The following is a 57403-nucleotide window of genomic DNA, read 5'->3' as shown; positions in this document are numbered from 1 at the left end:
TTGGCGGCGTGCCGCTGCCGGAGCAAAAGATCATCAGCATCCCCGAAGAGCAAAAACGGAAAAAGATGACGGCCTATTTCAGCAGCGTTCTGCTGGATGACATTACGAAGGCCATCGCCCGCAAAGAACAGGTCATTCTTTTTCAGAACCGCCGTGGCTATGCAACAATCTCCATTTGCGCCACCTGCGGTTATACCCCCAAATGCATTCACTGCGATGTCAGCCTGACTTATCACAAGAGCAGCGGCAAACTGCATTGTCATTATTGCGGGTATTACCAGAACCTGCTCAATATCTGTCCGGCCTGTGGCTCGGTGCACATTGAACAGAAAGGTTTTGGTACCGAACGCGTTGAGGAAGAGCTGCAGCTGCTTTTTCCCGATTTACGCATGGCCCGGCTCGATCTGGACAGCACCCGGTCAAGGAACAGCCTGCAGCAGATCATTATGGATTTCCAGGAACGCAAGACCGACATCCTGATCGGTACCCAAATGGTAGCTAAGGGCCTGGATTTCGAAGGGGTAGGGCTGATCGGCGTGATCAACGCAGACACCCTGCTCAACTATCCTGAGTTCAGGGCCCTGGAACGCAGTTACCAGCTGCTTGCCCAGGTGGCAGGCCGCTCGGGAAGACGCGATAAACAAGGGCTGGTTTCTATTCAGACCTACAGCCCGGCACACCGCACCCTGAGGCAGGTCATTGAGAATGATTACGAAGGCATGTATGCCGATGAGCTGGCAGAACGTGACCAGTTTGGTTACCCGCCATTTACCCGCCTGATCCAGATCCATGTCAGGCACAAGGACCCGCACGTGCTGACCCGCGGTGCCAATGAACTGGCGGCACGCCTGCGCAAACTGATGGGACCGAGGGTACTGGGACCGGAGCAGCCGCTGGTTGCACGCATACGCAGTTACTTCATCATGCAGATCATGATCAAGGCCGACAAGCGCACCTCGATTTCAAAGGTAAAAGAGGCACTCAAAGACACCCTCCTGCATTTTCATGCAGATAAAGATTACAAAGGTATTCTGACCCAGATCGACGTAGATCCCTACTAATTTTTAGAGGAAATATGGAAGAAGATGCCGACCGATACCGGGTTAACCAGGTATTCCCATTTTCTGAAACGATTTACCGACTGGGTATTGTTTGCATCCTGGGCAACAATGTCCTGCCGCTCATAAGAATAGTACACGTCAAGATTGCTTTCGGCAAAAATACTAAGCTGGTCAATGACATTGATCTTGACGCCTACCAGCGGCGCGAGTATCAGGCCATCTTTCATCGATTGCACGGTCGAAGGCGGGATGTACAGGCTGGAGGCCATTGCTGCCGGATTGGTATTGCTGAGCATGCCTGAGTATTTGTTTGACCGGAACCCCAGGTCGAACCCGAAATAGGGTTGGATGCGGGAGTAGTTAAAGTTTTTTTCAAAGCCTACTTTAAAGACGTAGTCTTCTACCTTTCCTTCTGAAACCTGGCAGTTGACACAATTATTGTTGAAAGTTTTGTCGCCGCGGTAATAACTTCCGCTCAGCCTGTAGCTGATCTGGTTGTCATTGAATTTGAACATCCCGCCGTGCACATAAAGTTTGGTGAATTTGTCGTTTTCCACCTCATTCAGGATTTTAGGCATCTGCATGATGCTGAAAGCCCTGAGGCCGATCGAGTAGTTGAAGTCACTGCCGGTCTGGGCATAAGAAGTGCCAATACAACAGACCGCAAAAAGCGTTAACAGGTAGTTTTTCATAATTGAGCAATGGGAGGGCTAAAAATAGGCAAAATATCCTGTACTTTCTGGAGAGGCCAATTCATAACACGGCTTTATTTTTTGGCTGTCGCTCCGCATCTTAGCCGGTCGTTGATAACTTAAAGGGCGCGCAGTCGAATGAAAACGGTATTTTTGAACCGGAATGGCTTATAAGTTTATTGATAATTACCGTGAAAAGGGTGCGCGAAAGAAGCTGGTTGAACTGCTGAGAAACCGGGGAATCGGTGACGAGGCGGTATTGAAGGCCATTGGTAAGGTGCCCCGCCATTTTTTCTTTGACGAAACGTTCTGGAACCAGGCCTATAAAGACATTGCTTTTCCGATCGGCGACGGGCAGACGATCTCTCAGCCCTACACGGTAGCCTATCAGAGTGAATTGCTGCATATCAGGAAAGGTGATAAGGTTCTCGAGATCGGTACGGGATCGGGATACCAGACCTGTATCCTGCTCGAGCTGGGAGCAAAGGTCGTTACCATTGAGCGCCAGGAAAACATCTTCAACAGAACGATCCAGGTACTTCCCGGCATGGGCTACAAACCTAAGTTCTTTTGCGGAGACGGTTCAAAGGGCATTGCAGAAGAAGCACCTTATGACAAGATCATTGTTACAGCAGGCGCCCCTTTCGTCCCTGAAATCCTTTTAAAGCAGCTGAAAGTTGGTGGCATCCTCGTTATCCCGGTTGGCGATGCGCAGGCGCAGAAAATGGTCACAGTAATCCGGGTTAGCGAAACCGACTTCGAGAAAATTGTTCTGGACACCTTCCGGTTTGTGCCGCTCGTGGGCGATCAGGCCTGGTAAGCCATTGCAGTCCGGCATGCAGCCGTACCATTGTTCACGCCTGCTTCATAAGCTGCTTACACAATCGCAAACGGCTTTTTACCGTTTCAGGACCCTGTCAAGTTCACGTTTTGTGTCTTTCTCTTTCAGGCTCTCGCGTTTATCAAACTCTTTTTTGCCCTGGCCTGTTGCCAGTTCCAGTTTTGCAAATCCACGTTCATTAATGAAAATGCGCAGGGGAATAATGGTAAAACCTTTCTCTTCAGCCTTGACCCTGATTTTTTTCAGTTCTTTCTTTTGCAGCAGCAGTGCCCGGTCGCGCTTAATGTCGTGGTGATAAAACGAACTGTTGGCATATTCTGAGATATGCAGGTTCCGGATGTACAGCACATTGCCGATAAACATACAGAACGCATCGGTCATGTTTACCTTGCCCTCGCGGATTGCCTTGATCTCCGTTCCCAGCAACGCAATACCCGCTATGTACTTGTCGCCAAGCGCATAATCAAAATAAGCCCGCTTGTTCCTGATGTTGATATCGTTTTTCATGTGCCTGGCAAATATCTGCAATTCTGCCCCGTTCAGGAAACAAAATGTGATTTAATCTGGCTGTAAAACCAATTTGAAATTTAAATGTTCTAAATATATTTTTAGATATATCTAAATTAATATCTTTGGTGATCTAATTTAAAGTCATGAAACATATTAAGTGCTTGTTGCTGTTCTCGTTTATGGGCTGTGCTGTGTTTGCACAACGTATGGTACGCGGTGTGGTGCGCAGCGGCGGCCAGCATCTGGAAGGGGTCTCGGTACGAACGGGTACACAGGGGCCGGCAGTAAAAACCGACAGCCTGGGCCGATTTTTTTTACAAGCCCCCGCTTCATCTCCGGGCTTTCTCCATTTTAGCGCTGTTGGTTACCGGCGGCTGCGGCTGCCCATAACACCGGCAACAGCCGACACCCTCAGCCTGGACGTGCAAATGGAGCCTGAGGCAGGCAACCTGAACGACGTTGTGGTATCCGGAACACTGAAGGCGGTGCGCAGGGAAGACAGCCCGGTCAATGTCGAAGTATACAATGCACTTTTTTTTGCCAAGAACCCGACGCCCACCATATTTGATGCTCTGCAGCATGTGAACGGCATCCGGCCACAGTTGAACTGTAACGTCTGCAACACCGGCGATATTCACATGAATGGACTGGAAGGTCCATACACCATGGTGCTGATCGATGGGATGCCCATCGTCAGCGGCCTGTCGACCGTTTACGGCCTCTCCGGTATTCCGGCATCGCTAATTGAGCGGGTTGAGGTGGTGAAGGGCCCGGCATCTTCACTTTACGGCTCTGAGGCCGTGGGTGGGCTGATTAATGTCATTACCAAGAATGCAGCGAACACGCCATCGTTTACGGCAGATGCCTTTGCAACCGGCTGGGGCGAATACAATACTGACCTCGGCTTGAAATTCAATGCAGGCCGCAGCGCCAGCGTACTGACAGGACTGAATCATTTCAATTTTAATAACCGGATTGACCATAACCACGATGGCTTTACAGACATGACCCTGCAGCAGCGCCTGTCGCTTTTCCAGAAATGGGATTTTAACCGGCCCGACGGCCGGAAATTCAGCCTGGCCGGACGTTATCTTTATGAAGACCGCTGGGGCGGACAAACGAACTGGACGCGTGCTGACCGCGGAAGCGGATCTGTTTACGCCGAAAGCATCTATACGAAGCGGTGGGAGGTCTTCGGAACCTACCAGCTGCCCCTGCCTGAAAAGGTGTTCCTCGCTTTTTCATATAACAACCACGACCAGAATTCCGTATACGGGACCGATCTGTTTGCGGCCAGGCAACAGATCGCCTTCGGACAGCTGACCTGGGACAAAAAGGCGGGTATGAATGACCTGTTATTCGGGGCGGCGCTGCGTTATACCTATTACAACGACAACACGCCCGCTACGCCAGCGGCCGACCATGTGCTGTTACCCGGTCTGTTTCTGCAGAACGAAATCAGCCTTTCAGAAGTCCACAAACTGTTGCTGGGCGTACGATACGATCACCATTCGGTACACGGGAACATTTTTACTCCCAGGCTGGCTTACAAATGGAACCTGAGCGCAAACGATATACTGCGCATGAATGCCGGCTCAGGCTTCAGGGTTGTCAATCTTTTTACTGAAGACCATGCTGCGCTCAGTGGCGCGCGCGAGGTAGTTATCCTGGAGGCGCTCAAACCCGAACGCAGCTATAACGTTAATCTGAACTATCTTAAAAAGCTGGACCTTGGCAGGCAGAATACGTTAAACCTTGATTTTTCCGGCTGGTACACCTACTTCAATAACAGGATCACGGCCGATTACGACACAGCACCTACGCAGATCCGGTACGCCAACCTGGATGGTTATGGCATTACGAAAGGGCTGAGCCTCAATCTGGACCTGACGCTTGGCCCCTTCAATGCCATAGCGGGAGCAAGCCTGCTCGATGTACGCAATGTGGAACGCGATGCAGCCGGCAACCGCAACGCTGTCAGACCCGTAAAAAGTGAGAGTTGGATGGGTACCTGGGCAATCAGCTACCGGTTTGAATCGCTGAACATGCACCTGGATTATACAGGCAGCGTCATCGGGCCAATGCGCCTGGCTTTGCTCGGGCCCCTGGACCAGCGTCCGGCTTATTCGCCGGCCTGGAGCATCCAGAACATCCAGCTCACGAAAAGATTCAGGGGAAACCTGGAAATTTATGGGGGCGTAAAGAACCTGCTGAACTGGACCATATCGCGAAAACAACCCGGCGGATCGCCTATTGCGCGTGCGTTCGATCCCTTTGACCGCTACGTTCAGTTTGACGGCTCCGGCCAGGTGGTGCCGGTAAATAATGTGTCGCCGGCCGATCCGGCTTACAATCCGCAGGCCCTGAAGTTCGACCCCGATGGGTATTCTTATGGTCCCAACCAGGGCATTCGCGGCTTCCTCGGCCTGCGCCTGTTTGTGCGCTGATCAGCGGATGATGAGCACAGGGATACTGACGCGGTGGCGAACGGCATCGACCGTGGTGCCAAAAATCAGATCCTTCACGCCTTTATGGCCATGCGCACCCATAACCAGCAGGTCAAGTTCCTTTTCTTTGGCGATGGTGGCAATAGCACGTGCGGTGCCGCCAAAGCCGATCTGCGCGCTTGCGTCAAAGCCGAGCGCACTCAGGTTATCAATATACTTCTGCAGGTTTTCCTGGTCACTCTGGGTTTCATGGTCCATCACGCGCGCGCCATGGTAACGTGCAGCAGCCGTTTCAACGACATGGATCAGGTAATAATGCGCGTCTTTTCCTCCCTGGATCAGTGCATGACGTATGGTATTCCTGTCGTTGCGGGAAAAATCTACGGCAATGCCCACGTGTTCATAGTTGATCTTGTCAACGCTGCCTATATCAAGCGCATCGCCATGGGGTACAATGGTTTTGTGGCTGGAAAGGCTTGGTACCAGGGGCCGCACAAAAACGTACAGCAGCAGCAGGGCAATGAGCACCGCTAACGGAACCACCAGCACGTATATGGCCCAGCTGTTTGTTCCTTTGCTCCAGATGCCGATCTCCTCTACAACCAGCTTCACGTTCAGGGCCACGATAAGCAGAGCACTTGCCCAGGCAATCACCTTTACCCAGGGGCGAATGGCAAAATTCTTCATCAGTTTTTTGTCTGATGTGAAGTGAATAAGCGGGATAATGGCAAACCCCAGCTGCAGGCTCAGCACCACCTGGCTCAGCACCAGGAGTTCTCCCAGTGCATCATCGCCAAAATGCAGAATGGTAAAGAATGCTGGGGCAATGGCCAATAAACGTGTCAGCATGCGTCTTAGCCAGGGTTGAATGCGCAGATTGATGTGCCCTTCCATCACGATCTGTCCGGCCAGGGTACCTGTAACGGTAGAGCTTTGCCCGGCTGCGATCAGCGCAATGGCGAATAGGGTAGGGGCAATGCTGCCGAAAATGTTGTCGAGCAGCTTATGGGCATCCTGGATTTCGGCCACTTCGTGCAGGCCATTCCGGTAAAAGGCTGCCGCAGCCAGGATCAGAATGGCGGCGTTGACAAAAAATGCGAGGTTGAGGGCAACGGTCGTGTCGATCAGGTTAAATTTCAGCGCCTCACGTATCCCCTTGTTGCTGCGCTCAATCTTGCGTGTCTGCACCAGCGAGGAGTGCAGGTACAGGTTATGCGGCATAACGGTTGCTCCAATAATGCCAATAGCAATGTAGAGTGCATCGCCCGAGAGCATGGAGGGTTCGAGCCCCTTGAGGATCTCGCCGGCTGCTGGTTCTACGATAAACATCTCGGCGAGGAAAGCCAGTCCGACAATAAAGACCATCGAAACAATAAAACCTTCCATGGCGCGCATGCCTTTGTTGAGCAGGAAAAGAAGCAGGATGGTATCCAGCAGGGTGATCGATATACCCCAGATCAGGGGCAGGCCGAACAGCAGCTGCAGGCCGATGGCCATGCCGATTACCTCGGCCAGATCGCAGGCGATGATCGCAGTTTGCGCCAGTAAAAACAAAGGCAGGTTGACCCACTTCGGGTAGGCCTGACGCGAGGCCTGAGCCAGGTCGAGCCCCCGTACAATACCCAACCTCGCACTGAGCGATTGCAGGAGCAGCGCGATGAGATTTGACATGAGCAGCACCCAGATCAGCTGGTAGCCGAACTTGCTTCCGCCTGCTATATCTGTGGCCCAGTTTCCGGGGTCCATGTAACCTACGCTGACCAGGTAGGCCGGTCCCAGAAATGCAAGGATGCGTTTCCATCCTTTTCGCTTGTTCGTGGAAACGCTGTGGTGTACTTCGCTTAATGATTCCGATGACATAATCAGGTGTTGATCAGGATATGTTTGGCAACATCGCGGCTGATGTTGATCTTCTTGTTTTCCAGCAGCAATTCGACCGAGCCGTCAAATTCGCTGATCTCGTTTACCGTAATGCCTGCCCCAAGTGTCAGGCCGAGCTTTTCCAGGTGTTTGAGAAAGGGCGTAGAGTGTTCGCTCACCCCTGTAACCGTTCCTGAGCTGCCTGGCTCCAGTTTGGTCAGCTTTACAAAGCTCCGTTTTTCAAACTTGCCATGTTTGTCAGGAATGGGGTCGCCGTGCGGGTCGGTACGCGGAAAGCCCAAAAACTCGTCCAGGCGTTCGATCAGCAATACTGAACTGATGTGCTCCAGCTCTTCTGCAACATCATGCACTTCGTCCCATTTGAAGTTAAGCGTTTCGACCAGGAAAACTTCCCAGAGGCGGTGTTTGCGCACAATGTCAACGGCCGTCTGGTGCCCCGCAGGGGTTAACCTGGCGCCGGTATACCTGACGTAATCGATCAGGCCCTTGTCTGCAAGTTTTTTCATCATGTCTGTCACAGAAGCGGCTTTGGTCTGCAACCGGTCAGCGATGGCATTTGTTTGAACGTATTGCTCGGGTTGCTCTGCCAAATGATAAATCGCTTTCAAATAATTCTCTTCGGTAAAGCTTTGCATTCTATTTATCTAATAATTTTTTTAGGTAAATCTAAAAAAAATCTGGTGAAATATTTGACAAAATTTCTAATGTTTTATAGAATATAATTTGGTTTAATGCGTAACTTTGGCCCATGGCAGGCGAACTAGACAAGACCGATCTGAAAATTCTCAAAATTCTCCAGGAAAACGGAAGAATCACCAACCTTCTGCTTTCGCAGGAAATCGGACTTTCTCCGGCGCCTACGCTCGAGCGTGTCCGTAAGCTGGAAATGTCAGGCTACATTAAAAGTTACCATGCCCTGGTAGATGAAGAAAAACTCGGTCTTGGCATCAAGACCTTTATCCAGATCCAGCTGGACTTTCATAAAAACAATACCATCCAGATTTTTCTTGACGAGGTAAACCAGATCAAGGAGATTACCGAATGCCACCACGTAACCGGCCAGGCTGATTTTCTGCTCAAGGTCTATGTGAAAGACATCAAGGCTTACGAAAGGCTGATCATGGACAAGATCAGCAAGATATCTGTCGTCAAAACTTTTCAAACCATGATGATCATGTCTACCACCAAAAAGGAGCCCATCATTCCGCTTGAATATTAGTTCAGCATTTTTCCCTGTGGCCAGCATCTTTTGACGGCTGCGGCGATCGAAAGTACATGTGATTTTCCGGGAAGCACCGGGCAGTTAAGCCGGGATCTGCCAGTCTATCGGGTGCAGGTTGTTTTGCCGCAGCAATTCATTCGTTTTGGAAAAATGCTTGCAGCCGAAGAAGCCATTGTGAACAGAAAAAGGTGAGGGGTGCGCGGCACGAAGTACATGGTGTTTTGTTTCATCGATGAGTGCTGCTTTTTCCTGGGCGTATCTGCCCCAGAGCAGGAAAACGACATTTTTCTTTTTTGATGACAGCGCGCGGATCACCTCATCGGTAAACTGTTCCCAGCCCCGTTTCTGGTGCGAGCCAGCCTCAGCCGCGCGAACCGTCAGGGTTGCGTTCAGCAAGAGAATGCCCTGTTCTGCCCAATACGTAAGGTTACCGTGGGCAGGGGGGGTAAAGCCCGGAATGTCTGCTTCCAGTTCTTTATAGATGTTTTTGAGTGAAGGCGGAATGGTAACGCCCTTCTGTACCGAAAACGATAAGCCATGTGCCTGGCCTGCGCCGTGGTAGGGATCTTGCCCAAGAATAACCACCTGGACACGGTCAAACGGCGTTGTATTCAGCGCATTGAAAATATCGCTTCCTTTAGGGTAGATCTGCACACCGCGCCGCTTTTCTTCTTCCAGAAAAGCCCGCAGGCTGACCATGTATTCCTTTTTAAATTCCTGCTCAAGTACGGCAAGCCAGCCGGGTTCAAGGTTAACAGACATGCTAATGTGTTAGTTTTTCTGCACGATAGCGAGCAGATCTTTTTCCAGCGTTTGTTTTGGGTGCTCGATAATGCGCCCGAGTTCGGCCCCGGCTTTATCGGTTACGATGAAGGTCGGTACGCGCTCAATCGCCAGTTTATCAATAAGTCCGTTTTCTGCTTTTTTGTTTCCGTCTACCGCAATAAATGAAACACTTTTTTGTGGGAAGCCTGCTTCGTCGAGTACTTTCAGGAAATGTGGAACCTGCAGTTTGCTGTCGCCGCACCAGGTACCCAGCACGATGGTGATGTGCTGACCGGCAGACAGGGCACGTTTGAGTTCGGGAGTCGTGGCCGAGTCGGGCGCATACGAGGGATATACGGCATCGTACATTTCTTTAAACTCAGGAAAGGCGATGAGTCCTGCCCGGTCGCACTGGTTGATCAGGACATCTTTATCGCGCGTTTTATCGTGCATCGTTTTATTCAGTTTCTGGGCAGAGGCGGTCATGGTAAACAGGCTGAGGATCAGGAATAGGCTTGCTTTCATTTTTTAGCAATTTTGGCTGAAAATATCATTTTAAAATCTATTAATTGGCATTTAAACACGATATTTGCAAAAAAATTATAATTCATACACATATGCCCAACATTATCAGGTTGATCGTCGGATTCGCGCTTTTAGGCGGTGCAGTGGCCCTTTTTGTCTTCGGTTTCTGGGGCTGGGGAATCCTGGCCGTGCTGGTCAGCCTTTTGGTCTTCGTTACTTACTTTTTCAATGAAAATATGCTGCTGGCGCAATGGTTTCTTCGTAAAGACAACATGCCGAAAGCAGAAGTGTTTCTGAAACGCATTACGAATTATGAGCGCCAGCTCATCAAAGTGCAGCACGGTTATTACCACCTGCTGATGGGTTTGATCGAAAGCCGCCGTGCACCGATGCAAAGTGAAAAGTATTTCAAGAAGTCATTGTCGATGGGCATGCAGATGGATCACAATATAGCCCTTGCCAAATTAAGCCTGGCCGGCATTGCCATGGCGAAACGGAACAAACGCGAGGCGCAGATGTACCTCTCGGAAGCAAAAAAAGCTGATAAAAACAAATTGCTGGCCGAGCAGATCAAACAGATGAAAGACCAGATGGGTATGATGGACCGCCAGCAGCAGGTTCGGTACAGGTAGACGTGGCTTGGACGTTTCAGCGCATGCGCCGGTTGTTTCAGCTCCCTGTCAGCCCGAATTCCCGAAAAATCTACTTGTCTTCCAGATAATCAAAACCTTCGCGTTCCTCGCGATAGGCGCGACGGCTCAGCACATCTCCTTCTTCTTCATTCTCGGGCGAACGCCTGAAAAAAAATTCTTCTGCCTGGATGCGTTTAATAAGCTGGTGAACCAGGGAAAGGTCAAATACGTCTTTATTTAATTTGATGCAATATTCACGCTCGGTGATTTCGAGGATGGAGCCTTTCATAACTTTAAGATTTAATGGCCATTGGGCATCAGTAAAAATAAAAAAGCCGCCGAAACATAAGTTTCAGCGGCTTTTAAGCTTTCGTTATTTTTATGTTAAGCAAACCAGGCCATGACCTGGTCTTTAGCAGGCATGGTCAGGTCAAGTTTAAGTTTTTTGCGCATGCCGCCCAGGTCGTTGAATACCTTGTTGGGGTTGGCTGCTTTAAGCTCTTCGATCGTATTGATGTTCATTTTGCGAATCACCTGGACCCACTCAGCCGGCACCCCTGCGTTCACGAAATCCTCGTCGCTGGTAACCCTGGCTTTTTTCTCCGGCCTCATCTGCGGGAAGAAAAGGACTTCCTGGATGGTGCTCTGGTTGGTGAGCAGCATAACCAGGCGGTCAATGCCGATGCCCAAGCCGGCTGTTGGCGGCATGCCATATTCCAGTGACCGTACGAAATCCTCATCCATGGCCATGGCTTCATGATCGCCGCGCGCCGCCAGTTTCAGTTGGTCTTCAAAGCGCTCCTTCTGGTCTATCGGGTCATTCAGTTCTGAATAAGCGTTGCCGATCTCCTTGCCATTTACAAACAGTTCGAAGCGCTCTACCAGCCCTGCTTTGCTGCGGTGTTTTTTAGCAAGCGGCGTCATTTCGATTGGGTAATCGGTAATGTAGGTTGGCTGGATCAGGTTGGCCTCGACTTTTTCGCTGAACAGTTCATCGACCAGTTTACCCCGGCCCATAGAGGAATCTGTTTCAATGCCCAGGTCGTGACAGGTCTGAATAAGCTGTTCTTCGCTCATGGCAGATACGTCGATCCCGGTATATTTAAGGATCGATTCATACATGCTCATTTTCTCGTAAGGACCCTCAAAGTTGATCTCATGCTGACCGACCTGAACCCTGGCAGATCCGGTGGTTGCAATGGCTACATGCTCCAGGCATTCCTCGACCATGGCCATCATCCAGACATAGTCTTTGTAGGCTACATAGATCTCCATAGAGGTATATTCCGGGTTATGCGTCCGGTCCATGCCCTCATTGCGAAACATTTTACCAAATTCGTAAACGCCGTCAAAACCTGCCACGATCAGTCTTTTCAGGTACAGTTCATTGGCTATGCGCAGGTAAAGCGGCATGTCGAGGGTATTATGGTGCGTAGCAAAGGGGCGTGCTGCCGCACCACCGTGCACCGGCTGCAGGATGGGTGTCTCGACCTCCATCCAGCCCTGGCTGTCAAAATATGCGCGCATTGAGTTGATGACCCGCGATCTGCGGATAAAAATTTCTTTGTTTTCCGGATTTACGGTCAGGTCTACATAACGCATGCGGTAACGCAGTTCTGGATCTGTAAATCCATCATATACTGCACCCGACTCGTCACGTTTCACCACAGGCAGGGGACGGAGCGATTTGGCGAGCACTGTCAGGCTGGTTACATGAACCGATATCTCGCCGGTCTGGGTTGTAAAGACGTACCCGGTCACACCAATGTAATCGCCAAGGTCAAGTAGTTTTTTAAATACCGTGTTGTACAGGGTTTTATCGTCGCCGGGGCAAAGGTCGTCGCGCTTCAGGTAGATCTGGACACGCCCGGTCGAATCCTGGAGCTCGGCAAAAGATGCGCTGCCCATGATGCGCCTGGTCATGATCCGGCCGGCAATGCTGATGTTTTTGTAAGCAGTTTTGTCCCGCTCGTAATTGCTGTTTATATCTGCTGCATGGGCGTTTATTTCAAAAGCTTCTGCGGGGTATGGATCAATGCCAAGTTCGCGCAGCTGCTTGAGTGCCTCACGACGTAATATTTCCTGTTCGGATAGTCCTGTGATCATTCCTGGTAATTTTCTGCAAAAATAGTGATTTACGCCCGGTTTTCAATGCCGGCTGCAGCGGTTGCTATTCTTCGACCGGTTCGCTGTACATGTCTTTGATGGCCTGGGCATACTTCTGTTCAACCACCCTTCTTTTCACTTTCAGCGTAGGCGTAACTTCGCCGGCTTCCTGGCTAAACGGCGTGCGTTTGACCTTGAAATTTTTGATGCGCTCAAATTTGGCAAGCTCGTTCGAAAGTTTTCTGATATCGGCTGCGATCCAGTCCTGAATCGCTTTGTCTTCGATAAAAGTCTCCGGCTGCTGAAAAAACGTCTCGGTCAGTCCAAATTGCTCTTCCAGATTTTCCCGGTTGGGGATAACGATTGCCGTGATGTATTCCTTTTTATCGCCGATCAGGAACAGCTGGTCGATTTTGGTGCTCTTGAGGTAAATATTTTCGACGGGCGTTGGGTAGACGTTTTTGCCATAGGCGTTAACGATCATGTTCTTTAACCGGTCGGTGATCTGGAGGTTGCCCTTGAAGAACCGGCCAATATCGCCGGTGTGGAACCAGCCCTCGCGGTCAATGGCCTCGGCGGTTTCTGCAGGTTTATTAAAATAGCCCTTCATGACACAATGCCCGCGTACCACAATCTCGCCCTCGGCGCTTTCAAAGTTTTCGTTGAAGGTTTCGTGTGTCTGTATGGAATGAAATTGTCTGGTTTCGATGTCCTGGATGCCAATCTCGATTCCTGGAATTACCCGGCCAACGGTTCCGTAGACCTGTCTGTGGTATTCGGTTACGCTCATAACCGGCGACGTTTCTGTCAGGCCAAAACCTTCCAGGATCTTAATGCCGAGGTTACCAAAAAACTCGCCCACGTTCCTGGGCAATGCAGCACCGCCCGAGATCATGAATTTGAGGCGGCCCCCGGTCTTTTCTTTGATCTTGCTGAAGACAAGCTTTTCTGCCAGCGCCTTTTTTGCGGCGAGCAGCAAGCCCGGGTTGTGGCCGGCTTCTTTTTTTTGCCGGTAAGCCTGACCGGTTTCAAGCGCCCAGGTAAAGATTCCAGCTTTTACACCGCCGGCACTGGTACCCGATTTGATGGCCTTGTCATGGATACGCTCCAGCAGGCGCGGCACACAGTTCATGACGGTAGGCCGAACTTCGGCCATGTTCTTTGCCAGCAGTTCAAGGCTCTGTGCAAAAGCAATTTTGCAACCCTGCGCGCAGCATACGTGGTAGGTGGCCGTGCGCTCGAACACGTGCGACAGCGGCAGGAAGGAAAGGAAAGTTTCGTTTTTATCGATGACTGGGATCTGCTGAAGACAGACCTTAACGTTCTCCACAAAGTTGCTGTGGGTTAACATGACGCCTTTAGGGATGCCGGTTGTACCTGAGGTATAAATTAATGCTGAAACATCCTGCGGCAGCAGCAGCCGCCTGCTCTGGTCTATTGCCGCTCGTTCAGCTGCGGTTACCTGCTGTTTAAGGCGCAGAATGTCTTCAAAGCTGATTACCTCAGCCTGCAGCGTTTCAGGCAGTGCCACTTTCTCGTGCCCTTCAAAAGCAGGTATGATGTAGCGCAGTTCCCGGCAGTTTCCTGCCACCTTGAGCACCTTGCGAAACAGAAAAGGGTTTCCGACCAGAATGGCTTTCATGCCTGAATCATTGAGGATGTAGGCAACCTCCTGTTCAGAAAGGGTGGGGTACACCGACACATTAATGGCGCCGATCTGCTGAATGCCCTGGTCATAATAGACATATTCAGGCGAGTTCTCAATCATAAGACCCATTCTGTCGCCCTTTACTACGCCCTGTTCAAGGAAATAGGCGGCCACCGCATCTGCTCTTTTAAGCGTGTCCTCAAAAGAGATCTCTACCCATTCTGTTCCCTTTTTGTCCATAAGAAATGGATGGGCAGGGGGGTGGATATGTTCTACAACATGGCGCAGCAGACTGGGGACGGTTGAAAATTCGTTGAATAAAGGCTTGCTCATTGGTGCTTGGTGGCTTGTCTGAAGGCAATGATAAAGTTTTTATCCCAAAATGCAAAAAGGGCGCACAGGCGCCCTTCTTCCAATAATCTTAAAAAAATTAAACAGAAAAACTTTCCCCGCATCCGCAGGTGCGGCTCGCGTTCGGATTAATAAAATTGAATCCTTTGCCGTTAAGCCCGTCTGAGAAGTCCAGTTCGGTACCGGCAAGGTATAAAAACGATTTCATGTCCAGAACCACTTTAACGCCCTGGTCTTCGAACGGCTGGTCGCCGGGTTTGGTTTCGTTGTCGAAGTCAAGGTTGTAAGACAACCCCGAGCAGCCTCCACCTTTGACAGAAACACGCAGGAAATAGCTTTCATCCAGTGCAGCATCCTGCATCAGGTGTTCTATTTTGTCTTTTGCCTTTTCGGTAATGGTGATCATCTCTTTTAATTTTAAGTGAATGAAAGCTTAGTGATGCGATTTTTCGAGCACCAGGGGTTCCATTCCGTTTTTTACACGGTAATCATTGATCGCTGCTTTGATGGCATCTTCGGCCAGTACAGAGCAATGGATCTTTACAGGCGGCAGAGCCAGTTCTTCAACAATGTCCATGTTGTCGATGGCCAGCGCTTCGTCTACGGTTTTGCCTTTCAGCCATTCTGTTGCCAGCGAAGAAGACGCGATTGCCGAGCCACAGCCAAACGTCTTGAATTTAGCATCGGTAATTACATTGTCTGCACCCACTTCAATCTGAAGACGCATCACGTCGCCGCATTCCGGTGCTCCCACCAGACCTGTTCCTACGTTTTTCTCGTCTTTATTCAGCGTACCCACGTTGCGGGGATTGCTGTAGTGATCGATTACTTTATCTGAATATGCCATGATCTTTATCTTTTAGCTTCCGTTAAGTATGACACCTGCCGGAATATTTTGTTTTAACTGTTTAAATTTCAGGCCATCAGCCTGTTTATGCTAGTGTTCTGCCCACTCAATTTTGCTCAGGTCAACGCCTTCCTTGAACATTTCCCACAGCGGAGATAGTTCACGCAGGTGATTTACTGCTTTTTCAGTAATGGCAATGGCTTCGTCGATGTCGGCTTCGGTGGTAAAGCGGCCAAGTCCGTAACGGATCGACGAGTGTGCAAGGTCATCTGAAAGGCCGAGGCTTTTCAATACATAAGAAGGCTCAAGTGAGGCCGAAGTACAGGCCGATCCTGAAGAAACGGCAAGATCTTTCATCGCCATCATCAGGCCTTCACCCTCTACATATTTGAAGGAAATGTTGGCTACATGCGGCAGGCGGTTTTCGCGGTTACCGTTTACGTAACTTTCTTCAAGCTGGGTTAGCCTGCTTTCCAGTTTATCGCGCAATGCAGAAAGCCGTTTGGCTTCTTCGTCCATTTCCAGGCGGCAGAGCTCACAGGCTTTGCCAAGGCCAACAATACCAGGAACGTTAAGGGTGCCTGAACGCATGCCGCGCTCATGACCGCCGCCGTCTATCTGGGCAGTCACTTTTACTCTTGGTCCTTTGCGGCGCACATACAATACACCAACACCTTTTGGCCCGTACATTTTGTGTGCAGAGAAGGCCATCAGGTCAATGCCGTCTTCATTGACATTAACAGGGATCTTGCCAACGGCCTGAGTTGCATCTGTCATGAACAGGGCGCCGTGTTTATGGGCAATTGCCGAAATTTCTTTTACGGGCTGGATCACACCGATCTCGTTGTTGCCATACATGATCGAAACCAGAATGGTCTCAGGTGTCATGGCGGCTTCAAGCTCTGCCAGGTCGATCAGGCCGTCTTCTTTTACCCGGAGGTAAGTAACCTTCGCACCCAGTTTCTCCAGGTGTTTACAGGTATCCAGCACTGCTTTGTGTTCGGTAACCGCAGTAATGATGTGGTTGCCTTTCTCCTGGTACATTTCAAAAACACCTTTAATAGCCAGGTTATCTGCTTCGGTTGCGCCCGAAGTAAAAATGATTTCTTTTTCAGTACATCCGACGAGTTTTGCTACCTGTTCACGGGCGTAATCGACTGCCTCTTCTGCCACCCAGCCAAAAGCGTGGTTGCGGCTTGAAGCATTTCCGAATTTTTCTGTAAAGTAGGGCAGCATGGCTTCCAGCACACGGGGATCGAGTGGCGTGGTTGCGTTGTTATCTAAATATATCGGTTGTTTCATCTCGTTATCTTTAAGTAGACAAAGATACTAATTTTCTTGCTGAACAATTATAATTTATTCCTATGGGCCTATCGATAAAACCTGCATTTTTACATTCCTTTAACCGTCTGGCGAATGAATAAAATTGAACACATCGGCATTGCCGTAAAAAGCCTTGAAGCGGCAGGAAAAACTTACCAGGCTTTGCTGGGTAAAAGCCCTTATAAGACAGAAGCAGTTGTTTCCGAGCAGGTTAATACCCTGTTCTTTGAAACCGGTGATGCAAAGGTCGAACTGTTGGAAGCCACCGGCGAAGAAAGCGCCATTGCGAAATTTATAGCAAAACGCGGCGAGGGGCTGCACCACATTGCCTTCGAGGTAACCGATATTTTAGCCGAAATGGACAGGCTGCGTGCAGAAGGCTTCCGCCTGATGAATGACCAGCCCAAGCGCGGTGCCGATAACAAACTTGTGTGTTTTGTGCACCCGAAAGATGCCTGCGGGGTTTTGATCGAGCTGTGCCAGGAGGCAGGGTAGAACCGGATGGTAATATCTGATCAGGAATGGATGCAAGGGCGCCTGGCCTGAATAAGGATAAAAAATAGAAACCAGGCCCTGTCGCATCAGCGTGCAAACTGCGTGGCTCTTAACACTGTGGCGCCTGCCGCGATTATTTTCCGGAGCTCGCGTGCACCATCTCTTTGAAATTTTAACGCGCCCTTTTCCGCTGCCGCCCGGTTTGGTTGGTGGCCAACAGCAAGGAGCAAGGAACAAAGAGCGGGCGCAGCATCCTGAGCATGCAAACAGGCGTTGTCTGGTGTGCGGGTGAAAGGCACACCGGTTGCGCAGGCGGTATGGATATAAACGCAATCATAAAAAACAAATAAACACTTGGAAATAAAAAAAAGTATCCGCATATTTGCATCCTTAAATTTCAGGCAATAATATAACGATATAACAATGAAAAAAGATCTGCATCCTTCTAGCTACAGGCCGGTTGTTTTCAAGGACATGTCTAACGACTATGCCTTCCTGACAAAGTCTTGTGTGGATACAAAAGAAACGATCCAGTGGGAAGATGGAAACGAATATCCACTTTACAAACTGGAGATTTCTCACACTTCGCATCCGTTCTATACCGGTAAAATGAAACTTGTCGATACAGCAGGACGCATCGATAAATTCAAAAACCGTTACGCGAAGAAGTAATTTTTCGTTCGTTTTAAAAAAATTAAAAGTCCCGGGTGCTGATGCCTCGGGACTTTTTTTATTTTTGCTGCCGCCGGGAAACGCGTTTCTGCGGTGCTAAAATGATAACCCGTTCAAATGGCTTTCAATCTTTTTGATGACACCTCCTGGAGTTCGCTCAGGCCGCTCACTTTTACCCGACCGGTTGCCGACCTGCGAATCGGTATCCTGACCATAGCTGAAAAGTGGGCAGCGCGCCTGTCATCAGCCTCCGGTTTCTGTACGCAGACCTACCTGCAGGCCAAGTTCAGCGCGCTTCAAGCACCGCTCTTTATCAATGGGAGCATCTGTCCTGATAATGCCCTGACCGATGCTGTGCAAGCTTTAAAAACCGGTCAGGCCCTCTGGCAGGAACAGATCCTGATCGCATATGCTGCAGAGCCCGCTTCGGCTCATGATGAGCAGACAGCCGGTAAGCTGGACCGCATTGCGTTTGACGGTCCGTTCCTGAAACTTACCCATCCTGAAGATATTTTTCGCCACAACGGACCGGAGCTGAACAAGGACTTTGACCTCCTGACCAAAGGCCGTAATTCAGCAACACTCAGCAATACGAATACGTTTCTGGGCGAGCGTGTGTTTGCCGAAGAGGGCGCATCGGCAGAATGCTCGGTTTTCAACAGCCTGCAGGGTCCCATTTACCTGGGCAGGAACAGCCAGGTTTGGGAGAGCAGCAACATCAGGGGCAGTTTCGCCCTGTGCCATGACTCGCAGGTAAAAATGGGTGCCAAAATTTATCCGAACACGACCATCGGGCCATTTAGCCGGGTGGGGGGCGAGATCAACAACGCCGTGATCTGGGGTTTCTCGTCTAAGGGCCATGAAGGTTACCTGGGCAATTCAGTGATGGGACAGTGGTGTAACATTGGAGCAGACAGCAACAACAGCAACCTGAAAAACAATTATGCCAACGTGCGGTTATGGGATTACGAGCGCAGGTCGCCGCGCGATACCGGACTGCAGTTTTGCGGAATGATCATGGCCGACCATGTCAAATGCGCCATCAATACGATGTTCAATACCGGAACCGTGGTTGGCGTCGGCTCAAACGTGTTCGCGGCCGGTTTTCCGCGGAGCTTTATGCCCGACTTTTCCTGGGGCGGGGGCGAACGGCTGGAAGTGTACCGCCTCGAAAAAATGCTGGAAACGGCGGCACGGGTGTTCGAACGCCGGGGCATGACGCTCGACGAAACCGAGCGCAGTATACTGAGCAGCATATTTGAATTAACTGATACATACAGATATTATTAAACATTATGAGAAAGAAAATCGTAGCCGGTAACTGGAAAATGAACCTCGACTATATGGAAGGGTTAAGCCTTTTTTCCGAGATCGTGAACATGATCGGAGATGAAAAGAAAGGTGATCAGACTGCTGTGATCTGCGCCCCATTTGTTCACCTCTACAGCATTGGCAAACTGGCCGGCGGCAAGGTAGGAGTGGGTGCACAAAACATTCACCAGAATGACAGCGGTGCGTTTACCGGCGAAATTTCTGCAAAGATGGTCAAATCTGCCGGTGCAGATTATGTGATCATCGGGCACTCAGAAAGACGGCAGTACTTTGCCGAAACCGACGAATTGTTACTCGAAAAAACAAAATCGGCCCTGAAGAACGACCTGACGCCGATTTTCTGCGTTGGCGAAACACTCGATGAACGCAACAACGGAAGCTATTTTGAAGTGCTGAAAAAGCAACTGCAGAATGGGCTGTTCAGCCTGAATGCAACCGACTTTGACCGCATTGTCATTGCTTACGAGCCGGTCTGGGCGATCGGAACCGGCCTGACGGCTTCACCTGAACAAGCGCAGGAAATACATGCTTTCATCCGCGCAGAGATTGCCGCTGCCTATGGCGCAGGCACTGCAGAGGAAACCAGCATTCTGTATGGAGGCAGCTGCAATGCAGGCAATGCGCCGCAGCTTTTTGTTCAGCCTGATATTGACGGCGGCCTGATCGGCGGAGCTTCGTTAAAATCACGCGATTTCACAGACATCGTCAAAGTGTTTAACAGCTAATGCAGTACACCCGCGTTGTTTTTACTTTTGAAGAGGCAGAAGAATACCAGCAAGACCTCCTGATAAGCGAACTGGCCGATCTTGGCTTTGATTCTTTTGAGCAGGACGTACAAGGGTTATCGGCCTATATTCAATCCGATCTTTTTGACGATCAGGCGCTTCGGCGCCTGATCGATTCTTTTGCGCCCGGGCTTCGCTGCCAATATACTGTCGCGGCACTTGAAACGCAGAACTGGAACGAAACCTGGGAAAAAAATTTTAATCCGCTGCTCATTGCCAACGCTTGTTACGTGCGCGCCACTTTCCATGAGCCAAACCCTGCGGTTCCGTTTGAAATTGTCATCGATCCTAAAATGTCTTTCGGAACCGGGCACCACCAGACAACGGCGATGATGATCCGTTACCTGCTGGAGCTGGAACCGGCCGGGCAGTCGGTCCTGGATATGGGTGCCGGTACAGGCATCCTGGCCATACTGGCAGCTAAAAAAGGTGCTTCGAAGCTTCTGGCTATTGATTACGATGAAATTTGCTGTGAAAGCATGTCTGAAAATGCTGCGCTGAATGGCGTGAGCAACCTGCGTATCCTGCATGGCAGCAAAGAGGTGATTCCTGACGAAGAGTTTGACCTGATTCTTGCCAACATCAACCGGAACATTTTACTCGACCAGATTGCCCGTTACACCGAAGTGCTGGCTCCTGGCGGCACCATTCTGTTCAGCGGTTTTTACGAGGCACCCGACCTGCAACTCATTACCGAGCAGTGTAACCGTTCCGGTCTGCGGTATATTGATCATAAAAAAGACGGCGAATGGGTAGCAGCCCGGTTCCGGGCAGACTAATGCGGCGGCGGCTTCCGGCCGCGCCAATTTTTTATATTTTTGGTTAATCTCCCTGTTAACACAATTTACTTTTATGCGAATACACCTGATTGCAATTGGCGGCAGCGCCATGCACAACCTTGCCATGGCCCTTAAACAAAAGGGTTATGAAGTAAGCGGTTCTGACGATGTTATCTATGATCCCGCACGCTCGCGCCTGGAAAAATATGGTATCCTGCCTGCCGAAACCGGCTGGGACGAAAACCGGATTACGCCTGAATTGGATGCCGTGATCCTCGGTATGCACGCCCGAGAAGACAATCCTGAACTGCGCCGGGCGCAGGAACTGGGCATCAGGATCTTTTCGTATCCAGAATACATTTACGAACAAAGTAAAGAGAAACTTCGTGTGGTCATTGGCGGCAGCCACGGAAAAACAACGATCACGTCGATGATCCTGCATGTACTGAAGGCCAGCGGCAGGGAATTTGACTACCTGGTGGGCGCCCAGCTCGAAGGCTTTGAAACCATGGTTTCCCTGAGCAACGCACCTGTAATCATCATTGAAGGCGATGAATACCTGGCATCGGCCATAGACCGGCGACCCAAGTTTCACCTTTACCATGCAAACCTCGCCGTGATCAGCGGTATTGCCTGGGATCACATCAATGTTTTCCCGACCGTCGAAATTTACCGGGAACAATTCGAACGCTTTATCGAAACCATTACCCCCGGCGGAACGTTGATTTATTCTGAAGACGACGCCGAATTGGAAAAACTGGTTAACGCAAATCAAAGTCACATCGAAAAAATACCCTATGGAGTGCCCGGGCATTCGGTAGAGGCAGGCAGGACCTACCTGAGGCCTGGAAATATTCCGCTGCAGGTATTCGGCATACATAACCTGCTGAACCTCAGTGCAGCGAAGGCGGTTTGCCTGAAATTGGGCATAGGGGCTGATGATTTTGACCGTGCAATCAGTTCATTCAGGGGTGCGGCGAAACGCCTCGAGCTGCTGGCCTCTTCTGAGCATATGAACGTGTATAAAGACTTCGCACATTCCCCGTCAAAGTTAAAAGCTACGATTGCTGCCGTTAAGTCGCAGTTCCCTGAAAGAAAACTTGTTGCATGCGTAGAACTCCATACTTTCAGCAGTTTAGATAAGAGATTTCTTGGCGAATATGCAGGCAGCATGGACCTTGCAGATGAGGCGATTGTCTTCATAGATGAAAAAACATTCGTACAAAAAAGATTGCAACCTTTTCACTACAAAGAGGTGCAAATATCCTTTAATAACTTAAATTTACACTTCTATAAAGACGTTGAAACATTAGAAAAACATTTGCGTGGTTTGGCGTATGGTTCAGCTAACTTATTGTTAATGAGTTCGGGTAATTTTGCAGGAATGGATCTCGTAAGGCTTGCAAATGAATTGATTAAAGATTAAGCTAAAAACCCCATAAACACCCTAATAACAAAATGAACACAATCGGTAAAAACATCAGGCAATTACGCCAAAAACAGGGCTGGAGCCAGGGGGAGGTAGCCAAACGGCTAAACATCTCCATTCCGGCTTTCTCTAAAATTGAGACCGGGATCACAGACGTGAACCTGTCCCGGCTGTCGCAGATCGCTAACCTTTTCGACGTCAGCGTGGTATCTATTATTGACACAAACGGAGAAAACAACAGCAACCTGGACGAAATCAAGAATCTGAAAGAACTGCTGACTTCGCGCGAGCTCGAAATTATCAAATTGCAGAAAAAAGTGATCGATCTTTACGAAGAGCGCGAAAAGGAAAAATAAGATCAGAATAATTTTTTAAGGGTAGCATGTCGTTTACCGAATGTTGCCCCCGTGGCCTGGTGTATAGCAAGCATTTTGTCGTTAAAGTCGCCAACCCAGGACAGTTCAAGTTCTTTGTACTGTTTAAGGGGAATAACATACTCCTTTAACTTGATAAACAGCGCTGACTCCAGGCCATGTTTTTGAAAGGCAGTTTTTGTCCCCATCACCACAGCGCGCATGCGCGTTACGCCTTTCCACCTGCGGTATGCAAATCGGATCTTCTCGAGCAAACCCAGCTTTCCGTTAAATCCCTTGATCATCTGGTTCGCGTCAGGAATAATCACGACGAATGACGCGGGTTCTCCGTTCAGGTAAGCAAACCAGATCAGTTTCTCATCCATAATCGGTTCCATACTTTTAAAGCTCTTTTCCAGCACCCCGCGTTTAATCGGAACGAAATTGTCAAAATCTTTCCAGGCGTCGTTGTAAATTTCCATCAGGTCGCTGATATACTTATCCTTATTTTTAACCGAAAAATGTTCAAAATGATAGCCATCTTTCCGGGCTACCCAGTTTGCAATTTTTGTGAAACGCTCGGGAAACGGTTTTTCGATGGCCAGGTGATTGGTAATCTGCTCATAAGCCACTTCAAAGCCGTAGTTGAGAAACAACTGCTGGTAATACGGCAGGTGGTAATTCATGCCGAAAGAGGGTGGGGTAAAACCCTCGATAAGCAGCCCCCAGAACGTGTCGTTCTCCCCGAAGTTGATGGGACCTTCCATGGCCTTCATGCCGCGCTCCTGCAGCCAGTTCCTGGCTGTATCAAACAGCAGATCAGCAGCCTGCTGGTCATCGATGCATTCAAAAAAACCGCAACCGCCTGTAGGGACATCGTACTGATAGGCTTTTTTTTCGTTGATGAAGGCGGCAATACGACCTGCCGGCTTACCATCATCGGTATACAACAGCCACCTGCTGCAGCTTCCATGTTCAAAAAAGGGATTTTTTGCCGGGTTGAAGACGTTTTCAACTTCTTCATCAAGCGGACAAATCCAGTTCGGGTCGTTGCGGTAAATGAACTTCGGGATGTCCAAAAAGACCTTTTTATCCTGGCTGCTGGTAACAGGTGTAATTTTCATAGGCTATGTTGTGCTGCAAAAATAAAAAGCATCCCGGAAATAGGATGCTTTTTTATATGGTCCGGGTGCTGGTTCAGATCGCAAACTCAGTCTGTCCGGTTTTAGTACTTGTCATCGTCGTCATCGTCATCAAAACTTTCGAACGTATCGAAATCATCGATGGGCAGTTCAAAGTCATCATCGTCTTCATCATCATCAAATGGCCGTTTGCCTTTTTGGTCCAGTTCTGAAAGGCTGTCTGTATGGTCTTCAGGACTTGTCACCTCACTCTTCTTTGTTGGTTTCTTTGGCGTTTTCATTACACAAAAATAATGTTTGCTGTGATTTTTTACTGAACTAAAATTACAAAAATCTTTTCGAAGAAAAAACAAAGAATCTACGCCTGCTAATTTTAAACGCAGCTTTTGGCCTAGTCGTTCACGGCACCAATGCTGTTTTCATCGGCAGCGATATCTTTCAGCCTGGGCAGCTGATCAATGGAACTAAGGGCAAAGTAGTCCATAAACTGCGCACTGGTTCCGTACAGGATCGGTTTTCCCGGCCCATCTGATTTCCCGGCTATGCTGATGAGCTCTTTTTCGAGCAGCCGCTGAACGGAGTAGTCTGAATTGACACCCCTGATCTGTTCAATTTCCAGTTTGGTGATCGGCTGCCGGTAGGCAATGATCGCCAGCGTTTCAATTGCGGCCTGACTAAGCTTCTTTTTTGATTGCTGTTGCTGCAACACATTCACCACGTTGAAATAGTCCGGTTTGGTAAGAAACTGGTAACCGCCCCCGATCCTGACCGGACGGAACGAAAAAAACGCATCTGCGTATTTTTTCTCGAGGGCCAGACAGGCCGCCTCTACGTCAGCCTTGCTGAGCTGCACCTGCAGGGCCGAGTAAATGGCCATGCGGATGTCCTCTTCAGAAATGCTGCCCTGGGCAGAAAAAATGAGTGCTTCAATGTGTTGTTGAATCGGAGCTTCAGACATGTGCGCAAAGGTAATTCAAAGTGGCTTAAAACAAAAAAAGCGGGAAAGTTTTAAACTTTACCGCTTTCAACACACAAATGAAACCTGAATTAAGATATAGTTTTAGGTTAGGTTTAAATATCTATATCAATTCTATAAGAACGCTTTTGGTAATCAGGTTTTTTACCTGTTTATCATGAAACAATTATAGAGCAAAGTTGAGATACCTGTAGGCCTCTTTTAGTAAGTGGTAGTGATAATTGAGTAAACGGTAAATCCTAGCTGAGCGGCAACAGGATTTGTACCACCGTGCCTGATACACCGTTCTGAAAAATATGGAGTTGTATAGGTTTTGATGCAATCTGGCTCAACAGCAGGATTCGCTCCCTGGTTAGTTCCATGCCTTTGCTGCTGTGGCCGCCACGCTGGTTGCGCCTGGAATTTTCAATGCCTACGCCGTCGTCCCTGATCTCGATAAACAGGTGGTCGTCTTTTTCGCGCATGGCAATGTGAATGGTACCGCCTGTTTCTTTCGGCATAATGCCATGCCAGATCGCATTTTCGATATAAGGCTGCAAGAGCATGGAGGGGATCATGGTTTCTTCCCGGTCAATGGCCGGGTCAACGTTGATCAGGTAATTGAGCTTTTCCCCGAAACGGTTTTTCTCCAGTTTCAGGTAGAGGTTCAGGTATTCCAGTTCTTCTTCAACTGCGATGTAACTCTTTGTACAGATATCCAGGTTTTTCCTGATCAGCTTGGCGAAGCCGGTCAGAATGCGGTTTGCTGCAGAATTGTCCTGCGTATTGATAAAATGCTGAATGGAATTCATGACATTAAACACAAAATGGGGGTTCATCATGGCCTGTAAGGCCTGCTGTTCAAGAATGAGGACCTTGTTTTGCAGCAGCAGCTGTTTCTGTTCTTTATTTTTTTGCCGTTTTGTGATGCCTGCGGCCAGCCGGTAAAAGATATATGCAGCCAGTATAATGCTGATCAGGATGAACCAGGGCGTTTGCCAGAACATACCGGTTACTTTGAAGCGCAGCGTGGCTGGATTACTCCAGCTGCTGTTCTGGTTCCTGGCGCTAACCTGGAAGGTATAATCGCCGGGTTCGAGCGAAGACAGTTCGATGCGCCTGTTCTTTGTCTGGGTCCAGTTGCCGCCGGCTTTGAGGCGGTACCGGTAAACCACGTTTCCTGAACGGAAATTCAGGGCACTGTAATCGATGCTGAGGTTGTTGCTGCCGGGACTGAGCACCAGGCTGTCAGTATCGATAGCCAGCGGCGATTTATTGTTTGAAACGGCGGTGATATAAATTGGCGGCGGCGACAGGTCTGTGGTGCTGCGTTTATTCGTTGCGAGGAAGACCAGGCCGGAGTTGGTGCCGAAATACGCATACCGGCTACCAATAAATACATCGTTAACCTCGTTGTTCAGCAGGTCCTTGCCATCTTCGAAAATAGACACACTGAACCGGTTGCCGTCCTGTTTTATTTTGTTGATGCCTTTGTTGGTCACTACCCAGATATCCTTGCCCGAAATAAAGAGGCGGTTGCAGATGTTGTCGGTAAGCCCGTTTGCCCGGGTCAGGTGGCGAACAGCGCCACCCGGTTTGTACAGCACCAGGCCGTACCCATCTGTGGCGATAATCAGCGTTCCATCGGCAGTTTCTGCCATGTCGTTTACCCTTTTGTTGAGCAGCCGCGCAGCGTCGCGGTGTGCGTTAAGCCGGCCCGCGGAAAACTCGAAAAGTCCTTCAATATTCGAAAACCAAAGGCGGTGACTGCGGTCATAAAAGGCATGGTAAGAGCGGTCTTTGAAGAAATCTTGCCGCTCACGGAAGCGCATGGAAGAAAATTCCAGCTTTTTTGCCTCGCGGTCAGGAATAATGACCACCCCCGACGAAAGGGCAAGTGCCAGTTCCCGGTTTGGTCCGAGGCTGAAGTGTTTGACAACAAAAAGCACATCATTCGCTTCACGCAGGTAGTCGATGCGGTGTGGTCTTTTATAAATATTCCGGATCACGCCCAGGCCGTACTCGGATGCAAAATAGAGGCTGTTTCCGTCCAGTTCAAGCTGTTTGATTGATCTGAACTTCCTTTTGTCGGGTAGGTCAATGGTGTGGCAGGCAAAGTTACGGGAGTTGACCATGGTGATTTGCCCTTTGTCGCTGCCCAGCCAAAGGTTATTGTTTTTGTCCATGACAACCGAACGGACCGACTCGTTTGCCAGGCCGTTTTCCCGGTTCAGTATAAAGACCTGGTTGTTCTCACGCGGCAGCATATACAGGCCGTTCGCGCTTGTGAACCACATATTGCCATTGCGGTCTTCTATGGTCTGTGTAACCGGTACGCCCGGCAGAAACCTTCGCATGGTGCCATTGCTGATGTTCAGCACGCCGTTCTGACTGCTTAACCAAAGGCTGCTGCGCGGGCTGTAAAAAAAATAACCCGGATTACCCGCCAACAGCGCGCTGTCTATGGGAAGAGAAGGAATGACCTGGCCGTTTCTCCAGCGGTTCAGGCCATTTTTGCCAATAAAGAGCATGGTGCGGTCCTGCATATTGGCCGCAGTCTTGTAAGACAGGGGCAGGATTTTGCTGTTCACCCCTTTAAAGGTTTTGCCGTTCAGCAGGGAGGCATGGGCGTTGCTGACCGCCCAGATGCGTCCTTCCTGGTCTTCGTGGATCAGGGCATTGATCAGCTGCGCTTTGTCTTCCGGGCTGGTGTACACCCTGAAATTTTTGCCGTCCCACATGCCTACCCGGTTTGCATTCGAGCCGAACCAGAGTCTGCCCCGACTGTCTTCGAGAAAGGAAACGATAACCGCATGCAGGTTCAGTTTCCGAACCATGGCATTGTTTGCATCGTTGTAGATCAGTCCTTTATAGTGGTAACTTAGTTTGCCGTTGAGGGCCAGGAACCAGATGCGGCCGGCACGGTCTTCTTTCAATTGCAGAATCTGCGTGTCGGGCAACCCGTTGTCAACCGTGAAAGTTTCAAACTCTTTTCCGTCAAACCGGCTTACACCTGCATCTGTAGCAACCCAGATGTAACCTTTGCTGTCCTGCAGCACATTAAAACAGTTGTTGCCTGCAAGTCCGTGCCGAACGCTGAAATGTGACAGGTAAGGCGACTGTGCAACCAGGGGCGGCCCCGCAAAAAGGATGCAGCACACAAGCAGAAACCGGTGAAGGACTTTATTTATCACCCTGAATATTGGTATAAGATTTAATCTTTTCAAAGAAATCGGGCGCCCGTCGCCTGGAAACGTTAATAATTTCGCCGTTTTTTAAAATAAGCTGCAGGCCGTTACGGGAATGGTATTCTTTCACGAAATCCAGGTTAACGATGCTCGACTTGTGCACCCGCACAAACCTGTGGTCGGGCAGCAGCTCTTCATATTCGCGCAGTACTTTTGAAACGGTTATTTTTTCAAGATTGACCAGGTTAAAAACTGAGTAGTTGCTGTCTGCCTCAATGTGGACAATGTTGTCGAGTTCAACAACCCTGAAACCCTGGCCGTTCGGAAGGGTGATTTTTTTCAGTTCAGTACGTGCACTCAGGTCTCCGGCCAGGTTTTGCAGGCGGTCTGTTGCACCCAGCTGGCCGCTGGTCAGGTTCTTGCGTTCGGCAGCCCGGCCAACCGCTACCATCAGTTCATCAATGTCAATGGGCTTAAGAAGGTAATCGAGTGCATTCGCTTTGATGGCCTTGATTGCATACTGGTCATAGGCGGTGGTAAAGATGACCATGGCCTGGTGCCGTGAAATAGCGGGCAGCAGTTCGAAGCCGTTCTCGCCGGGCATAGCAATGTCCAGGAAGACCAGATCTGTCTTCTGCTGCTCGAGCAGCTCCCTGGCCTCAGCCACTGAGCGGGCAATGCCATTGATCTCGACCTCCGGGCAATGCTGTTGCAGGAGAAAAAAGAGAGAGGAACGGGCAAATTCCTCATCGTCTGCGATAATGGCCTTAAGCATTTCTGTGTTGATTGAGCGGCTTAAGTTATCTAAAAAAAAGCGCAGATAAAAAAAACGCTTTTTATGAAATCCGGCGGCGCTGCTCTTTCGTATCTAAAGCAGATCACTTATTGAAATTTAAACCCATAACCATGATGAAAACTACTGACAACCAAGAATCTCAGCTGATTTCAGGTAAAAGCGGGCTGATCAGCTCCCGCCGTACCTTCCTGCAGTTTGCAGGCGCCGGCATGGCCGGTATGGCACTTGTTGCTGCCGGTTGTAAAAAGAACCGGTACCCGAACTTCGAAACCGCAGACGGTGTAGACCTGGGCAAAGACGATATTGGTATTTTAAACTATGCCTATGCGTTAGAGCAGCTTGAAGCGGCTTTTTATACGCAGGTAGTAGCGGGTTCCGGCTTTGCTGCTTTCAGCGATATAGAAAAAGCCTACCTGACCGATATCCGCGACCACGAAGTCGCACACCGCGAATTTTTTAAGAATGCATTGCAGGGAAATGCGATTCCCGCACTCGAGGTAAATTTTTCTGCCATTAATTTCGGCGACAGGACCTCGATTCTTTCTACGGCCAAGGCATTCGAAGACCTGGGTTGCGCAGCCTACAATGGCGCAGGCCGGCTGATCAAAGACAAAAACTACCTGCTGCTGGCCGGCAAGATCGTATCTGTTGAGGCACGCCATGCGGCGCTCATCCGCGACCTGATCGCGAACGGCTCTTTCGCAAATAGCGAAGTAGTGGATGCAAACGGACTCGAAAAATCCAAGGCACCAAAAGATGTGCTCGCCATCGCGGGAGCGTACATCAAGACCAAGATTAATGCAAGTAATTTACCTTCTTAAACCAGAGCGACCATGAATATCCTACATATCATAGACGAAATTGAAAAAGCAGACAACAGCATTGCAGACCGCTTAAGTCCGCGCAGGCAGGCCATGAAAGATTTTTATGGCTTTGGCTCTAAAGTCGCGCTGGCATCGCTGCCCTTTGCACTGGGCTCCATGTTTAAAAAAGCCTACGGCAGGCAAACCAGTTCTACGGTTTTAAACGTGTTGAATTTTGCCCTGACCCTTGAATATCTCGAGGCAGAATTTTATACACGTGCTGTTGAGCGCGGCACTGCACTGATTCCCGCAGGTGCTCCCACAGGGGCGATCACGACGATTCGCGATCATGAAAATCAGCACGTGGCATTCCTGAGAACGGCCATTACGCAGGCCGGCGGAACCCCGGTGCCTAAACCAACGTTCGATTTTTCGGGCGGAAATGGCAGTGGAAACGGGCCATTTAAAGAAGCGTTCAACAACTACGGGCTGTTCCTGGCTGTAGCCCAGACATTTGAAGATACCGGCGTACGGGCTTACAAAGGACAGGCCGGCGATCTGCTCGGCTCTGGTGGTGTGCTCGAAGCAGCATTGAATATCCATTCGGTAGAGGCCCGTCATGCATCACACATCAGGCAGATGCGCCGTGCAAACGGATCGCTCGTACCAGCCGGTGTAGTGGTTAAACCATGGATTACTGAAAATCAGAGTGGCATTGCAGACTCAGCCGTTCAGCCGGCCTACAATGGCGAAGAGATCAAGAGCCAGGCTGGTGTTGGTATTCAGAATATTAACGGTCAGAATATTTCAGCAGCAGCCGCTTCTGAGGCTTTCGATGAGCCGCTGACCAAAGATCAGGTACTTGCCATCGTTGATCCGTTCATCGTATAATATTCCAGGTAAGGAAGTTTAGTTTTAGGTAGGGGTAAACAAGCGAGTTGTTTACCCCTTTTTTATTGAATCAATAGGTAATAACCTGCTCTTCAAGATGTTCAGGCAGCTCGCGATAATTATATTTCTGGCCCCTTAGCTGCGGTTCGAACCCCGCTTCGCGAATGGCCTGCTGGATGCCATTTGCCGTAAAACGGTGCGGGGCACCTGCTGCCGACACGACGTTCTCTTCAATCATGATCGAGCCAAAATCGTTCGCACCTGCGTGCAGACAAAGCTGCGCGGTCTTTTTGCCCACGGTCAGCCAGCTTGCCTGGACGTTTTTAACGTTAGGAAGCATGATCCGGCTCAGGGCAATCATGCGGATGTATTCATCTGCCGAAACGTTGTTGCTGATGCCGCGAAGCCGCTTCAGCAGCGTGCCGTCATCCTGGAAGGGCCAGGGAATAAACGCCAGGAATCCATTGGCACCTTCAGGTTTTTCGCTTTGTACGTCCCTGATCCAGGCCAGGTGTTCAAACCGCTCATAAAGGGTCTCTACATGGCCAAACATCATGGTCGCCGACGTAGTAATATCCAGTTGGTGGGCAGCCCGCATCACGTCAAGCCATTCCTTGCCGCCGCATTTCCCTTTACTGATCAGCCGCCTGACGCGGTCATTCAGTATTTCTGCACCCGCCCCGGGCAGCGAATCAAGTCCGGCCTCTTTGAGCGTACGCAATACTTCGGTATGTGAAATGCCTTCCAGTTTAGCCACGTGCGCAATTTCGGGCGGTCCGAGTGCGTGCAGTTTCAGGTCTGGATACAGCTCTTTCAGTTTTTTGAACAGGTCTGCATAGAACTGCAGGCCGAGGTCCGGGTGGTGGCCGCCCTGCAGCAGCAGCTGGTCGCCCCCAAGGCGAAATGTTTCTTCGATCTTAACCTTATACGTCTCGATATCGGTAATGTAGCTGTCTTCATGCCCGGGTCTGCGAAAGAAGTTGCAGAACTTGCAGTTGGCAATGCAAACATTGGTGGTGTTCACGTTCCGGTCAATCTGCCAGGTTACCTTGCCGCTGGGTACCTGGATTTTCCTAAGGGCATTTGCAGTAAACATCAGCGAAGCGGTATCCGCTTCCTTAAAGAGGAACATTCCTTCTTCGATGCTCAGAAACTCAAAGTTCCTGGCTTTTTGCAGCAAGTCGGCAGTATTCATACGGCAAATATACCAAATATAGTGGTGGCGAAGCGTACCCTGCCTGCCCCGGCAAAAATCGAATGGCTTTTTTACAAAACCATTATCTGAGGTAAAACCAGGGGTGGCCCGAATTGTTAAGATTAGGCCGGAAATAAGCTATATTTACCGACTTTCACAGACCTATGGTAAGTTTCACCCGTTTTACGCTCGATAATGGACTTAAAGTCCTTGTACATGAAGATCCAACCACGCCAATGGCCGTACTCAATGTGCTGTATGATGTTGGCGCGCGTGACGAAAATCCCGGTCAAACCGGTTTTGCGCATCTCTTCGAGCACCTGATGTTTGGCGGATCGCTGAACATTCCATCATACGATGAACCCCTGCAACGCGTTGGGGGCGAAAACAATGCTTTTACGAGCAATGATATCACCAATTATTACCTGACCCTTCCCTCAGAAAATGTCGAAACCGCATTCTGGCTGGAAAGTGACCGCATGCTGAGTCTGGCCTTTACAGAAAAAAGCCTTGAGGTACAGCGCAATGTGGTTTGCGAAGAATTCAAGCAACGTTACCTTAACCAGCCTTACGGCGATGTCTGGCTTAAGCTTAGACCGCTTGCCTACCGGGAGCACCCTTACCGCTGGGCAACGATCGGTAAAGAGCTGTCGCACATCGAACAGGCCACGATGGACGATGTCAAAGCGTTTTTCAGGAAACATTATAATCCGAAGAATGCCATCGTGGTCGTGGGCGGCAATGTGAAGACCGACGACATGAAGGTAATGGCAGAGAAATGGTTTGGCAGTATCCCGTCCGGGCCCAGGTACGACCGGGACCTGCCACAGGAACCCGAGCAAACTGAAGCGCGGACCGAAACCGTGAAAGCCGATGTACCGCTTGATGCCATTTACATGGCTTTCAAAATGGGACGGCGCACGGATCCTGACTATTATGCGTTCGACCTGCTCTCAGACATTCTTTCCCGCGGAAAATCTTCCAGGCTTTACAATTCCCTGCTCAAGGAAAAGCAGTTGTTCAGCGAAATCAATGCCTACAACATGGGTAGCCTCGATACGGGTCTGTTCGTGATCGAAGGAAAACTTTCTGAAGGGACACCGATGGAAGAGGCAGAAGCCGGGATCTGGACAGAGCTTCAGCGGCTGGCTACCGAGCCGGTAGGCGAGGCAGAGCTGACCAAAGTGAAGAATAAGGTCGAGTCGACCATGGCGTTCAGCGAAATGAGCCTGCTTGACAAAGCAATGAACCTGGCGTTCTACGAACTGCTTGGCGACGCGAACCTGTTTAACGAAGAAACCAGCCGGTACCATGCCGTACAGGCCGCCGACATCATGCAGGCGGCAGCTGCAACCTTTACGAAAGAAAAAAGTTCCATCCTTTATTACCTGAAAAATGCTTAACCGTACAGAAGCACCCGCTTTCGGACTTGTGTCTGATATCCAGTTTATAAAACCCGAACACAGGACGCTGCGCAATGGCATACCCGTTTTCTCGTTGGTTGCGGGCGGCCAAGATCTTGTGCGCATCGAGTTTATTTTTGAAAACGTTGACCATGCCGAAGGCAGTCCGCTGCAATCAATGGCCGTCAACAATCTGCTGAACAACGGAACGGCAACGCGTTCAGCCCGGGAAATCGCCGAAAGTGTCGATTTTTATGGGGCCTTTCTTCAGACCGATTACAATCCTGACCATGCGTCATTAACCCTGTATACCCTGACCAAACACCTTGAAGCGGTGCTGCCAATTGTTCACGATGTGCTGACAGGAAGTACATTTCCGGCCGATGAATTGGACATTTTCGCGCGCAACCAGAAGCAGAAGCTGCTGGTCAACCTGAAAAAAAACGATTTTGTAGCGCGCCGGTTGTTTTCGGCCGCGGTGCTTGGCAACACGCCTTACGGCTATGTGCCGCAGCCAGAAGATTATGACCAGCTTGACCGCGGCACGCTGCTCAGGTATTTCGCAGCGGGCTACAGTCCGGAGAATTGCACCATTGTAGCTGCCGGTAAATTTGACGAGCGCAGCTTTAACTTGCTGGACCGGTTTTTCGGAGCTGACTGGGAAGTAAAAGAAAAAGCCGCCGCCCAGCAATTTACGCCAGGCGAACCTGATGCACGGAAAATTTACCAGGAAGTTCCCGACGCACTCCAGTCGGCGCTCCGGCTGGGCACGCTGACCATCAACCGCAGGCATCCGGATTTCCCTGCATTGCAGGTTTTAAACTGCGTACTCGGCGGGTATTTTGGGTCGCGGCTCATGGCAAATATTCGCGAAGACAAAGGATTTACCTACGGGATCGGTTCAGGACTCGCTTCGCTCAAACATGCAGGTTATTTCTTTATTTCGACAGAGGTAGGAGCAGAAGTAAGCCAGGCTGCGCTCAATGAAATTTATAGCGAAATCAGCCTGCTGCAATCGGCACCCGTAGCCGGCGAAGAACTTTCGTTGGTCCGGAATTACATGATGGGATCGTTGCTGGGTAGTCTTGAGAACGTTTTCTCGCATGCAGACAAGTTCAAAAATGTGCATTTCTCGGGCATGGATTATGACTATTACAGCAACTACATCGAAACCATTCGCACGGTTAGCGCAGAGCGGCTGCAGCACCTGGCGCAAACCTACCTGCGGCCGGAGCAGTTTGTAGAGGTTACAGTGGGCAAAAAATAAGCCCGCCTTATTCGGCGGGCCCTATGGTGTTAAGCGCTTTTGGCAAGCACAGCTTTGACCTTGTCGGCCTGATAGATCTTTTTATAGAACTCGACCAAGTCATTGTATTTTCCGGGTGCGAACGTTTTATCCTGTATGCGCAGCCGGCGTTTGTAAAGAATTTTACCGTCTTGCTGCGTTACGCTTGCCTCGTATTTTCCAAATTCGCTTTCCAGGGTAACCGGCTTTGGCAAAAATTCCACTTTGTAGCCAGCCGGCAGCACAAAAGTCAGTTCGTCATCGTCCTGGTAGCCGAACGGAAGGGCGAAGGGTGTTTTCCGCGCTTCTATAGCGGGTAAAATAGCTTCGCGCCTGTTCAGAAGGTTCAGTGTAAGAAAGGAGCGGTCCCCGCCCGATGTCAGCACCTTGATTGCCTTGATTGCCAGGTCTTCCTGCATTTCGGGCCTGGCGCGGTCCGGCTGTTTGAAAGCATACGACTCCAGCTCAGGGTTAATTGCCGCATAACGCGAAAGCAGGTATTTGCGTTGCTCAGATGGTTCTGAAGAAAGCAATTCCATGTTGTCTTCATATTGCGCTGCACCGAATGTTGTATTGACTTTGATTTGGGCATTGCCGTCTTCAAGCAGGGTAACAGTGGCTTGACGCCGCTGGAAATTTTTTTCCGGATTCAGCGCAGGCGTGCGTGCCAGGATTCCGCCTTTTTCGGTAACCAGCAACACGGTGCGGTCGGCAATACCATGCGCCACATACCCCGCAGGCTGCTGCTGGCTCGTGCACTCGAGCCAGGTGGTGTCTTTACCCAATGGTACACTCAGAATCATGTGGTTCGCCTGGTTAAAACTGGCGAAGTCTCTTTTGAGCGACGGCAGTCCGGCACCGATAACCACCAGGTTTGAAGCGATTCCTGCTTCTTTCAACATGGCTTTCATGTAGTTAGATAGGGCCTTGCAATCGCCGTAACTGACCTGCGACACCTTTTCTGCTGCGATGGGTTTGAAACCGCCAATACCGAGCTGAACGCTCACATACCGGGTGCTTTGCTGCAGGTAATTGTAAAGAATGCTGATTTTTTCCTGGGCTGATCCTGCTTTTTTGACCAGTTCCCGCACCAGCACAGCCTTTTCGGCACTGAGTTGATCGCCGCCATTGCTCAGGTCGAAGATCCATTTTCCCAGGTCCTGCCAGTTGTTCAGCCTGCCTTCGGCTTTGTCATACACAAAATGGTTAGGCGAGATCTGCACCCAGGGCGTCACGCTCTCCAGGCCGGCGCTGAGTGGTTCAGGCTCGAAGGCAGAAAGGTTTTTTGCAGACCAGCGATAGCGTATTTTCCGCTCTTTAGCGATCGAATCTGTGGCCAGGTCACGGCTTTTGTGCATCCTGACGTTGAGTCCCTCCGGTATGATGAGCTCGTAGGTGGAATGTTCTACCGCGTACCCGAAGCCGGCAAGCGGCCGCCACGCCGGGTAATTAAGCAGGCCGTTGTAATCTTTTGTATAACTGTATTCGAGCGTGTAAGGGTAGGCCTGGTTGTTCATTTCCAGGTGTTTGACCCGGTAATCTTCGTACAGTGAATAACTGGAAATTGCACTCTGGTCAATCAGTTCTGATGAGCGGTAATCACGGACTTTTTTTCCCTGAGCATCATACAAAGTAGCTCTGATGTTGGAGATCGAGCTGGATCTGTCATAGTATTCAGTAAAGGCCGCAGCCGGGTCGCCATTTTTGTTCAGCACGGTGACCGCATAAGTGCAGGTCTGAACAGCACTGCCGGGGCTTTTTACCTCGAAACGCGTATCGTCTTTACGCACCACAAACGAGGCGTGGTGCAACAACGCCGGATCAATTTTGCCGGCATCAAAATCCTGTGCAGCAACCGGAAAGCAGAGGCAGGTCAGTGCCAGTGCGTTAAGTACAGCCCTGATCATATTTTTTTGAAAACGAGTTGCTCAGCCTGTTTGCTGACCACGTTTTTGAAAAGTTCTTTCAGATCGAGGTACTCGTCTGAGGAGAACATGGATTTGTTGATGGCGATCTTGCTGGTAATGAGGATCTGGTTGTCCTGCTGGTTAAAGATGAAGCTGAAGGTCGCCGTGTTGTCGGGCAGTTTGAATACCTGGCTTTTCGGCGTCTTCTCGATTGTATAATTCTTGGGGAAGGTCAGCACAATGCGGTAAACTTCTTCAGAAGGATAAGCAAAATCAACAGGAAATTTGCGCTCCTCAAGTGTAAAAGGGTTTTCTTTGGTGCGCTGAAAGAGCAGCGGATTGAAATAAATAAGATCGCCGGCTTCTTCAACCTGTTCCTCGATGGCAACCTCCATAGTTTCTACGAAGGGATTCTGCAGGCTGTCCAGCGCATCGACCTTGTATTTCAAAATATTCAAACCCGGTTTGTCGGCTTTAAATGCTTTGACGAATTCAGGCTCGCTCGCCGCCTGACGGTAGCTGTTTCGCCGGTGCACCCCTTTGTGGCCGCTGTTGTAGTGGTACAACGTTCCCGAGAGTTTGTTTTCAGAGCTGAGTTCCAGGTTATACTGGTAATTCTCGCGTGCAGGCGCGGTGGCTTCAATCGGTATCCAGGCGGCCCCGGTGTCGCCGATACGCAGGCCGGTATGGTTCAGGCTTGCTGTTGCCAGCATACCCGGGTAGTGTTCGGGGTCTGTTGCATCAAGCAGGTAAGTCTCTTTACCAACCAGCGCCTGCACAACAACATTGTTGAACTTGCTGAGCATGGGGTAACCAGGGTGTGCGCCGTTGTCGCGGGTGCTGACCAGGACCGCACGGGCTGGTATTTTTGCATCATTCAGCAGGGTTGCAAGTGCAAGGTTGATGTCGGCTGAATTGCCGGTCTTTTTCTCAAATGCCGTTTTGATGCTGGTGTGCGAGGTGTACATGCGGTGATGCCCGTTCCATTTCAGGCTTCTTTTTACATGTTCAAAAATACGCGTGGTCCGGTTCATGGCCGAGGTGTCGGACCCGACGAGTTCAGTAGCCAGGTTCCGCGTATAGCCCGACGGTTTGACGTAGCCGCCAAAATTTTCATCGGCCGCGAGTTCGCCTACGATCTTGCTCCAGTTGCCCGTATAGTCGCGGTAATAATCGCCGGGAAAATTTGTGGCAAGCAGTTCAAATTCCAGCTTGGCGGTATAATCGCTCAGCGTTGTAATGAAAGCCTCGGTCTTTATGGCAGGTGCATTTTCTGTAACGTATTTGGTGTACTGCGCTGTGGTGCTCACGCTGCCAGCCCCGGGAATATGGTAGTTGGCATTGACGTTTTCCTGTTTGGCAATGCTTATCGGAAAAAATCCGGTGGGCATGACTTTGTACCGGAAGTACTCTGGTATGGTTACAGTATACTCTGAATAGAGTGTAGGATAACCGGCCTGGAAGCTCCAGTCGCGCAGGGTGAAAATAAAGTCTGACTTGATGCTGTACTTGTATTCGATGATCGAGCCTTCCTTTACATTGGGAAGCGTGTATTTTTTGATGCTGTTCGAGCGGTCCACATTTTCGGTAAAGCGGGCGTCTTTTCCCATTTTCAGGGAGACAACCTTGCCGTTTTCCAGGTTGTAAGTTGCGGCTTCCATGTTGTCGAGCGTTTCGCGACTGCTGCCTGAGTTGCGGTACAGGCCGATCTCGAAATTGGCAAGGTCATAAGCATTTTTGCTGTTGATCTTGTACCGGAGATGCCGTTCATAAACATAAGCAAAGCCGCCCGAAGTGGGGTTGATGTCGAAATAACAGCTGCCGACATCGAAAATTTTTATGGCAGCAGCGGCACTGTCGGCGCCAGGCGCACGGACCGCGAATTCTGCAGCATCGACTTTTCCGAATTTAGAAAATTTAGGTTTGGCGGGCGTCTGGGCAGATGCCGCATAACAGGACAATGCTGCAAACAGCAAAGCCGGGATGAATTTGAATTGCATGAGTGATCGCGTTAATCATGCAATAATAAAAAAGTTTTGTTTAAACTAAAAATAATTTCTGGTGCCGGTACACCAACGCTGCACCGGCACACGGCTATTTTTTCTCCCTGATCAGCGTGACCACACCGTCCATTGTGGAAACCAGGGTTTCATTTTCGCTGATCACGTTCACCGTGTTAACCATCGAGTTATCTACCTTATGCCCCCAAAGGGTCTCTTTTCCATCAGCCCGGATGGCATACACTACACCGTTGCGCGTACCGAAGTAAACACGGTCTTTTTTCGAAATGAGCATGGATGGCGCGTGTTCGTAGCCGAAACCGACGTTCAGTTTCCAGGCAATGCCGGGATTGCTGCGGCCGGGGGCAAAAGCTACAACTTCATCCTGCATGGTTTTTCCATAAATGAAGCTGCCGTCTGCTGCGATTCCGGTCGATTCCCTAACACGTGCCTCATTGTTGCGCCAGAGGGTCTGGCCGGTTGCCAGGTCAATCGCTGTCAGGTAACGGTCGGGTGCTGAAATATACACGATGCCGTCTTTTTCAATCGGCGTGCACATGGCCGGCGAAAACATGCGGTTTGCGTTGCCGTTGTTCCATTTCCACCGCAGCGCCCCTGTCTTCGCATCGAGCGCGTACAGGTGGCGGTCCCAGGAGCCAAAAATGACCGTATTTCCGGTCAGCAGCGGTTTGCCGACAATGGTGCCGCCAAGTCCGTTAAATGTCCATAGTACTTTGCCATTCCGGGCATCGAGCGCGCGGAAACAGCTGTCGCTCGAACCGATGTAAACCGTATTGCCTTTAACCAGCGGGCTGCCTAAGACAGCTTGTTTGGCTGTGAAGGTCCAGGCGGGTTGTCCCGTTTTTGCACGAAGCGCATAGACTTTCCCATCGCCCGAGCCGATAATGACCAGATCTTTGAAGCTGGCAGCCGAACTGTAAATGGCTCCGCCGGTCTGAAAGCTCCAGGTTTTTTTTCCGGCATCGGCGGTCAGCGCCTCGACGGTGCCCAGGCTGTTGCCAAATACAACCAGGTTCTTGTGCTTTACCGGGGTATTCACAACGTTTGCAGCGCTGTGGTAAGACCAGGCCTTTTTTATTGCAGGGTACTGCCCGTTGATCGTTGAATCGGGGCGGGGGAACGTGCGGCCGTCATTCCGGTAGGTTTCCAGCGCGTGCATGCGCCAGGGGTTCTGAAGCGGCTGCCCGGGGCGTTTCTCGGCAAAAAACACCGAATCCTGACGCATGGTTACAATGTTGTAGCCACCAATGCTGTCTTTGGCACGCAGGTTAGAGCGGCCCATGGTGCCCTTAATGCCTTCAAAATCGTAGCCTTTGTTCTGGTGGCCATGGCCGCAGATTGAGTACTGGACGTTGTATTTTTTTAGCCGGTCAGTGGCTTCGTACCAGTTGTCCAGGCTGTTGTCAAGCGGGTAGTGGTTAATGAACACGATTCGCTGTCCTGCCGGGGCGGCTTTCAGCACCTGGTCCATCCAGATGATCCCATCGCGCGGGATATGGCCGTCAGACATTCGCACATATGGACCGCAGGCATTTGCTATGAACAGAAAACCCTTGTGCGTAAAATTAAATTTGTCGCTGCCAAATGTACGGATGAAAGACACGCCGCCAGACTCTGACCAGCCCGTATCGTGGTTGCCCGGAATCACGTGATAAGGCTTATTCAGTCCTGAAAGAATCTCTTTGGTCAAAGCCAGTTCCTTGTTGGTTCCCATCTCGGTGAGGTCGCCGGTAACCAGCACAAAGTCGATATCGGTTAACCTGTTAATGTCGGCAACCGTATTGCGCAGATCGCGTTCGCCGCTTTCTGCACCGACATGTGTATCGGTTACAAATGCATATTTGAATTGCTGGGCGGAGGCACTGAACCCCAGGGTAGCCGCCAAAACCAGGATCATTAATTTTTTCATTGCGTGTTTTTGCTGTTTTCGATTTAAATATGCGCATTTATGCGGGAAAATGCGAGCACTGTAATCAACATGTTAAAGAGAGACCGCCTGCTTTGTCAACAGGATCACATTTTGAAGGCCGCGTAACAGCCGATCGTTGCGATTCAGGAAAAATTGAATTACCTTTGCCCGGCAAATAATAACTCCTAATCATTATTTGCTATGCAACTCGATCCCCAAAAATTTATCGCCGAAGGACTAACATACGATGACGTATTGTTGGTTCCTGCCTATTCTGAAGTGCTTCCCAGCGATGTGGACACCAGCACGCAGCTTACAGCCCGCATTAAACTGAACGTTCCGATCATTTCGGCAGCGATGGACACCGTAACGGAGTCTGACCTGGCCATTGCGATCGCGCAGGCCGGCGGGATCGGCATCCTTCATAAAAACATGACCATTGAGCGCCAGGCAGGGGAGGTGCGGAAAGTGAAGCGTTCCGAAAGTGGGATGATCCAGGACCCGGTCACGGTCGATGAAGGTGCCTCGGTGGGCGATGCATTCAAACTGATGGAGCAGAACAGCATCGGCGGGATCCCGGTGGTTCGCAATGGCAACAGCCTGGTCGGTATCATCACCAACCGTGACCTGCGTTTTCAGAAAGATATGTCGAGGCCGATCGTCGAAGTGATGACCAAAGACAACCTGGTCACTGCACCGGAAAAAACCAATCTGGTTCAGGCTGAAGAAATACTGCAGAACCACAAGATCGAGAAGCTGCCTGTTGTAGATAAAGATGGCCTGCTCATTGGCCTGATCACCTATAAAGACATTCAGAAATACAAAAACTACCCAAAGGCCTGTAAAGATGAACACGGACGGCTGCGGGTCGGTGCGGCAATCGGCGTTGCCGGCGACAACATTGACCGGGTAGCTGCACTGGTACAGGCCGGTGTAGATGTAGTTACCATTGATACGGCTCACGGGCATTCAAAAGGGGTGATCGACATGGTGAAACGGGTAAAAAGCCTGTACCCCGACCTCCAGGTCATAGCAGGCAATATTGCGACCGCCGAAGCTGCGGTTGCCCTGGCCGACGCCGGCGCAGACGCAGTTAAGGTAGGTATAGGTCCGGGTTCCATCTGCACCACCCGCATCGTGGCAGGTGTAGGCGTTCCCCAGCTTTATGCAGTTTTTGAGTGTGCCCAGGCACTGAAGGGCAGAAACATCCCGGTTATTGCCGATGGCGGCATCAAACAAACCGGCGATATTGTAAAGGCCATCGCTGCAGGCGCCAGTTCCATTATGGCCGGGTCGCTGTTTGCCGGAGTAGAAGAATCGCCTGGCGAAACCATTATTTACGAAGGCCGTAAATTCAAATCGTACCGCGGCATGGGTTCTGTCGATGCCATGGCAAAAGGTTCTAAAGACCGCTATTTCCAGGATGAAACAGATGTGGTAACCAAACTGGTACCCGAAGGCATCGTTGGGCGTGTGCCTTACAAGGGGACGCTGGCAGAGGTGATTTACCAATATATCGGCGGACTTCGTGCAGGCATGCATTACTGCGGATCGGCCACCATTTCAGATCTGCAGGAGGCCAAATTTGTGCGCATTACAGCTGCCGGCATGCGCGAAAGCCATCCGCACGATGTTACGATTACCAAGGAATCGCCCAATTATACCCGTTAAACCTTCTTTTCAACGATCCCCGCAGCATACTTGCGGGGATTTTTTTTGTAAAAAATTTGCTGCCTGCATTTTTGATTTTATATTTGTCGACTTAATCTATAGATTTTATATAAATGAAAAAAACTTTTTTAAACGTTCGCTCTCGTTGTTGTCCCAGCCAATTACCAAAACCCTTCCTGATCAACAACACCAATTTTTAAGACATGAAACCACGATACTTCCTTTTCAAATCTGTTTTACTTCTAACACTCTTTATCCTCTCGAACGAGGCCCTGGGTCAGGGTATTAATCTGGTCGAGATTAGCGGCAAAATTTTGAGCAGCGACACCAAAGAACCGCTGCAGGCGGTCAGCGTGGTGGTAAAAGGTACGGTTGCCGGTACCAGTACCAATGCACAGGGTGAGTTCGCTTTGCGCACCCGCGCCCGGTACCCGTTTACTCTTGTCATTTCTTCTATCGGTTTCCAGACACAGGAATACGTGGTAAACGGTCCTGGTTCGAAACTGTCTTTTGAACTGCAGACCCAGACGCTGCTTGGCAAGGATGTGGTCATTACGGCTTCGCGTGTGGAAGAGAACATCCTGAAGTCGCCGGTTGCCATTGAAAAACTTGATATCCGGGCTATCCGCGAGTCGCCGGCGCCAAGTTTCTATGATGCGCTGGAGAATGTAAAGGGTGTACAGATGACTACGTCAAGCATCACCTTCAAAATACCGAATACCCGGGGCTTCAATATCCCGAACAACTTTCGTTTTGTCCAGTTGTCAGACGGTGTTGACATGCAGGCGGCCACCCTGGGCGTGCCATTGGGCAATGCCATTGGGCCGACCGAATTGGATATCGCCAGTGTGGAGATCACCCCGGGCGCGGCTTCGGCATTGTATGGCATGAATGCCATAAACGGCATGGCCAACCTTCTTACGAAGAGCCCGTTCCTGTACCAGGGGCTTAGTTTTTACAGCAAAACCGGTCTCAATCATCTTGGTGGTACCGGCCGCGAGCTGAGCAACCTGACCGAAAACGCAATCAGGTATGCCCGCGCGTTCAATAATAAATTCGCCTTTAAGGTTAACCTGAGTTACCTCCGGGGAACGGACTGGCTTTCGAACTCTTACCAGGACCAAAACCCCAACAACCTGAACACAGCCAATCCGCTGTATCCTGAGCTGGGGGGCGCTGTTAACCCGGCTTACGACGGCTGGAACACTTATGGAGATGAGACCAATAATGCGGTAACAGTGAGCGGAATTACCTATAACGGTAAGCCGAACCAGAGTTTTCTTGTTCGACGTACGGGTTACCGGGAGGCCGACCTGTCGCGGCCTGTGGTTTCCAACCTGAAGTTCGACGCCGCCTTGCATTACCGCCTCACAGAGAAAGCCGAACTTTCTTACAGCTACCGTTTCGGCACCATGGACGGCGTGTTTCAGCGCGGCAACAAGATCCAGCTGGACAATGTGCGGGTGCAGAACCATAAAATTGAGCTCAAGGGCGCCAATTACGTGGTCCGAACTTATCTCTCTACAGAAAATACCGGCAATTCGTACAACATTAAACCCCTGGCCGACAACCTGGACCTGAGTCATTTATCGAACAATGCCTGGCGCGATAAATTCAAAACTTCGCTTCAGACGCAACTGAATAACGGCGTTCCGCTGGCCGATGCCATGGTGGCTGCACGGCAGAACGCAGACCTTGGCCGTGTAGAGCCTGGAACGGCGGCCTTTAGCCAGCTAAAAAACACGATCATCGGCATCAACAACTGGGACCATGCCAATGCAGGCATTGCCGGGGCTCCGGCTACCGGAGGTGCCTGGCTCAGCCAACGCAGCCGCACCTACCATGGCGATGCGCAATGGGACCTGACAGGTAAAATCAGCTTCCTGAACCTGCTGGTAGGCGGCGACGCAACCATTTATGAGGTCATCCCCGACGGGAACAATTTTGTAGACTTTAGCCGGCCGGTTTCCGAACGCAACAAACCCCTTGCCAACGGAAGTTTTGGCGACAATGTGTACTACAAGAAATTCGGCGTATTTGCGCAGGTTACACGTACCTTTTTTGAAGAAAAACTGAAGCTCTATGGTTCGCTCCGGTACGATTACAACCCAGAGTTCAAAGCCAAACTGAACCCGCGGGTAGCGGCTGTCTATACGCTTGCTGAAAAACATAATTTCAGGGCGTCGTTCCAGAATGGTTTCCGTTTTCCGGCGCTGTTCGAAGCGCTGTCTTTCGTGAACAATGGTAATGTGAGGCGTGTGGGCGGTCTGTCTTACATCAATGAAGGACTGGGTTATCTCGATAATTCCTATACCCTGACATCGGTGAATGCTTTTAATGCCGCTGTAAACAAGGATGTAGCCAGTGGTTTAACAGCAAACGACGCAGCGTTGAAAAACCGTTCCCTGCTCGAGGCGACCCGCCTGCGCGCTACTGAGCCCGAGCGGATTAAAGCTTTCGAGATCGGTTATAAAACGGCCCTCCTCAATAACAAACTGGTGCTGGATATCGACGCTTATTCGAATCAGTACACAGGCTTTCTCGGACAGGTGGAAGTTGCAGTGCCGGCATCAGGAACGATCGGCTCGGACGCAGCTGTTACAGACATGCTCGCGGCTAACCGTTCTAAACAGACCCGGTACCGGGTTTATACCAACGCGAAAAATACCTATAATAATTTCGGGTCCTCACTCGGACTTACTTATAACTTTACCGGTAAATTTACCGTCGCCGGTAATGTCAACTACAGTGACATTACCGAAAATACCGAAAAGGATGTTTTCGTGACGGGCTTCAATACGCCAAACTGGGCAACGAACCTGTCTTTCGGTAACCGGGAAATCCTGCCGAATTTTGGTTTCAATGTGGTCTGGAAATGGCAGGAAGCGTTTCTTTGGGAAAGCCCGCTCGTGAACGCCAGGGTGCCCGCTTACCACAATTTCGATGCGCAGGTCAGTTACCGCATTCCGCAGGCGAAAGCCTTTATCAAAGTGGGTGGTACCAACCTGTTTAATAAACACTATATCCAGTATGCCGGCGGCCCGACACTCGGTGCACTGTATTATGCCTCGATTACCTTCGACGGCCTGCTTCAAAAATAACACCTGTCTGTAGGGGGGCGGCCTTGCCGTCCCTTTATGCCTTTATCCGGGAAGATATTTTACAGTCGCTGTACAATATAAACGCTATTTTTGGTGGCTATGAACCCGTCTTTCGAAACTTTAAACCGCATCATTGCCCAACGCCGCAGCGTTTTTCCGGAGAGTTACACCAACCAGGAAATTCCGCGTGAAGCCCTGGCGGCCATACTTGCGAGCGCCAATTACGCGCCCACACATAAACTCACCGAGCCCTGGCGTTTTGTTGTGTTCCGCAGCGCGGGCAAAACGCGTTTTGGCGCCGAACTGGCGCGGCTGTACCGGGCATCTGTAACCGATGCGCAGTTCCTGCAAAAAAAATACGACAGCATTCTTGAAAAAGCGGCGCGTGCCAATGTCATGGTGGCACTTAACATCAGTTACCATCCAGATAAGGTACCGCAATGGGAAGAAGTGGCAGCCATGGGCTGCGCTGTGCAAAATATGGCGCTTACCGCAGAATCCCTGCAAATCGGCGCTTACTGGAGCAGCCCGGCGATGATCGGCGAACTCGGACCTTTCCTGGAGCTGGGTGCAAATGAACAGTGTCTGGGTATCTTTTACATGGGATACCATGAAGCAGCTCCCCGCGAAGCCAGGCGCGGCCCGATCGAAGAAAAAGTCCGGTGGATTGAAGAATAAGCATGGTACAAGACATGCAGGATTTTAAAACGCAGGTCGTGGAAGCGGTGCTGGCGCTCACAGACCAACGCCTGGACGAAGCGGGAACAGCGCTGCGCCTCGCCGAGGAGGCGGCCAAAGATGATACAAAAAGCAGTGCAGGCGATAAATATGAAACAACGCGCGAAATGATGCAGCAGCAGATTGATAACAACAGGAAACTGTTGTTTGAGGCTGGCCGGCAGCGGGCATTTTTGCTGCAGCTGCCGCTTGCAGCAACGGCAACGGTCTCGAACGGCAGCCTCGTCAGGACCAGTCTGGGCTGGTTCTTTATCAGCATCAGTGCCGGGCAGGTGGCGGCCGGGGGCATACCTGTTACAGCCATTTCGCAGGCAGCGCCGCTTGGCAGGCTGCTGATGAGCCAGATACCCGGCAAATCTGTAACTTTTAACGGGCGTACTTTCCTGATCGAGGAAATCTTGTGAGCCGTTGCGGAAAAGCGGCAAAATAGGCCTGGATCGCTTTTTTGGCAGTTATGGGATACGCATGCGCTGCTTAAAGGCAGGCGCCAGGAAAGTCCTCAGGTCGCTGTAGGGCACAAAGACCTCCAGCTCGCCGGCGGCATAAGCCGCAACCTCGTAAGGATTGTACAGAAAACCGATCCCTTTGCTGTTAAAATAAACATTGTTGTTTGCGGGCAGGAAATCATCAAAAAGGATCGACTTCAGGCTGGCATCTGGCGCAAGGCCATATTGCTGCCTGAACCTTTTTTCGACCACCTGCTGCAGGCTCACTGAATCCATGCGAACAATGTCTTTCAGCTGCAGTTTCTTTTTCGAAACCAGGTCAAAACATGAAAAGGTGATGCCGTGGTTGCCATGCGCACCGCCGGTATATGCATAATTCAGGGCCTCGAAAACCAGGAAGTTATTTTCATTGTAACGAACGCCGAGGTTCTCTACGGATTCATAGTTCATCGTCGCCGTCATGGCCGCAGGATCGTTTAAATCTTCTTCGCTGATGCCTGTGTCGTACTCGCTGAAAAAGCGTTTTGCGCTTCCGCGCAGCGCCTCTGTCCAGTCAGAACCCTGCAAACGCATGAGTTCTTTGACCTGCGTATTGACGTACCGGGAATTGGCATTCGCCTCAGCAACGATGACCTGTATGGCAGCCTTTGCCCTGGGCGAGTTCTTTCTACCGGGGAAAGCGAGTACTGAATCAACAACCCGGACCACGCGAAAGGGTACCGACCCATTTGCATAGGTTTCTGTCAGTGTAATCGGGTAAGACTTGCCTTTATCTTCATCTTTCCAGGTGCCTGCGAATACTTTTCCGGCCCATTTTAACGTAAACTGTGGCGATTTGCGGTTTCCGCCGTTGCTCCAGGTCATTTCTGAAATGACAAGTGCCCCTTCATTATTCAAGGAATCGAACTGTAATTTGATGGGAATGCCGACTTCCCGGTAATAATAGGAGCCTACCGTTTGCTGCCCGGTACGCATGAGGTCCATGACCACCGGTTTGCCGCCAATGGTGCCTTCAAGATGTTTATAAAACAAGCTGTCAGGTTTGGTGCTGGCTGCAGGAGCCTGTTTTACCGTGGCGGTTTCTTTGGTCTTGTCGGGGTTTCTGCAGGAGGCGATGGCCAAAGGAAACATCAGTGCAAAGAAGATATGGCGCTTTTTCATTTTCAGGTTTTTTTCTTAACGGTAAAATGCCTGGTTTGTTTGCTGATAAACGCTTCGACCCGCCTTACCTGATGGCGGCGGTGGCGTTTCCCGTCCTGACAAACGTTTTTTCGTAGCGGGCCCATTCCTGTGCCGTAATGCCCGCCTCGGCTGCCCTGGTCTTAAAAAAGGTGTAATCAGTTGGCCGACCGTCAGCCCGCAAGCACTGTTCAAAAAACCGGTACATCCGTTTTTCGCCGACGATCTGTTCCAGACCGCGAAGCAGCAGCGGACCATAATTGTAGCGGTATGTGCCAGAGATCTCGTCGGCATTTTTTACCTGGTCAAGCGGTACCGCTTTAAACCGGGCCAGGTCTTTTGCCTGCTTACGGAAGTGTGCTGCCGCCCATTCCTTTCCGAAGCGGGCTTCGGCCGCCTTCACAGACAGGTACTCGGCAGAAGATTCCAGGAAAAACCAAAACAGCGTCGAATTTGGCTTCAGGACGTTGCCGAAGTAATAATGCGCCACCTCATGCGCAATAAAAGAATAATCGCTGCTGTCTTTTAACGCCTGGCTGGTCGTGTCGATCATTTTGCCCAGGCTGGTGCCGGCAAAGGCAACGACAGGAAAATTAACAAAGCCCCATACGCGGCCTTTGTTAAAACGCTCTATGGGCTCATGTTCTATGAACACATTGCGTGTGTTATACCGGGTGTGAAGTTTTTCGGCCAGGAAGCGCCTCATCTCAGCAATATTTTTCTCGAACCCCCCAAGTTCAGCATTTGTCATGCGCGTATTCAGGAACCAGGCGCCCGGGGTTTTCTGTAAAGGGTAATCGCCAAGAAAGAGCAGCGGCGCCGCCGGAAGTATTGACTGGAAAACAGCCTTTGGCCCTGGTTTCGGATCATCGCCATTTACAAACAGCATTTTTGCGTCTGCACTTTCAACGGTGATGCGGTAAGTCAGCTGTTCAATCTGCCGGTCGTTACGGGTATCGTACATGACAGGGTACCATTTGGACTGGTCGGTTGCCCGCAGCGTTTTGCCATTGAAAGCGATGAGCCCTTTAAAATCGATGAAATTGAGCGTGTCGGTATAGACCGGGAAGGCGCCTGTATACGTGATGCGTAGTTTTGAGGGGTTGCGGTATACGCTGTCGCCACGCTGCGGCGTGTAACATAAGCCTTCGCCCCTCATTTTTCCATTGTAAAAGCCATTGTATCTTAGCACCCGGCCAGCACTGTCCAGCATGCTTTTGATGTTGAAACCTTTGTTCAGCAGGATCTGGTAATCTGTTCCAAGTTGCGGCAGGTTAGAAAGCGTAAAGTCGCAGCTGATCTGGCCTGTAGCCATGCTTACGCGTACCGAGCCGGTCAGGTGCGGAACCTGCGAACAAACGGGAACTGACCTGCCCAGCAGCACAGACAGTAACAAAACGATGTAGCTGCTGCGCACTTAAAAACTATTTTTAATGCTGTTACTCAGTGTTTTCGGGCTCCAGTAACCACTTGCAATGATGCGGCGAACCGTATAAAGGGGCTCTTTTTCATCACGTTTTGTTGCCAGCTGAAATGCCATTCTGAACCCGCGTTTTTTGAGCTCAGGAATGCCTTCGCTGTTCCAAAGTCCAAAAGGATAAGCAAACTCGGTTATTTTTTTGCCAGTGATCTCTTCGAGTTTTTTGGTCGGTTTATCGAGTTGTTCTTCCCAGTCCTTGCCCTGGTATTTTTTAAAGTTCTTGTGGTCGTAAGTGTGGCTGCCGATTACGTTGCCTTCGTCTGAAAGCTGTTTGATCTGTTCTTTGGTCATGTACTCAATTCGTCCTTTACGGCCAATCGATACGGTCATGATGAAATACACCGCTTTATAGCCATATTTTTGCAGGGTTGGGCGCACTTCGGTAAACTGGTCCATATCCGTATCGTCAAACGTGAGCATGATGGGTTTGCTGGGCAATGGCGCGCCGGTATTTAAGTAGGCATATAACTGGTCGGGCAGGATGGTGTGGTAACCGCTGTCTGCCAGCATTTTGAACTGGTCTCTGAAATTCTGTACTTCAACAATATAGTCTTTGCCTACTTTACCGTCGGTAGACCGCCAGTTGCGCACCTGGTGGTAACAAAGAATGGGTACCTGTTTCCGGGCCAGGATATCTGCCGGTTTGGCGGGTTTGATTTTCGATACGTCTGCGGTTTGTGCAGGCGCGATGCTTGCGGTGTCAGCCGTTTTGTCTGCGGCGACCGAGCTTCCGGGCTGCGATTTCGACTGGCATCCGGCAGCGAGCAGGAGTGCAGCTGCAGCCAGGGAAAGTACCTTATTTTTCATTCGTTGCTGTAAATTTTAAGTATTCCTGCAAAGCTAAAAATTACGGGCATTTTTCCGGCCTGTTCAATGAACTTTGCCAGCCAACCGATGCCTGCGCCTGCTTTTAAAAATAAATGCTGCAACGACAAGCAAAGCGCCACAGGTGAGCAGCATGCTGAGCGATGGCTCATCCATGCGAATTTCTTCGCCGGCGTCCAATAACGGATCACCGTTCAGCATGTCTTCCTGTTTTTTTAACAAAGCCCTTTTTTGGGCTTCGTTTTCCAGGGCAATAAAGGCCGATTCACTGGTAAGAAGTCCCGAGCGGAAACCGGTCTTTAAAAGATGCCGCCCCTTTACCGTCTGATGTTCGGGATGAAGGTGCTTAAACTGCTCCTGGGCCGCGCAAAGCAGACCCTTTTCCCATTTAGACAGGCTGGCTAAGGGTTCAGTGATGCCATTGAACGAGGATAGACTAAATACCGCCGGGCCCGCGTCTGCGCGAAGCCAGCGCGCTGCCCGCCTGTGGTCCGGCCAGGCATAAACAGGTGCCGGCCGGGGCTGGCCAGGCCGCACCGCCAGCCCGGGCTGGTGGTCGAGCGCATGCTTCAGCAATTGGCCCTTGGCGTTGAGCTCGTAAAAAAACAGCTTTTCAGGATAACAAAAAGAAAGTTCTGAAAAGCTGTCGGGAAGAATGGCCTGCCCGAAGTTATTGCTTATCACGACCATCACGGAATAGCTGGAAATGCCTGAGCGATAATTTTCGAGTAGCGTCTGCCTGATGGCGTTTTCCAGAAAGAAACCTCCTGAAAATTTGCCTTTTCGAAGGTCTTCAGGCCAGGTTTCCTGTTGATCTGTCAGCTTATAGCGTTGACTGACCAGGCCAATGCGCACGTCAGAACGGATCAGCCGGTTTTCCTTCATGAATTTTGAAAGCCTGTGCAGGAAGGTTTTTTCCGAGCCGGCTGCTTGCTTAGACATATCGATCAGGAAGTGGTAAACCGGTTTCCTGAAAACTTTCGGCAAGCCTGCTTTTTGTTTTGCAGGTCAGGTTCAGCAGGATCCTGGAACTGTTTACAACGACGGTCCAGGCAAAACTGATGGCTGCGGCAAAGGGCCAGAAGAACGGGTTTCGGTCCTGTGCTGAAGTAAGGTACCTGGCGCAGAAAAGTGAGACAACCAGCAGCAGAAAGTTGAATCCCGAACAGGATTTTTCAATCAGGATGGCGGCATCCTGATGCAGGTAACCGGAATGGGTCCAGCGGCCGGGTGCATTTGTAAACGCCCCAACAACCAGGCTCACCGGTGCCAGCATCGGGCGCAGCGCTGCTGTCGCCGCCTGCGCATACCAAAATTTGGCCAAAATGAACAGTGCAGCGAAGGCCGGAACTGCCGTAGCAAGGTGTCTTTTCATTTCGAGCCGTTTAGGTAAGTTTTTGTCTGCTGGTCGGGAAGATTCCAGGACAGCCAGGTCCCGCCCGCCTGGCGCGCATAGAAACCTTCCGTTTTCTCTTCCAGGCGGTTGGAAAAATTGCGGGCAGCCTCATCAGGCGTTCGCTGCACAACGTGTTCCGCGTTTGGGCGGTGCTGCGGTTCTTCAATTGTTTTTACATGCTGCATCAGCAGCTGACGGTTTGCATGAAGGGCGGGCAATGCCTTATCAGACAAACCCATGAGGTGATCAACGTCAAGCGAAACGCGGCCGGCATGTGAGACGTTGTAACGAACGATCAATACATCCCAGTTCACGACCGATGCGGCGGCGAGCAGCAGCAGCCAGATGAAGCCGTTTAACCGGTAGAGGTAAAAGAAGGTGCGCCTGGCTGCCACCTTGATGTAAACGGTCGCCAGTCCGGCGCAGCAGAGCAGCAGGAAGAACCCCACGCCAATACGTTTATACGTCAGGCCGTACAGGCTGATGTAGTTCAGATCGCGCAGCGTAACAGATAAGATCAGGAAGGCGTTTTGAGCGATCCAGGCGTAAGCCAGCATTTTCAGCACCCCGTTATTGCGGTAAAAATTCAGATTCCCCCTGAAGAAGAAAATGATGATGGCCATGGCTAACACAATGCTGATGATAAGGGCATTGGTGCCGTCATGCAGTTCGGCCGAGGGGTCTGCCGGCCCGGTACCGCTGAACCAGACATTTTTCAAGTCAAGGACATTCAGAACGAGCAGCAAGAGGTTGAGCAGCACCAGGCAGATTTTTGCGTTGATGAGTTCTGTCTTGAGGGCGAGGTTACGGCTTGTCAGGCCAATGGACAGCTGATTGACCGCCTGGCGCCAAAGGCTTTGCCTGGTTACGGTGCCGCGCCGCTGCAATAGCTCTGAAAAGCCGTCTTCTGCGTGCTCTGCCCAGCCCGGCTCATAGGTAAGCAGCAGGGCAGCCGTAACGATCATCCCGGCAAGGATGTGAAAGACCCTGACAGAAATAATTTCAGACAGAAAATCGATGATCTGCCCGACGCTGTCGATCAGCACCGAGACCAATGCAGCAAACTGCGCATTCGCAGCCGCATAGATCAGGGTGAAAACAAAGACGGCAAAGGCAGGCAGCACCAGGTATTTAAGCGGCCTGATTAGCGGGCGAAAAGCGAAACCCCCGATACGCAGGCGCTTCAGCCGTTGAAACAGCGTAAAGGGGAGTAAGAGAAAACGCAGCAAACCCGTAAAGAGGGCGGTACCTGCAGTCCTGAGCAGCGGGTAATGAGTGCGGCCTACCCAGACAAATAAACTGAGGTAGTACGCGAAAAGCGATAGCTCGGAATGGTTAACGACAACCATGGCCGCGCAGACCAGGTGGGTGATCGCATAAAAAACGGGTTGTTTTTGCGCCGTAAGCATGCTGTTGAAACGCATACCCAGCCAGATAAACAACGAATATATCAACAGGTTAAGGCCCAGACCCTCGTTCCAGAAAAGCAGGGTGAAAAGCAGGCCGCCGGTCACCACCAGTGCCGGTGTCTGGTCAGATTTAATTTGTATTTTCATTTTAAAAGTGCTTTGAGTTTCAAAGTGTATGGATAAAAAAAATTAGTCGATGTTTTTAATCATTTTTTCAAGGGCATTCAGGTGGTTTCTAAAAGCCTCGCGCCCGGTCGCTGTGGCCTGGTAGGTGGTGTTGGTTTTTTTTCCAACAAAACCTTTCTGCACCGAGATCAGGCCTGCCTGTTCCAGTGTGTTCAGGTGCGAGGCCAAATTGCCATCGGTCAGTTCGAGCATTTGTTTCAGGTCATTGAAGTTGACGCGCTCGTTCACCATCAGCACCGACATGACACCCAGCCTGATGCGGCTGTCGAAAATCTTGTTTAATGACTCGATCGGGTTTTTCATGCGCTTTTCCGTTCATATTTTAAGTACATGACGGTACCGTAAAGAATGTGTAACAACCCGAAGCCAATGGTCCAGAAGATAAGTCCGAGGCCGGGGAAAACAAGGTTTACAATACCGAGCACCACCTCAAGGTAACCGAGATAACGAATATCTGTAAGCGTATATTTAGAAGCGTTAATAAGCGCAAGTCCGTAAAAAACGAGGCATGCCGGCGATACCAATGCGGGACTGTTGAATAAAAGCGATAGTACGAAACAGCCGCCCGCAAAAAGTGGCACGAACAGGTTAACGAGCATGTGTCTGGTGGTCCTGTCCCAGAGCGGCAGCTGGCTGCGGCGCGCCTTGAGCCAGGTAAACAGGAATCCCGAAGCAAGGGCGGCGGCAAGTACACCGACCGCTATGCGGATCAGGTTGAACTCCAGGTCGGCTTCGCCGTTTAGGCCTGCGGAATATTCGGCGCTGCGGTCAAAGCTGCGCTGATCAAACCTGGAAAATTCGCGGTGGGCCAGGAATGCGCCAACCAGCGCGGCGACGCCGGCACCTACGCCAGAAAGACCGCTTAATGAAATAAACCGGGAAGAACGCTCCATCATGTTGCGGATGTCCTTCAGCGCGGAGATGTGTTCCTGTTGATCAGTCATTTTCAAAAGTACTTTGTTTTGCAAAGTTATAAAACTCAACGTTATTTCCAAATTTATCCTGTTTTTTTTAACGACGAGGCGCCTAGGCGCCGAACTGCAGGCCAAATCCGTTCATTGTCCGAACAAAGTGCCCGTCGCTTTGTTCTGGTTCCGGCGTCTGCCGGGAGGGGCGTCATCTTTTTTTCTACATTTGCATATGCTGAGAGCAGAAGGAATTAAAAAATCTTATGGTAACCTGTCTATCCTGAAGGGCGTAGACTTTGATGTTAAACAGGGTGAGATCGTGAGCATCGTTGGCGCTTCGGGTGCAGGCAAAAGTACCCTCTTGCACATACTCGGCACGCTGGACCGGCCCGACTCGGGCACGGTAACGTTAAACGGTACAGCAGTAAACGGACTGAACGGCAATGCGCTGAGTGCTTTCCGCAACCGCAATATCGGGTTTGTTTTCCAGTTTCATCATTTGCTGCCTGAATTTACCGCCCTTGAAAATATCTGCATACCGGCTTTTATAGCCGGTACAGCAAGAAAGCAGGCTGAAAACCGTGCATTGGAACTGCTCGATTTTTTCGGCCTGGCAGCGCGGGCAGGACACAAGCCGGCAGCGCTGTCTGGCGGGGAGCAGCAGCGGGTCGCTATTGCCCGGGCGCTCATCAATGGACCGGGTATCGTACTTGCAGATGAACCTTCGGGCAACCTGGACTCGGCGAATGCCAAGGCGCTGCACCATTTATTTTTTAAACTTCGCGACGATTTCAATCAAACCTTTATTATCGTAACCCACAACGAGGACCTGGCTAAAATGAGCGATCGTGTCGTGACCATGAAAGACGGCATGATCGTTTCGGCCTGAAGCCCTCAATTACAAATTATACCGTGACTGTCCTGATAACCGGGGGCCATTCGCCCCGCACGCTAAAACTATTGAAAGCCTTCGCCGGGCATCACCTGATCCTGGGCGGCTATGGGGAAATGCCCTCGCTGCAAACGCCGGAATACCGGTTCGTTTCGCTCGGGGCATACCTGCCGGCGGCGCTCGCGCATCAATTGCTTCAGGCTTGCCTGGATCAGGGCGCCGATGCCATTTTGCCGCTTCTGGCTGAAGAGGTGAGGGCACTTGCCGAATCGGCGGTGCTTTTCGCGGAGTTCGGCATCCGGGTGCTGCTGCCTGCCGATGCAATACACTGGCTGGCCCCGGCAACGCCTGCTGCAGAACGCTGGTCGGTCTGGCTGGAGGGAAAGCCGGTGGCCGCCTTTCCGCCGCTCACTGGAGCAGAAGAATCTGCAGGGCGAAGTGCCGCACTTCAGGGCGCTTTTGTATCCGATCAGAACGGACATTTTCAACTTTTTACCGTTTCTGCCGATGGCCTTTAACCACCTGACCACCGATAAAGAAGCTTTTATTTTCAGCTTTGACAACGTTCTTTACCCCGAAAAAGACTACCTGCTGCAGGTTTATTATCTCTTTGCGCAGTTTATGGAATATACCGATCAGCTGCCTGCCGGCGATGTGGTGGCTTTTATGAAAAGAAGATACGAAAGCCATGGGGAGGAGGGAATGTTCCGGGAAACTGCCGCCTGCTTCGGGATTGCCGCAGGCCTCGAAGAAAATTTCATGCGGCTCCATGAGACGGCCCAGCTGCCGCTGAAGCTGTTGCTCTACAAAGACCTGCTGGACCTGCTGCAGGAGCTGGTGGTAGAGCGGAAGAAGATCTGGATCGTAACCGATAAAAACCCCCGCCAGCAGCTCAACAAGATCAGGCAGGTGGAGTGGCATGGCCTTGAACCTTACCTGTCGGTTTATTTCTGCGAGGAATTGAACAAGAGCCGTGAAGAAGTATATGCCGGCTTGCTGGAAAACAGCGGCCTAGCCGCGAAAAAGATCCTGTTGGTTGCTGAAAACAATTTTACGCCCGCGCCAACTTTCCCGTCATATTTACCGTATATTCGTGTACATGACTTATTGTAAAAAATGACAACGATGATGACAAAAGGAAACCTGCTCCGTGCGATGGCGATTTTGTGTATGGGTGTAGCAGTTTCTTGCAAGAAATCGGACGTGAAAACGCCCGAACCGCCGGTAGATCCGCCAGTTGGCGGCGGCAACACCAAACAAACCCCGACCACCAACCGCGTAGAACTGACCAACGATTCGATATTTCTATATGCCCAGCAGGTCTATTACTGGAATACAACCCTGCCTGGTTATGACGCTTATGAACCGCGGAAGTATACCTCCGGCAGCACCAATCTGGATAAGTACGAGAACAACCTCTTTAACCTGATCAAGGCTTCCAATTCGCCTGAGTATGTATCAGGAAGCAACTCGATCAAATACTCGTATATCGATGATACGGATGACAACAATGTTCTGTCTGTTTTACCGGCTCGCAAATCTGCAGTTGAGCTTTCTGGTATTGGTAACGACATCGGCCTGCGCGCGGTTTCTTACATCATTAACGATGCGCGCGCGTACCTCTTGTTTATTGTACAGGTGTATGACGGTTCGCCGGCCGACAAGGCGGGTTTGCGCAGGGGCGATGTAATTGAAAAAATCAATGGCGCTTCTGTGGGCGCAAACTATGATGCAGAGGCAGCGCTCCGGGCGCCTTTGGGCTCGGCCAGCGTAACAATCCAGGGCAGCAATTATGCAGATCGAAAAGCTTTTACCAAGAACCTGGTTAAACAAACTTACAAGAGCAGTGCGGTCGATACGTCGGCGGTACTGAACGTTGGCGGAAAAAAAATCGGCTACCTTTCTTTTGCCCGTTTCTCTGAATTATCCGCATCCGGCAGTTCGAGCGCCTCGTCAAGTGATGTGAACCTCGATCCTGCTTTTGCGAAATTTGCGGCAGAGGGAATTACCGATCTTGTCGTTGATCTGCGCTACAACGGTGGCGGATATGTTGAAACGGCCAAATACATGGTTAACCTGATTGCGCCCTCGACCGTGAAAACGACCGATGTGATGTTTACCGAATATTTTAACCAAACCATGCAGAAGGGGCAGGCAACGATTTTAAAGAATCAGCCCCTGCTGGACCGGAACGGGAAATTACAGTATATTGAAGGACGGATCGCCACTTATTTCGACATCCCCTACAGCGAAACCAATCCGCAGAATATAGCCAGGTTCGAGAAAAAAGGTCCGCTGACCGGCGTTAAAAATGTAACGTTCATCGTGGCAGCAGGAACAGCCTCGGCAAGCGAACTTGTGATCAACAGCCTCAGGCCCTATGTTAACGTGAAGATCGTGGGCGAAAAGACCTATGGTAAACCGATCGGTTTTTTCCCCATCACGATCGAGAAAAAATACGATGTCTATTTTTCACTGTTTGAAACCAAAAATGCGCTGGGACAGGGCGGCTATTACGGCGGCATGCAGCCTGATGCCGGGTATGCCGATGAGTTCGATGATCCGAGGTACCAGTTTGGTGATGTGAGGGAAAACTACCTGAGCCTGGCACTCAAGACGCTGGGCGTGCAAACTGCTGCGACCACGGCTTCGACCGGCCAGACGCTGGTTTCGCCTAAAACCATGTCGTTAAAAGGAGGTGGAACGGTTTCTGTCAAGACATTCACTGCCGGGCGGATCAAGCCAGTCAGAACAGGTACTGACTTTGTCGGCATGGTCGCTACTCCAAAGTTGAAATAATTGATCGCCATATCATTTAAAGCCGCTTCAAGCGGCTTTTTTTATGGATGCGGTTTTTTTATTGCAGCTGAGAACTTGGATTTCCGGGCGTTATTTTGTATCTTAAAACTACAAACTGATAGAGAATATGATAGCCGAGCTAATAGAAAAAGAGAACATCCAGGTTAGGAGCATCATCCCGG

General features: G+C 50.5%; 54 protein-coding genes (2 of these 54 only partly in view). 25 read left to right on the top strand and 29 right to left on the bottom strand.

Going from position 1 to position 57403, the window contains the following annotated elements:
- Window positions 1-1061, top strand: partial view of a replication restart helicase PriA gene (gene priA, locus C7T94_RS15240; RefSeq protein ID WP_107216274.1) — the end only. It extends 1417 nt beyond the left edge of the window; 1061 of the gene's 2478 nt are visible here — the last part of the coding sequence; its start codon lies off the left edge, out of view; the stop codon is at window positions 1059-1061.
- Here the strand turns inward: priA and C7T94_RS15235 are convergent.
- Window positions 1058-1753, bottom strand: coding sequence for a hypothetical protein (locus tag C7T94_RS15235; protein ID WP_107216273.1), 696 nt, complete (start codon window positions 1751-1753; stop codon window positions 1058-1060). The two genes, priA and C7T94_RS15235, sit on opposite strands and share 4 nt — an antisense overlap.
- A 163-nt stretch (window positions 1754-1916) precedes the next feature.
- Here C7T94_RS15235 and C7T94_RS15230 point away from each other — a divergent pair, with 163 nt between their 5' ends.
- Window positions 1917-2573, top strand: a complete 657-nt coding sequence (locus C7T94_RS15230) for a protein-L-isoaspartate(D-aspartate) O-methyltransferase (RefSeq protein ID WP_107216272.1) — start codon at window positions 1917-1919, stop codon at window positions 2571-2573.
- A 78-nt stretch (window positions 2574-2651) separates the two neighbouring features.
- Here C7T94_RS15230 and smpB read toward each other — a convergent pair whose 3' ends face one another.
- Window positions 2652-3101 (bottom strand): SsrA-binding protein, encoded by a 450-nt coding sequence (gene smpB, locus C7T94_RS15225; protein WP_107216762.1) that lies wholly within the window; start codon window positions 3099-3101, stop codon window positions 2652-2654.
- A gap of 146 nt (window positions 3102-3247) precedes the next feature.
- Between smpB and C7T94_RS15220 the strand changes: the two genes are divergently transcribed.
- Window positions 3248-5551: a TonB-dependent receptor gene (locus tag C7T94_RS15220; protein ID WP_107216271.1), complete on the top strand. Its 2304-nt coding sequence runs from the start codon at window positions 3248-3250 to the stop codon at window positions 5549-5551.
- Here C7T94_RS15220 and C7T94_RS15215 read toward each other — a convergent pair whose 3' ends face one another.
- Together C7T94_RS15215 and C7T94_RS15210 are read right to left on the bottom strand one after the other, a co-directional pair.
- Window positions 5552-7411 carry an Nramp family divalent metal transporter gene (locus tag C7T94_RS15215; RefSeq protein ID WP_107216270.1) on the bottom strand — a complete coding sequence of 620 codons (1860 nt, stop codon included), beginning with the start codon at window positions 7409-7411 and terminating at the stop codon, window positions 5552-5554.
- 2 nt (window positions 7412-7413) lie between these two features.
- On the bottom strand, window positions 7414-8067 hold the full coding sequence (locus tag C7T94_RS15210) for a metal-dependent transcriptional regulator (RefSeq protein WP_107216269.1): 654 nt from the start codon (window positions 8065-8067) through the stop codon (window positions 7414-7416).
- Window positions 8068-8180: 113 nt separating this feature from the next.
- Between C7T94_RS15210 and C7T94_RS15205 the strand changes: the two genes are divergently transcribed.
- Window positions 8181-8651, top strand: coding sequence for an Lrp/AsnC family transcriptional regulator (locus C7T94_RS15205; RefSeq protein WP_107216268.1), 471 nt, complete (start codon window positions 8181-8183; stop codon window positions 8649-8651).
- Between the two features lie 84 nt (window positions 8652-8735).
- On the opposite strand, the gene ung is transcribed toward C7T94_RS15205, so the two are convergent.
- Both ung and C7T94_RS15195 read right to left on the bottom strand, forming a co-directional pair.
- A complete protein-coding gene (gene ung, locus C7T94_RS15200; RefSeq protein ID WP_107216267.1) occupies window positions 8736-9416 on the bottom strand; it encodes a uracil-DNA glycosylase in 681 nt (226 codons plus the stop codon).
- A 9-nt stretch (window positions 9417-9425) separates the two neighbouring features.
- Window positions 9426-9944, bottom strand: coding sequence for a thioredoxin family protein (locus tag C7T94_RS15195; protein WP_107216266.1), 519 nt, complete (start codon window positions 9942-9944; stop codon window positions 9426-9428).
- 92 nt (window positions 9945-10036) lie between these two features.
- On the opposite strand from C7T94_RS15195, the gene C7T94_RS15190 reads away from it, so the two are divergent.
- Entirely contained in the window at window positions 10037-10576 is a 540-nt protein-coding gene (locus tag C7T94_RS15190; protein ID WP_107216265.1) for a hypothetical protein, read from the top strand.
- Window positions 10577-10646: 70 nt separating this feature from the next.
- On the opposite strand, the gene C7T94_RS15185 is transcribed toward C7T94_RS15190, so the two are convergent.
- The 6 genes from C7T94_RS15185 to C7T94_RS15160 all read right to left on the bottom strand — a co-directional run bounded on the left by C7T94_RS15185 (window position 10647) and on the right by C7T94_RS15160 (window position 16830).
- Window positions 10647-10865 (bottom strand): hypothetical protein, encoded by a 219-nt coding sequence (locus C7T94_RS15185; protein WP_107216264.1) that lies wholly within the window; start codon window positions 10863-10865, stop codon window positions 10647-10649.
- A gap of 95 nt (window positions 10866-10960) precedes the next feature.
- Complete coding sequence (lysS, locus tag C7T94_RS15180) at window positions 10961-12682, bottom strand: lysine--tRNA ligase (RefSeq protein WP_204353304.1); 1722 nt, start codon at window positions 12680-12682, stop codon at window positions 10961-10963.
- 64 nt (window positions 12683-12746) lie between these two features.
- On the bottom strand, window positions 12747-14663 hold the full coding sequence (locus C7T94_RS15175; RefSeq protein WP_107216263.1) for an AMP-dependent synthetase/ligase: 1917 nt from the start codon (window positions 14661-14663) through the stop codon (window positions 12747-12749).
- A gap of 97 nt (window positions 14664-14760) precedes the next feature.
- On the bottom strand, window positions 14761-15087 hold the full coding sequence (locus C7T94_RS15170) for a HesB/IscA family protein (RefSeq protein WP_107216262.1): 327 nt from the start codon (window positions 15085-15087) through the stop codon (window positions 14761-14763).
- Between the two features lie 27 nt (window positions 15088-15114).
- Window positions 15115-15528 carry a Fe-S cluster assembly scaffold IscU gene (iscU, locus tag C7T94_RS15165; protein WP_107216261.1) on the bottom strand — a complete coding sequence of 138 codons (414 nt, stop codon included), beginning with the start codon at window positions 15526-15528 and terminating at the stop codon, window positions 15115-15117.
- A gap of 90 nt (window positions 15529-15618) precedes the next feature.
- Window positions 15619-16830 carry an IscS subfamily cysteine desulfurase gene (locus C7T94_RS15160; RefSeq protein WP_107216260.1) on the bottom strand — a complete coding sequence of 404 codons (1212 nt, stop codon included), beginning with the start codon at window positions 16828-16830 and terminating at the stop codon, window positions 15619-15621.
- 114 nt (window positions 16831-16944) lie between these two features.
- On the opposite strand from C7T94_RS15160, the gene mce reads away from it, so the two are divergent.
- The 7 genes from mce (at window position 16945) to C7T94_RS15125 (ending at window position 22699) form a co-directional block, all read left to right on the top strand.
- On the top strand, window positions 16945-17346 hold the full coding sequence (mce, locus tag C7T94_RS15155) for a methylmalonyl-CoA epimerase (protein WP_107216259.1): 402 nt from the start codon (window positions 16945-16947) through the stop codon (window positions 17344-17346).
- Window positions 17347-17769: 423 nt separating this feature from the next.
- Window positions 17770-18018 carry a type B 50S ribosomal protein L31 gene (locus C7T94_RS15150; RefSeq protein ID WP_107216258.1) on the top strand — a complete coding sequence of 83 codons (249 nt, stop codon included), beginning with the start codon at window positions 17770-17772 and terminating at the stop codon, window positions 18016-18018.
- Window positions 18019-18135: 117 nt separating this feature from the next.
- Window positions 18136-19308, top strand: coding sequence for a putative sugar nucleotidyl transferase (locus tag C7T94_RS15145; protein ID WP_107216257.1), 1173 nt, complete (start codon window positions 18136-18138; stop codon window positions 19306-19308).
- A gap of 5 nt (window positions 19309-19313) precedes the next feature.
- Window positions 19314-20075, top strand: coding sequence for a triose-phosphate isomerase (tpiA, locus tag C7T94_RS15140; protein ID WP_107216256.1), 762 nt, complete (start codon window positions 19314-19316; stop codon window positions 20073-20075).
- A complete protein-coding gene (gene prmA, locus C7T94_RS15135; RefSeq protein WP_107216255.1) occupies window positions 20075-20914 on the top strand; it encodes a 50S ribosomal protein L11 methyltransferase in 840 nt (279 codons plus the stop codon). Before tpiA ends, prmA begins: the two co-directional genes overlap by 1 nt.
- Before the next feature lie 73 nt (window positions 20915-20987).
- Window positions 20988-22340 (top strand): UDP-N-acetylmuramate--L-alanine ligase, encoded by a 1353-nt coding sequence (locus C7T94_RS15130; protein ID WP_107216254.1) that lies wholly within the window; start codon window positions 20988-20990, stop codon window positions 22338-22340.
- Window positions 22341-22372: 32 nt separating this feature from the next.
- Window positions 22373-22699: a helix-turn-helix domain-containing protein gene (locus tag C7T94_RS15125; RefSeq protein WP_107216253.1), complete on the top strand. Its 327-nt coding sequence runs from the start codon at window positions 22373-22375 to the stop codon at window positions 22697-22699.
- A 2-nt stretch (window positions 22700-22701) separates the two neighbouring features.
- Here C7T94_RS15125 and C7T94_RS15120 read toward each other — a convergent pair whose 3' ends face one another.
- From C7T94_RS15120 to C7T94_RS15100, 5 genes are all read right to left on the bottom strand, one after another.
- Window positions 22702-23820, bottom strand: coding sequence for an N-acetyltransferase (locus tag C7T94_RS15120; protein WP_107216252.1), 1119 nt, complete (start codon window positions 23818-23820; stop codon window positions 22702-22704).
- 101 nt (window positions 23821-23921) lie between these two features.
- Window positions 23922-24119 (bottom strand): hypothetical protein, encoded by a 198-nt coding sequence (locus C7T94_RS19430; protein WP_162618726.1) that lies wholly within the window; start codon window positions 24117-24119, stop codon window positions 23922-23924.
- A gap of 110 nt (window positions 24120-24229) precedes the next feature.
- Entirely contained in the window at window positions 24230-24796 is a 567-nt protein-coding gene (gene scpB / locus C7T94_RS15110) for an SMC-Scp complex subunit ScpB (protein WP_107216250.1), read from the bottom strand.
- Window positions 24797-25053: 257 nt separating this feature from the next.
- Complete coding sequence (locus C7T94_RS15105) at window positions 25054-27987, bottom strand: sensor histidine kinase (protein ID WP_107216249.1); 2934 nt, start codon at window positions 27985-27987, stop codon at window positions 25054-25056.
- Entirely contained in the window at window positions 27977-28756 is a 780-nt protein-coding gene (locus C7T94_RS15100; protein WP_107216248.1) for a LytR/AlgR family response regulator transcription factor, read from the bottom strand. Before C7T94_RS15100 ends, C7T94_RS15105 begins: the two co-directional genes overlap by 11 nt.
- A gap of 131 nt (window positions 28757-28887) precedes the next feature.
- Here C7T94_RS15100 and C7T94_RS15095 point away from each other — a divergent pair, with 131 nt between their 5' ends.
- A complete protein-coding gene (locus tag C7T94_RS15095; RefSeq protein ID WP_317046925.1) occupies window positions 28888-29598 on the top strand; it encodes a ferritin-like domain-containing protein in 711 nt (236 codons plus the stop codon).
- A 12-nt stretch (window positions 29599-29610) separates the two neighbouring features.
- Window positions 29611-30471, top strand: a complete 861-nt coding sequence (locus C7T94_RS15090) for a ferritin-like domain-containing protein (RefSeq protein WP_107216247.1) — start codon at window positions 29611-29613, stop codon at window positions 30469-30471.
- 70 nt (window positions 30472-30541) lie between these two features.
- Here the strand turns inward: C7T94_RS15090 and C7T94_RS15085 are convergent, their stop codons facing one another.
- Window positions 30542-31666 carry a CofH family radical SAM protein gene (locus C7T94_RS15085; protein WP_107216246.1) on the bottom strand — a complete coding sequence of 375 codons (1125 nt, stop codon included), beginning with the start codon at window positions 31664-31666 and terminating at the stop codon, window positions 30542-30544.
- A 164-nt stretch (window positions 31667-31830) separates the two neighbouring features.
- On the opposite strand from C7T94_RS15085, the gene C7T94_RS15080 reads away from it, so the two are divergent.
- Together C7T94_RS15080 and C7T94_RS15075 are read left to right on the top strand one after the other, a co-directional pair.
- Window positions 31831-33069, top strand: a complete 1239-nt coding sequence (locus tag C7T94_RS15080; protein WP_107216245.1) for a M16 family metallopeptidase — start codon at window positions 31831-31833, stop codon at window positions 33067-33069.
- Window positions 33062-34336: a M16 family metallopeptidase gene (locus tag C7T94_RS15075; RefSeq protein WP_107216244.1), complete on the top strand. Its 1275-nt coding sequence runs from the start codon at window positions 33062-33064 to the stop codon at window positions 34334-34336. Before C7T94_RS15080 ends, C7T94_RS15075 begins: the two co-directional genes overlap by 8 nt.
- Window positions 34337-34365: 29 nt before the next feature.
- Here the strand turns inward: C7T94_RS15075 and C7T94_RS15070 are convergent, their stop codons facing one another.
- From C7T94_RS15070 to C7T94_RS15060, 3 genes are all read right to left on the bottom strand, one after another.
- Window positions 34366-36261 (bottom strand): DUF3857 domain-containing protein, encoded by a 1896-nt coding sequence (locus tag C7T94_RS15070; protein WP_107216243.1) that lies wholly within the window; start codon window positions 36259-36261, stop codon window positions 34366-34368.
- Window positions 36258-38261, bottom strand: coding sequence for a DUF3857 domain-containing protein (locus C7T94_RS15065; protein WP_107216242.1), 2004 nt, complete (start codon window positions 38259-38261; stop codon window positions 36258-36260). Before C7T94_RS15065 ends, C7T94_RS15070 begins: the two co-directional genes overlap by 4 nt.
- Window positions 38262-38355: 94 nt before the next feature.
- Window positions 38356-40191, bottom strand: coding sequence for an outer membrane protein assembly factor BamB family protein (locus C7T94_RS15060; protein ID WP_107216241.1), 1836 nt, complete (start codon window positions 40189-40191; stop codon window positions 38356-38358).
- Window positions 40192-40392: 201 nt separating this feature from the next.
- On the opposite strand from C7T94_RS15060, the gene guaB reads away from it, so the two are divergent.
- From guaB to C7T94_RS15035, 4 genes are all read left to right on the top strand, one after another.
- Window positions 40393-41862 carry an IMP dehydrogenase gene (guaB, locus tag C7T94_RS15050; protein ID WP_107216239.1) on the top strand — a complete coding sequence of 490 codons (1470 nt, stop codon included), beginning with the start codon at window positions 40393-40395 and terminating at the stop codon, window positions 41860-41862.
- A 203-nt stretch (window positions 41863-42065) separates the two neighbouring features.
- Window positions 42066-44963 carry a TonB-dependent receptor gene (locus C7T94_RS15045; RefSeq protein ID WP_107216238.1) on the top strand — a complete coding sequence of 966 codons (2898 nt, stop codon included), beginning with the start codon at window positions 42066-42068 and terminating at the stop codon, window positions 44961-44963.
- A 99-nt stretch (window positions 44964-45062) separates the two neighbouring features.
- Window positions 45063-45641 (top strand): nitroreductase family protein, encoded by a 579-nt coding sequence (locus C7T94_RS15040; protein ID WP_107216237.1) that lies wholly within the window; start codon window positions 45063-45065, stop codon window positions 45639-45641.
- A 2-nt stretch (window positions 45642-45643) separates the two neighbouring features.
- Window positions 45644-46105 (top strand): 3-oxoacyl-ACP synthase, encoded by a 462-nt coding sequence (locus C7T94_RS15035; RefSeq protein WP_239495037.1) that lies wholly within the window; start codon window positions 45644-45646, stop codon window positions 46103-46105.
- A gap of 48 nt (window positions 46106-46153) precedes the next feature.
- Here C7T94_RS15035 and C7T94_RS15030 read toward each other — a convergent pair whose 3' ends face one another.
- The 8 genes from C7T94_RS15030 to C7T94_RS14995 all read right to left on the bottom strand — a co-directional run bounded on the left by C7T94_RS15030 (window position 46154) and on the right by C7T94_RS14995 (window position 53566).
- Complete coding sequence (locus C7T94_RS15030; protein ID WP_107216236.1) at window positions 46154-47308, bottom strand: DUF3298 and DUF4163 domain-containing protein; 1155 nt, start codon at window positions 47306-47308, stop codon at window positions 46154-46156.
- A 64-nt stretch (window positions 47309-47372) separates the two neighbouring features.
- Window positions 47373-48743 carry a M1 family aminopeptidase gene (locus C7T94_RS15025; protein ID WP_107216235.1) on the bottom strand — a complete coding sequence of 457 codons (1371 nt, stop codon included), beginning with the start codon at window positions 48741-48743 and terminating at the stop codon, window positions 47373-47375.
- On the bottom strand, window positions 48744-49613 hold the full coding sequence (locus C7T94_RS15020) for a polysaccharide deacetylase family protein (RefSeq protein ID WP_107216234.1): 870 nt from the start codon (window positions 49611-49613) through the stop codon (window positions 48744-48746).
- Window positions 49614-49676: 63 nt separating this feature from the next.
- Window positions 49677-50618 (bottom strand): MSEP-CTERM sorting domain-containing protein, encoded by a 942-nt coding sequence (locus C7T94_RS15015; RefSeq protein ID WP_107216233.1) that lies wholly within the window; start codon window positions 50616-50618, stop codon window positions 49677-49679.
- A complete protein-coding gene (gene xrtK / locus C7T94_RS15010; protein WP_107216232.1) occupies window positions 50566-51006 on the bottom strand; it encodes an exosortase K in 441 nt (146 codons plus the stop codon). Before xrtK ends, C7T94_RS15015 begins: the two co-directional genes overlap by 53 nt.
- Window positions 51003-52583, bottom strand: coding sequence for a DUF4153 domain-containing protein (locus C7T94_RS15005; protein WP_107216231.1), 1581 nt, complete (start codon window positions 52581-52583; stop codon window positions 51003-51005). Before C7T94_RS15005 ends, xrtK begins: the two co-directional genes overlap by 4 nt.
- 42 nt (window positions 52584-52625) lie before the next feature.
- Entirely contained in the window at window positions 52626-52925 is a 300-nt protein-coding gene (locus tag C7T94_RS15000) for a winged helix-turn-helix domain-containing protein (protein ID WP_107216230.1), read from the bottom strand.
- A complete protein-coding gene (locus C7T94_RS14995; protein WP_107216229.1) occupies window positions 52922-53566 on the bottom strand; it encodes a hypothetical protein in 645 nt (214 codons plus the stop codon). The genes C7T94_RS15000 and C7T94_RS14995 overlap by 4 nt, the downstream gene beginning before the upstream one ends.
- Window positions 53567-53762: 196 nt before the next feature.
- Here C7T94_RS14995 and C7T94_RS14990 point away from each other — a divergent pair, with 196 nt between their 5' ends.
- The 5 genes from C7T94_RS14990 to C7T94_RS14970 form a co-directional block, all read left to right on the top strand.
- Complete coding sequence (locus tag C7T94_RS14990) at window positions 53763-54419, top strand: ABC transporter ATP-binding protein (RefSeq protein ID WP_107216228.1); 657 nt, start codon at window positions 53763-53765, stop codon at window positions 54417-54419.
- Window positions 54420-54442: 23 nt separating this feature from the next.
- The gene (locus C7T94_RS14985; protein ID WP_162618725.1) at window positions 54443-54940 is read left to right on the top strand and encodes a hypothetical protein; all 498 of its coding nucleotides are present in this window, start codon (window positions 54443-54445) and stop codon (window positions 54938-54940) included.
- The gene (locus C7T94_RS14980) at window positions 54930-55535 is read left to right on the top strand and encodes an HAD hydrolase-like protein (protein WP_107216226.1); all 606 of its coding nucleotides are present in this window, start codon (window positions 54930-54932) and stop codon (window positions 55533-55535) included. The genes C7T94_RS14985 and C7T94_RS14980 overlap by 11 nt, the downstream gene beginning before the upstream one ends.
- 12 nt (window positions 55536-55547) lie before the next feature.
- Window positions 55548-57221: a S41 family peptidase gene (locus C7T94_RS14975; protein WP_162618724.1), complete on the top strand. Its 1674-nt coding sequence runs from the start codon at window positions 55548-55550 to the stop codon at window positions 57219-57221.
- A 127-nt stretch (window positions 57222-57348) separates the two neighbouring features.
- Window positions 57349-57403, top strand: partial view of a hypothetical protein gene (locus C7T94_RS14970; RefSeq protein WP_107216224.1) — the 5' end (the start) only. 212 nt of this gene lie beyond the right edge of the window; 55 of the gene's 267 nt are visible here — the first part of the coding sequence; its start codon is at window positions 57349-57351; its stop codon lies beyond the right edge, outside the window.

It is taken from the genome of Pedobacter yulinensis (assembly GCF_003029735.1).
GTDB classification, from domain to species: Bacteria; Bacteroidota; Bacteroidia; order Sphingobacteriales; family Sphingobacteriaceae; genus Pedobacter; species Pedobacter yulinensis.
This window is presented reverse-complemented; position numbering and strand designations above follow the sequence as displayed.

Excerpts from the sequence above, each read along its gene's own strand:
- C7T94_RS15235 (WP_107216273.1), bottom strand. The coding sequence starts at position 1,753 with ATGAAAAACTACCTGTTAACGCTTTTTGCGGTCTGTTGTATTGGCACT.
- C7T94_RS15230 (WP_107216272.1), top strand. The coding sequence starts at position 1,917 with ATGGCTTATAAGTTTATTGATAATTACCGTGAAAAGGGTGCGCGAAAG.
- smpB (WP_107216762.1), bottom strand. The coding sequence starts at position 3,101 with ATGAAAAACGATATCAACATCAGGAACAAGCGGGCTTATTTTGATTAT.
- C7T94_RS15220 (WP_107216271.1), top strand. The coding sequence starts at position 3,248 with ATGAAACATATTAAGTGCTTGTTGCTGTTCTCGTTTATGGGCTGTGCT.
- C7T94_RS15215 (WP_107216270.1), bottom strand. The coding sequence starts at position 7,411 with ATGTCATCGGAATCATTAAGCGAAGTACACCACAGCGTTTCCACGAAC.
- C7T94_RS15210 (WP_107216269.1), bottom strand. The coding sequence starts at position 8,067 with ATGCAAAGCTTTACCGAAGAGAATTATTTGAAAGCGATTTATCATTTG.
- C7T94_RS15205 (WP_107216268.1), top strand. The coding sequence starts at position 8,181 with ATGGCAGGCGAACTAGACAAGACCGATCTGAAAATTCTCAAAATTCTC.
- ung (WP_107216267.1), bottom strand. The coding sequence starts at position 9,416 with ATGTCTGTTAACCTTGAACCCGGCTGGCTTGCCGTACTTGAGCAGGAA.
- C7T94_RS15195 (WP_107216266.1), bottom strand. The coding sequence starts at position 9,944 with ATGAAAGCAAGCCTATTCCTGATCCTCAGCCTGTTTACCATGACCGCC.
- C7T94_RS15190 (WP_107216265.1), top strand. The coding sequence starts at position 10,037 with ATGCCCAACATTATCAGGTTGATCGTCGGATTCGCGCTTTTAGGCGGT.
- C7T94_RS15185 (WP_107216264.1), bottom strand. The coding sequence starts at position 10,865 with ATGAAAGGCTCCATCCTCGAAATCACCGAGCGTGAATATTGCATCAAA.
- lysS (WP_204353304.1), bottom strand. The coding sequence starts at position 12,682 with ATGATCACAGGACTATCCGAACAGGAAATATTACGTCGTGAGGCACTC.
- C7T94_RS15175 (WP_107216263.1), bottom strand. The coding sequence starts at position 14,663 with ATGAGCAAGCCTTTATTCAACGAATTTTCAACCGTCCCCAGTCTGCTG.
- C7T94_RS15170 (WP_107216262.1), bottom strand. The coding sequence starts at position 15,087 with ATGATCACCATTACCGAAAAGGCAAAAGACAAAATAGAACACCTGATG.
- iscU (WP_107216261.1), bottom strand. The coding sequence starts at position 15,528 with ATGGCATATTCAGATAAAGTAATCGATCACTACAGCAATCCCCGCAAC.
- C7T94_RS15160 (WP_107216260.1), bottom strand. The coding sequence starts at position 16,830 with ATGAAACAACCGATATATTTAGATAACAACGCAACCACGCCACTCGAT.
- mce (WP_107216259.1), top strand. The coding sequence starts at position 16,945 with ATGAATAAAATTGAACACATCGGCATTGCCGTAAAAAGCCTTGAAGCG.
- C7T94_RS15150 (WP_107216258.1), top strand. The coding sequence starts at position 17,770 with ATGAAAAAAGATCTGCATCCTTCTAGCTACAGGCCGGTTGTTTTCAAG.
- C7T94_RS15145 (WP_107216257.1), top strand. The coding sequence starts at position 18,136 with ATGGCTTTCAATCTTTTTGATGACACCTCCTGGAGTTCGCTCAGGCCG.
- tpiA (WP_107216256.1), top strand. The coding sequence starts at position 19,314 with ATGAGAAAGAAAATCGTAGCCGGTAACTGGAAAATGAACCTCGACTAT.
- prmA (WP_107216255.1), top strand. The coding sequence starts at position 20,075 with ATGCAGTACACCCGCGTTGTTTTTACTTTTGAAGAGGCAGAAGAATAC.
- C7T94_RS15130 (WP_107216254.1), top strand. The coding sequence starts at position 20,988 with ATGCGAATACACCTGATTGCAATTGGCGGCAGCGCCATGCACAACCTT.
- C7T94_RS15125 (WP_107216253.1), top strand. The coding sequence starts at position 22,373 with ATGAACACAATCGGTAAAAACATCAGGCAATTACGCCAAAAACAGGGC.
- C7T94_RS15120 (WP_107216252.1), bottom strand. The coding sequence starts at position 23,820 with ATGAAAATTACACCTGTTACCAGCAGCCAGGATAAAAAGGTCTTTTTG.
- C7T94_RS19430 (WP_162618726.1), bottom strand. The coding sequence starts at position 24,119 with ATGAAAACGCCAAAGAAACCAACAAAGAAGAGTGAGGTGACAAGTCCT.
- scpB (WP_107216250.1), bottom strand. The coding sequence starts at position 24,796 with ATGTCTGAAGCTCCGATTCAACAACACATTGAAGCACTCATTTTTTCT.
- C7T94_RS15100 (WP_107216248.1), bottom strand. The coding sequence starts at position 28,756 with ATGCTTAAGGCCATTATCGCAGACGATGAGGAATTTGCCCGTTCCTCT.
- C7T94_RS15095 (WP_317046925.1), top strand. The coding sequence starts at position 28,888 with ATGATGAAAACTACTGACAACCAAGAATCTCAGCTGATTTCAGGTAAA.
- C7T94_RS15090 (WP_107216247.1), top strand. The coding sequence starts at position 29,611 with ATGAATATCCTACATATCATAGACGAAATTGAAAAAGCAGACAACAGC.
- C7T94_RS15085 (WP_107216246.1), bottom strand. The coding sequence starts at position 31,666 with ATGAATACTGCCGACTTGCTGCAAAAAGCCAGGAACTTTGAGTTTCTG.
- C7T94_RS15080 (WP_107216245.1), top strand. The coding sequence starts at position 31,831 with ATGGTAAGTTTCACCCGTTTTACGCTCGATAATGGACTTAAAGTCCTT.
- C7T94_RS15075 (WP_107216244.1), top strand. The coding sequence starts at position 33,062 with ATGCTTAACCGTACAGAAGCACCCGCTTTCGGACTTGTGTCTGATATC.
- C7T94_RS15070 (WP_107216243.1), bottom strand. The coding sequence starts at position 36,261 with ATGATCAGGGCTGTACTTAACGCACTGGCACTGACCTGCCTCTGCTTT.
- C7T94_RS15065 (WP_107216242.1), bottom strand. The coding sequence starts at position 38,261 with ATGCAATTCAAATTCATCCCGGCTTTGCTGTTTGCAGCATTGTCCTGT.
- C7T94_RS15060 (WP_107216241.1), bottom strand. The coding sequence starts at position 40,191 with ATGAAAAAATTAATGATCCTGGTTTTGGCGGCTACCCTGGGGTTCAGT.
- guaB (WP_107216239.1), top strand. The coding sequence starts at position 40,393 with ATGCAACTCGATCCCCAAAAATTTATCGCCGAAGGACTAACATACGAT.
- C7T94_RS15045 (WP_107216238.1), top strand. The coding sequence starts at position 42,066 with ATGAAACCACGATACTTCCTTTTCAAATCTGTTTTACTTCTAACACTC.
- C7T94_RS15040 (WP_107216237.1), top strand. The coding sequence starts at position 45,063 with ATGAACCCGTCTTTCGAAACTTTAAACCGCATCATTGCCCAACGCCGC.
- C7T94_RS15035 (WP_239495037.1), top strand. The coding sequence starts at position 45,644 with ATGGTACAAGACATGCAGGATTTTAAAACGCAGGTCGTGGAAGCGGTG.
- C7T94_RS15030 (WP_107216236.1), bottom strand. The coding sequence starts at position 47,308 with ATGAAAAAGCGCCATATCTTCTTTGCACTGATGTTTCCTTTGGCCATC.
- C7T94_RS15020 (WP_107216234.1), bottom strand. The coding sequence starts at position 49,613 with ATGAAAAATAAGGTACTTTCCCTGGCTGCAGCTGCACTCCTGCTCGCT.
- xrtK (WP_107216232.1), bottom strand. The coding sequence starts at position 51,006 with ATGAAAAGACACCTTGCTACGGCAGTTCCGGCCTTCGCTGCACTGTTC.
- C7T94_RS15005 (WP_107216231.1), bottom strand. The coding sequence starts at position 52,583 with ATGAAAATACAAATTAAATCTGACCAGACACCGGCACTGGTGGTGACC.
- C7T94_RS15000 (WP_107216230.1), bottom strand. The coding sequence starts at position 52,925 with ATGAAAAACCCGATCGAGTCATTAAACAAGATTTTCGACAGCCGCATC.
- C7T94_RS14995 (WP_107216229.1), bottom strand. The coding sequence starts at position 53,566 with ATGACTGATCAACAGGAACACATCTCCGCGCTGAAGGACATCCGCAAC.
- C7T94_RS14990 (WP_107216228.1), top strand. The coding sequence starts at position 53,763 with ATGCTGAGAGCAGAAGGAATTAAAAAATCTTATGGTAACCTGTCTATC.
- C7T94_RS14980 (WP_107216226.1), top strand. The coding sequence starts at position 54,930 with ATGGCCTTTAACCACCTGACCACCGATAAAGAAGCTTTTATTTTCAGC.
- C7T94_RS14975 (WP_162618724.1), top strand. The coding sequence starts at position 55,548 with ATGATGACAAAAGGAAACCTGCTCCGTGCGATGGCGATTTTGTGTATG.